The organism is Streptomyces sp. NPDC089799 (genome assembly GCF_040684755.1).
GTDB lineage: Bacteria > Actinomycetota > Actinomycetes > Streptomycetales > Streptomycetaceae > Streptomyces.
Window position 1 is genome coordinate 1 of record NZ_JBFBGR010000007.1, and the last position, 56409, is coordinate 56409.

The window sequence follows — 56409 nt, forward strand, 5'->3', positions numbered from 1 at the left end:
GTGCGGTGTAGTCCTAGACACCTCCACCACACCGGAGGTCTTCGTCATCATCAAGACCCAGCCCCGTTAACAACGCTCGTGGTCAATACACCTAGAGGCTGCGCAGCAGGACCGCGGGCTGTTCCACGCAGTCGGCGACGAAGCGCAGGAAGCCGCCCGCCGTACCGCCGTCGCAGACCCGGTGGTCGAAGGTGAACGAGAGCTGCACCACCTGGCGGACCGCCAGCTCGCCCTGGTGGACCCAGGGCTTGGGGACGATCCGGCCGACGCCCAGCATGGCCGCCTCGGGGTGGTTGATGATCGGCGTGGAGCCGTCGACGCCGAACACCCCGTAGTTGTTGAGGGTGAAGGTGCCGCCCGTGAGGTCCGACGGGGCGAGCTTGCCCGCCCGGGCCAGCTCCGTCAGCCGGGCGAACTCGGCCGACAGCTCCTCCGGGTTCATCGTGTGCGCGTCGCGGACCACCGGGACGACCAGCCCGCGCTCGGTCTGGGCGGCGAAGCCCAGGTGGACCGAGGGCAGCTGGACGATCTCGTTGGCCGCCAGGTCCACCGTCGAGTTGAGCTCGGGGTGGCGGGCGAGTGCCGCCGTGCAGATCCGGGCCAGCAGGGCGAGGACGGAGATCTTCGGGCCGCCGGCCGCGTTCATCGCGGCCCGCACCGCCATCAGCTCGGTGGCGTCCGCGTCCACCCAGCAGGTGGCCTCCGGGATCTCCCGCCGGCTGCGCGAGAGCTTCTCGGCGACGGCGCCCCGCAGCCCCTTGAGCGGGATCCGCTTCCCCTCCGCCGGCCGGGCCGCGGTGGCCGTGGCCGGGGCCGCGGGCAGGGCCACGGGCTCTCGGAGGGCGGCCTCGACGTCGGCCCGCAGGATCAGACCCTCGGGGCCGGACCCGTGCAGGGCGCGCAGATCGACCCCGTTGTCCCGGGCGAGCTTGCGCACCAGCGGGGAGATGACGGGGACCGGACCGGTGTGGACAGCCGTCCCGGCAGCGGGTGCCGCCGCGACGGCCGCGGGGGCCGGAGCGGGCACGGGGGCCGGCACCGGCGGCGCGGCCGGGGCCGCTGCCCGGCCGGCCGGGCCGGACCCGCCCGGCCCCCCGGCCGGGCGGACACGGCGGCGCCGGGCCGGACGCGAATGGTCCGTGCCGTAGCCGACGAGGACGTTGCCCGAGCCCGACGCGGCGGGATCGGCATCCGCCGCGGCAGTGGCCGCGCCCTCCCCGGCGGCCGGCGCCGCCGTGTCCGGGTCCAGGTCCTTGCAGTCGCCGACGCCCACCGCGACGGTGATCAGCGGAGCCCCCACCGGAAGTTCCGTGCCTTCCTCGCCGAAGCGGGCGGTGACCACTCCGCCGTACGGGCAGGGCACCTCCACCATGGCCTTGGCCGTCTCCACCTCGACCACGGGCTGGTCCACCGCCACCACGTCGCCCACGGCGACCAGCCAGCGGACGATCTCCGCCTCGGTGAGTCCCTCGCCGAGGTCGGGCAGCCTGAACTCCATCACCTTGGGCATCAGTTCTCCCATTGCAGCCGGGCCACGGTGTCCAGGATCCGGTCCACGCCGGGCAGGTGGTACTTCTCCAGCATCGGCGGCGGATAGGGGATGTCGAGTCCCGTCACCCGCAGCACCGGCGCCTCCAGGTGGTGGAAGCAGCGCTCCGTGATGCGGGCGGCGATCTCCGCGCCCGGTCCGCCGAAGCCGTTGGCCTCGTGGACCACCACCGCACGGCCCGTACGGCGTACCGACGCGACCACCGTCTCCTCGTCGAACGGGACCAGCGAGCGCAGGTCCACGACCTCCAGGTCCCAGCCCTCCTCGCGGGCTGCCTCGGCAGCCTCCAGGCAGACCGGGAGCGAGGGGCCGTACGTGACGAGCGTGGCGCCGGTGCCCGGGCGGCGGACCACGGCCTTCCCGATGCCGGGGACGGCCGCCGGGGCCTCCGGCGACCACTCCGCCTTCGACCAGTAGAGCCGCTTCGGCTCCAGGAAGACCACCGGGTCGTCCGAGGCGATCGAGGCCCGCAGCAGCCCGTACGCGTCCTCCACCGTGGCCGGGGTGACGACCGTCAGGCCGGGCGTGGCCACGTAGTACGCCTCGGAGGAGTCGCTGTGGTGCTCCACGCCGCCGATGCCGCCGCCGTAGGGCACCCGGATGGTGATCGGGAGGGGCATCGCTCCCCGGGTGCGGTTCCGCATCCGGGCGACGTGGGAGATCAGCTGCTCGAAGGCCGGGTAGGCGAACGCGTCGAACTGCATCTCCACGACCGGGCGCAGCCCGTACATGGCCATGCCCACCGCGGCGCCGAGGATGCCCGCCTCGGCCAGCGGGGTGTCCGTGCAGCGGTCCTCGCCGAACTCCTTGGCCAGCCCGTCCGTGATCCGGAAGACCCCGCCGAGCGTGCCGACGTCCTCGCCCATGACGTGGACCGTGGGGTCCTCCGCCATCGCGTCGCGCATGGCCCGGGTCAGGGCCTGCGCCATCGTGGCCGGCTTCGCAGCCAGTGCCGAAGCCGCCATTACTCGTTCTCCGCTTCCAGCTCGGCCCGCAGCATCGCCGCCTGCTCCCGCAGGCGGTCCGTCCGCTCGGCGTAGACGTGCTCGAAAAGATCCATCGGGTTCAGCACCGGGTCGGCGTTCATCCGCTCGCGCAGGGCCGCCGCCATGGTCTCCGCCGCTTCCCTGGCCACCCGAATGCCCTCCTCGTCGAGGATTCCGCGTGCGGTCAGCTCGCGTTCGAGGAGCTCCACCGGGTCGTGCGCCTTCCACGCCTCGACCTCGGCGTCCACCCGGTACCGGGTGGCGTCGTCGGCGTTGGTGTGGGCCTCGATCCGGTAGGTGATCGCCTCGATCATGGTCGGGCCGCCGCCGGAGCGGGCCCGGTCGACCGCCTCGGAGAGCACCTCGTGCATCGCCGCCACGTCGTTCCCGTCGACCAGGCGGCCCGGCATCCCGTACCCGACGGCCTTGTGGGCCAGGGTCGGGGCGGCGGTCTGCTTGGCCAGCGGCACGGAGATCGCGAAGCCGTTGTTCTGGACGAGGAAGACGACCGGCGCCTGCCAGACCGCGGCGAAGTTCATCGCCTCGTGGAAGTCGCCCTCACTGGTGCCGCCGTCGCCGATCATCGCCAGGGCCACCACGTCGTCGCCGCGCAGCCGCGCCGCGTGCGCCAGGCCCACCGCGTGCGGCAGCTGGGTGGCGAGCGGGGTGCTCAGCGGGGCTATCCGGTGCTCGTGCGGGTCGTAGCCGGTGTGCCAGTCGCCGCGCAGCAGGGTGAGCGCCTGGACCGGGTCCAGGCCCCGGGCCACCGCCGCGAGGGTGTCCCGGTAGCTGGGGAAGAGCCAGTCCTGCTCCTTGAGCACCACCGCGGCGGCGATCTCGCAGGCCTCCTGGCCGACGGTGGAGGGGTACACGGCGAGCCGGCCCTGCCGGGTCAGCGCGGTGGCCTGGGCGTTGTACCGCCGGCCCCGGACCAGCTCCGCGTAGTAGCGGCGCATCAGCTCGGGGTCGAGCTTCTCGGCCGCGGGGGTGCCCAGCACCCGGTACGGCTCGGGGTCCGGGAGCAGCGGAGCGGCGTCCGTGCGGGGCCGCCAGGCGGGCGGCGGAGTGGGCCGGTAGGACGACGACGCACCGGCACCGGGCAGCTCTTGGACCGTCATGGCGGCGTACACCTCCTCGTGGGAAGCGGGCTGGGGGCACCTCCCAGCCGTGGCTGGGGGAGGCGCGCTCCGGTGTGAGGCGCCTCACCTACCGATTGTTCGGTCGTCCGCACATTTTGGCTACAGGCGGCAGCAGGCTGTGGACAAACGGGCGCCGGGGCCCTGGTATGGATGCAGGACGTCCAGCAGAGGGAGGCAGCGGGCAATGCCGGATGAACAAATGGCCGGAGCGGGAACCGAGCAGGGCGCGGAGCAGCGCGCCGCAGCCGTCCCACCGGCCGCGCCGGGAGCACCCGCCGCGCCGGGAGCACCCGCCGGGCCGGGAGCACCGGTCTGGCCGGCCCCGCCGGGCACACCCGTCCCGCCGCGCCCCCTGGACCCGGTCGACCGCTCGATCCTCCGGTTGCTCCAGTCGGACGGCCGGGCCTCCATACGGTCGGTCGCCGAGCAGGTGCACGTCTCCCGGGCCAACGCCTACTCGCGGATCAACCGGCTGATCGACGACGGCGTCATCCGCGGGTTCACCGCCCGGGTCAACCACGAGCGGGCGGGCCAGGGCGCCTCCGCGTACATCACCCTGAAGATCGTCCAGAACTCCTGGCGCACGGTCCGGGAGAAGCTGCGGGAGCTGCCCGGCGCCGCGCACATCGCCCTGGTCAGCGGCGACTTCGACGTCCTGCTGCTGGTCCACACCCCGGACAACCGCACCCTGCGCGAGCTGGTCCTGACCCGGCTGCAGTCCATCCCGGAGGTGCTGTCCACCCGCACCCTGCTGGTGTTCGAGGAAACGGATCTGCTGGACCCCGGCCCGGGCACCGGCCCGGCCCTCTCCGAGGAGTGACCGGCTACCCTCCCCGAAGATCATCACACCATTGACTCCGGGAGAGATCCGCCATGCCCACGCTGACGGGCCGGTACGTCCGGCTGGAACCGCTCGGCCAGAGCCACCACGACGGAATGTGCGAGGCCATCCGGGACGGCGAGCTGTGGAAGCTGCCGGTCACCCTGGTCCCCCACCCGGACGACGTGCGCGGCTGGATCGACGACGCCGGGGCGGCGAAGACGGCCGGCACCGACCTCGCGTTCGCCACGGTGGACCTGGCCACCGGCCGGATCGCCGGCTCCACCCGCTTCCTGAAGATGGTCCCCGAGCACCGTCGGCTGGAGATCGGCTGGACCTTCATCGGCCGCTCCTGGCAGCGCACCGCCGTCAACACCGAGGCGAAGCTGCTGATGCTGACGTACGCCTTCGAGACCCTCGGCACGCAGCGCGTCGAGCTGCTGACGGACGTGCGCAACTCCGCCTCGCGGGCGGCGATAGCCCGGATCGGCGGCGTGCAGGAGGGCGTCCTGCGCCGGCACATGGTGATGCCGGACGGCTGGGTCCGCGATTCGGTCCTGTTCAGCCTCACGGACACCGACTGGCCGGCGGCGAAGGCCGCTCTGGCCGCCCGCCTGGACCGCTGAGGTACCGCGGCGGGACCCGGCCGGCGGACCGGGCCGGCGAGGCCGGACGGGGTCCGGCCCGGAGCCTCAGGCCGTGCTCCGGGCCGGGGTTCAGGGTGTGGTGCGCAGGCCGTCGAAGGCCATCCGGACCACCGTGTCGGCCAGCGCCGACGTCTCCGGGGCGGGCGTGCCGGGGTGCGGCCGGTACCACTCGACCAGCGAGTTCACCATGCCGAACAGCAGCCGGGTGGCCAGCCGCATGTCCACGTCAGGCCGCAGGTCGCCCTCGGCCGCCGCGGCCTTGAGCAGGTCGGCGACCCGGTGGTCGAACTCGCGGCGCCGTTCCAGCGCCCACCGCTCGGTGCGGGTGTTGCCGCGCACCCGCAGCAGCAGGGTGACGTAGGGGAGTTCCGCGACCAGCACCTCGACCGTGCGCCGGGTGACGTACTCGACCCGGTCGATGGCGCGGCCGCGGCCGGCACCGGGCTCCTCCAGGATGCCGAAGAGGCCGTCGAGGGCCCGGCTGACCGCCCGGCGCAGCAGTTCCTCCTTGCCCGCTACGTGGTGGTAGATCGAGGACTTGGAGATGCCCGCGGCCTTGGAGAGGTGCTCCATCGACGTGCCGTCGTAGCCGCGTTCGTTGAAGACCTCCACGGCGACCGACAGCAGCGTCTCAGGGGTGTAGGTGTCCCGGCGGGCGGTCGTCACTCGGCACCGCCTTCCGGACCGGCCTGGTAGCCGCTCCGGTAGAGGGCGAGCGAGGGCGCGTAGCGGCCGCCGGGGATCCGCTCGTCGAGGTGGTGCAGCAGGTCGTAGGCCCAGTCCCGGCCCAGCCGGTCGTGCCATTCGCCCGGTCCGAGCGGGTAGTTCACGCCGAGCCGCATCGCGGTGTCGATGTCCTCGGCGGTGGCCACGCCCCGGGCGACGGCGTCGGCGGTCAGGTCGATCAGCATCGCCACGGTCCGGGCGACGATCATGCCGGGGACGTCCCCGATGACGCTGACCTGCTTGCCCAGCCGCTGGAACAGGCCGATCGCCTCGGCCAGCGTCCGCTCGGAGGTGTCCTCGCAGGCGGAGAGCGCGATGCGGGTGGCACCCCGGTAGTCGAGCGCCAGGTCGAAGTAGACGACGTCGTCGAACTCGATCGCGGTCTTGCCGTCGGCGAGCACGAGCTGGCCCTCACCGGGCAGCTGGACGTACGGGCCCCCGGACGCCACCTCGGTGACCTCGATGCCCGCCTCGGCCATCAGCGCGGTCAGGGCGGCGGCCGGGCCGAGGTCGCCGACCACGGTCACGGCGGCCGGGGCCTCCTCCGGGCCGGCCGTGTGCGGGAGGGACGCCCCGGCCTCCGGGCCGTACGCGTACCAGCCCTGCCCCGACTTGCGGCCGAGCCGCCCGGACTGGACCAGCCGGCGCTGCGCCAGCGAGGGCAGGAACTTGGGGCTGCGGAAGAAGGACTCCCACACGGAGCGGGTGACCGCCTCGTTGACGTCCTGGCCGATCAGGTCGGTGAGCTCGAAGGGGCCCATCCGGAAGCCGCCGCTCTCGCGGAGCACGGCGTCGATGGTCGCCGGGTCGGCGCCGCGCTCCTCGTACACCGCGAGCGCCTCGGCGTAGAAGGGGCGGGCGATCCGGTTGACGATGAAGCCGGGGGTGTCGGCGCAGCGGACCGGGGACTTCCCCCAGGCGGACATCGTCGCGTACGCCCGCTCCGCCGCCGCGGGGTCGGTGGCGAAGCCGCTCACCACCTCGACCAGCGGCAGCAGCGGGGCCGGGTTGAAGAAGTGCAGGCCGACGAACCGTCCCGGGTGCTCCAGGGCGCCGGCGAGCTCGGTCACGGAGAGGGAGGAGGTGTTGGTCGCCAGCAGGGCGTCCGGGGCGACCACCTTTTCCAGTGCCGTGAAGAGATCGCGCTTGACGGCGGGGTCCTCGACGATCGCCTCGATCACCAGGGCCGCGTCGGCGAGCTCCGCGAGGGCGTGGGCGGCACCGATCCGCCCGGCCATGGCCTCGGCCTCGTCCCGGTCCAGCCGGCCCTTGGCGACCAGCCGCTCCACCCGCTCCAGCACGGCGTCCCGGCCGGCCCGGGCACGGGCCTGGTCCACGTCCTGGATCAGTACGCGGTGGCCTGCGGCGAGGGCGACCTGGGCGATGCCCTGGCCCATCGTTCCGGCGCCGACGACCGCCACGGTGCGGGAGCGCTCGATAGCTGTCATGTCCTGATCCTCCCGCACCGGGCTGTCCACAGGAACGCCCGGGCCCTCTTGTCCCGACCGATCGTTCGGTTACTCTAACTCCAGTCTGCTCCGCTACGCCCGGCTCAACGAGGAGTTGGTCTTGATGGCCGCCGCCGACCTGTCCGCCGCACTGCTCACCGAGAAGCACCGTCCGACCCTGGACGAGGCCCTGAAGGCCATCCGCAGCCGTGCCTACTGGTCCCCGCACCCCGAGCACCCCAAGGCGTACGGGGAGACCGCTCCCGCCGACGGCCTGGCCGCGTTCAAGGCCCTGCACGGCACCCGCCTCGACCTCGGCCAGCCCGGCACGGACGGGTGGACCGGCGGCGAGGTGTCCCCGTTCGGCCCCGAGCTGGGCGTCGAGTACCCGCACGCCGACCCTGACGTGCTGCTCCCCGCGATGAAGGCCGGCATGGCCGCCTGGCGCGACGCCGGACCGGAGGTCCGCGCGCTGGTCTGCATCGAGATCCTGGCCCGCATCTCCGCCCGGACGCACGAGTTCGCGCACGCGGTCATGCACACCAGCGGGCAGGCCTTCATGATGGCCTTCCAGGCGGGCGGCCCGCACGCGCAGGACCGCGGCCTGGAGGCCGTGGCGTACGCGTACGAGGAGCAGACCCGGGTGCCCGGCCGGGCCGACTGGTCCAAGCCGCAGGGCAAGAAGGACCCGCTGGAGCTGGGCAAGACCTTCACCGCCGTGCCGCGGGGCATCGCGCTGGTCATCGGCTGCAACACCTTCCCCACCTGGAACGGCTACCCGGGCCTGTTCGCCTCCCTGGCCACCGGGAACCCGGTCCTGGTCAAGCCGCACCCGCGGGCCGTGCTGCCGCTGGCGCTGACGGTGCAGGTGGCTCGCGAGGTGCTCACCGAGGCCGGCTTCGACCCGAACCTGGTGGCGCTGGCCACCGAGAACCCGGGCGAGGGCATCGCCAAGACGCTCGCCGTCCGGCCCGAGATCAAGCTGATCGACTACACCGGCTCCACCGCCTTCGGCGACTGGCTGGAGACCAACGCCCGGCAGGCGCAGGTCTACACGGAGAAGGCCGGGGTCAACACGGTGGTCGTGGACTCCACCGACGACTACAAGGGGATGCTGGGGAACCTCGCCTTCTCCCTCTCCCTCTACAGCGGCCAGATGTGCACCACCCCGCAGAACCTGCTGATCCCCCGGGACGGCATCGAGACCGACGCGGGCCACAAGTCGTACGACGAGGTGGTCGCCGACCTCGCCGCCGCGGTGGACGGCCTGCTGGGCGACGACGCCCGGGCCAACGCCCTGCTGGGCGCGCTGGTCAACCCGGACGTGAAGGCCCGCCTGGAGGCGGCGGCCGGCCTCGGCGAAGTCGCGCTGGCCTCGCGGGAGATCGCCAACCCGGAGTTCCCCGACGCCGTGGTCCGCACCCCGGTCATGGTCAAGCTGGACGCCGGCAAGCCCGACCCGGAAGCGGCGTACTTCTCCGAGTGCTTCGGTCCGGTCTCCTTCGCGGTGGCGGTGGACTCCACGGCCGACGCGCTGGACCTGCTCCGCCGTACGGTGCGCGACAAGGGCGCCATGACGGTCGGCGCCTACACGACCTCGGAGGACACCGAGCGGGCGGTCGAGGAAGTCTGCCTGGAGGAGTCGGCCCAGCTCTCGCTGAACCTGACCGGCGGGGTCTTCGTGAACCAGACCGCCGCGTTCTCCGACTTCCACGGCTCCGGCGGCAACCCGGCCGCCAACGCCGCCCTCTGCGACGGCGCCTTCGTCTCCAACCGCTTCCGCGTCATCCAGGTCCGCCGCCAGGCGTAACCCTTGCCGCGGGCCGCCGTCTGGGCAGGCGGCCGTGGCTGCCACCGCCGTGTGGGCAGGCGTGCCGCAGGGCGATGGGGGTCCCCCCTGCTCAAGCGCAGTCGAGAGCTTGGGGGTGGGGGTCCCCCCGGACGGAGTCTGGGGAAGGTGGGCACACGGCACCGCAGCACGCCTGCATCGCAGCTCCCTCAGCCCGGCTCCGCATCCGCTGCGGAGCCGGGCCCCGGGCACCCCGCCACGGCTCCGCACCCTTTCCGGAGCCGGGCCCCAGGGCAACCCGCCCTAGTCCTCGTCCGCCACCGGCCCACCCCAGTGGAACAGCGTCATCGCCACACTGGTCGCCAGGTTGTAGCTGGACACCTGCCTCCGCATCGGCAGCGAAACAAGACGATCCGCCCGCTCCCGCAGCTCCGCCGACAACCCCTGCCGCTCCGAGCCGAAGGCGAGCACCGCATCGTCCGGCAGAACGAGCGAGCGAATGTCCGCCCCCTCCGGATCCAGCGCGTACAGCGGCCCGGGCGGCAGGCCCTCCAACGTCACCCGCGCCACGGCAGTGGCGTAGTGCAGCCCCGCCCCCGCCCGCACCACGTTCGGGTGCCAGGGGTCGAGATCCCCCCGGGTGACCACGCCGGTCGCGCCGAAGCCCGCCGCGAGCCGCACCACCGCGCCGACGTTGCCGAGGTTGCGGGGGTTGTCCAGCAGCACCACCGGCGCGCTCCGCGGCATCCGATCCAGCGCCGCCCGCCCGGCCGCCGCATCGGGCCGGACCGCGAGCGCGGCCACCCGCGTCGGGTGCACCCGGGCCACCAGCCCGGCCAGCGGAGCCTGCCGGACGAGCGCGCGCACGGCGTCGGTCACGTCCGGGGCCAGCTCAGCGGCGAGCGCCAGCAGTGCGTCCGGGTCCTCCGCCACCACCATCCGCACCTCGGCACCGAACCGCAGGGCGTGCTTGAGGGCGTGGAACCCGTCCAGCAGGATCAGCCGGTCGTCCTCCGCCGCCTCCCGCCATGCCCGTCCGGTCTCCGCCGCCTGCCGCTCGTCGTTCATACCGAGGAGCCTACGGTTGCCCGGTCCCGCCCCGTCCCGCCGGTGCGCGCGGCGCCGGGCCCGGAGCGGGGCCACCGGCCGGATCCGCCTCGGCGTCCCGCGGCGGAGGCAGCGGAACGCCCCGCGCCCCGGGATCCCCGGGACTCCCGGGAAGCCGCGGGACGGGCAGGAGGCCCCGCACGGCGCCCCGCAGGACCGCGGCGCGGCCGCCCAGCCAGAGGAGCAGGACCGTGGGCAGGAACACCGCATCCGCCGCGATCATCGCCAGCGAGAACACCGGCAGACCCAGCAGCAGCGCGATGCCCAGGTGCTCCAGCATCATCACGGCCAGCAGCACGTTCTTGATCCGCCGGTTGGCCAGCGCGAACGGGAAGGCCACCTGCACCAGCACGGTGCCGTAGGTCAGCGCCATCACCAGCGTCCCGCTGCCCGCCACCAGCGACGACAGCCCCGGCCACGGGGTGAAGTAGTCCAGGCCCAGCGGGTAGTACAGCGCCGTCCCGTCCTGCCAGCGCGAACCCTGGATCTTGTACCAGCCGGCGGTCGCGTAGATCAGGCAGACCTCCACCATGATCACCAGCAGGGCCGCGTTGTGCACCAGGTTGGCGAGCACGTCCAGCAGCGCCCGCCCGGGGCCGCCCGGACCGCGCCGTTCCGCCAGCCACCACACGCCCTGGGCGATCCACAGCCAGCCGAAGACCGCCAGCCAGAACCAGTCGAGCCGGTCGGTCACCGTCGCGTGGCCCAGCACCAGCCCCAGCAGCCCCCACAGCAGCGGGCCGGCCGGCCCGCGCGCCGGGCCGGTGCGCGCCGTGCGGCGCGCGTCCAGCGACCAGACGCGGGCGCACCGCGTCAGCACCAGGTACATCGCCATCAGGTGGACGACGTTGTCGCCGCCGTCGCCCATGAACACGCTGCGGTTCTGCAGCGACAGCACCCCGGCCATGAACAGCACGGACGCCGCCCGGGTGTGCCACCCCAGCAGCATCAGCACCGACGAGAGCACCGCCACCGCGTAGACCGTCTCGAACCAGAGGACGGAGTCCGACCACAGCAGCACGGTGAAGGCGTGGTTGCCGGCGACCAGGCGCTCGGCGAGGTCGAACCCCCACGGACCGCCGGGTCCGTACAGCTCGCGCCGGTGCGGGAACTCCCGCACCAGGAAGACCAGCCAGGTCGCGGCGAAGCCGATCCGGACGGCGGCGCTCTGGTACGGGCCGAGCGGCCGCCCGGTCACCGAGGCCAGCGCCTCCCGGGCCCGCTCCCTCAGGCGGTCCACCACGGCAGCTCCCGGTAGTACGTCTCGGTGTCGGTCTTCTCCTCGCTCCACGCCGGCGGCGGCAGCGCGGTGGTGGCCGACCTCAGCTGGAACCGCAGCACGTGTCCGCCGGGGAACCGGGGTTCGACGCGGAGCAGGGCGATCCGCCGCAGGTACTCCTCGGAGAGCCGACCGCGTTCCCCCTGGGGGCGGTTCTCGTCGTCGTGCGAGCCGGTGAAGAAGTCCCAGGCCCGGCGCAGCTCGTTCTGCTGCACGTGGCTGGGGAAGGGGTTGCCGCGTATGGCCGCGCCGTCCTCGGCGGACAGGTCGCGCCAGCCGGTGGTGACGCGCTTGCCGTCGGCGGTGCGGACCTGGGCGCGGACCTGCACGGCGATGTTCTGCTGGAGCGGATTGGGAGCGAAGAGCTTCCAGTTCTGTTCGAACTCGGGGTAGATCCACGCGTCCACGGTCGCCTTGTGCCGCTGGCCCACCGTGTTGGGCGGGGCGACGTGCAGGAACACCAGGCTGAGGTGGAGGCAGGCGGCCACCGCGACGGCGCCGAGGGCGAGGGCGGCGGCGATCCGGTGCGGCAGGGGAAGCGCGGCGATGCCCCCGCCCGTGCTCTGGTCCGTGTCCATCCCACCCCCGTCCGGGCCGCCGCGGACCGCGCCGGTCGGCGGCTCCGGTCGTCCACAGGCATCCACAAGAGGTTGACACCCTACGGGCCCTCGTCTCACCATTGAAGCGAATGAACCGAACGATCGGTCGGTCGGGCGGAAACGGATCTGGACCAGACGCTGGCAGGGGGCCGGGATGGTGGCAGTGACCTCGGAGACGGGGCAGGACAAGGACCACGCGGACCCCACGGGCCTCGCGGGCCTCGTGGCGGCCTTCGACGCCGCAGTGGCGGCCGAGGAGCGCGTCGAGCCCCGGGACTGGATGCCCGAGGAGTACCGCGCCACGCTGGTCCGCCAGATGGCCCAGCACGCGCACTCCGAGATCATCGGCATGCAGCCCGAGGCCAACTGGATCACCCGGGCGCCCTCGCTGCGCCGCAAGGCGATCCTGATGGCGAAGGTGCAGGACGAGGCCGGACACGGGCTGTACCTGTACAGCGCCGCGGAGACCCTCGGCACCAGCCGCGACGAGCTGCTCGACAAGCTGCACGCGGGCCGCCAGAAGTACTCCTCGATCTTCAACTACCCGACGCTGACCTGGGCCGACGTCGGCGCCATCGGCTGGCTGGTCGACGGCGCGGCCATCACCAACCAGGTCCCGCTGTGCCGGTGCTCCTACGGCCCGTACGCACGCGCCATGGTCCGCATCTGCAAGGAGGAGTCCTTCCACCAGCGCCAGGGCTACGAGCTGCTGCTCGCGCTCTCCCAGGGCACCCAGGCCCAGCACGAGATGGCCCAGGACGCCGTGAACCGCTGGTGGTGGCCCTCGCTGATGATGTTCGGCCCGCCGGACGACGAGTCCTCGCACTCGGCCCAGTCCATGGCCTGGCGGATCAAGCGCCACTCCAACGACGAGCTGCGCCAGCGGTTCGTGGACATCGCCGTGCCGCAGGCCGAGAGCCTCGGCCTGACCCTGCCCGACCCGGACCTCCGGTGGAACGAGGAGCGCGGGCACCACGACTTCGGCGCCATCGACTGGACCGAGTTCTGGGACGTCCTCAAGGGCAACGGCCCGTGCAACGAGGACCGCATAGGCCAGCGGCGCCGGGCCCACGAAGAGGGCGCCTGGGTACGGGACGCGGCCGCGGCGTACGCGGCGAAGCACACCAATGAGGAGGCACGGGCATGACGCAGAACTGGCCGCTGTGGGAGGTGTTCGTCCGGTCGCGGCGCGGGCTCTCGCACACCCACGCGGGAAGCCTGCACGCCCCCGACGCCGAGATGGCCCTGCGCAACGCCCGCGACCTGTACACGCGGCGCAACGAGGGCGTGTCCATCTGGGTGGTGCCCTCCACGGCCGTCACCGCCTCCTCGCCGGACGAGCGGGACCCGTTCTTCGCCCCGTCCGCCGACAAGCCGTACCGGCACCCCACGTTCTACGACATCCCGGAGGGGGTGCAGCACCTGTGAGCACCGGTTCCACGACGGACACGACGACCGGGTCGACGACCGAGTCGGCGACGGGCACGGCGACGGTCCCCACGGCGGCCGCACTCGCCCTGGGCGACGACGCGCTGATCCTCTCCCACCGGCTCGGCGAATGGGCCGGGCACGCCCCGGTGCTGGAGGAGGAGGTGGCGCTGGCCAACATCGCCCTCGACCTGCTCGGCCAGGCCCGCGTCCTGCTGTCCATGGCCGGCGACGAGGACGAACTGGCCTTCCTCCGCGAGGAGCGGTCCTTCCGCAACCTCCAGCTGGTGGAACAGCCCAACGGCGACTTCGCCCACACCATCGCCCGCCAGCTGTACTTCTCCCTCTACCAGCAGGGGCTGTTCGAGGCCCTTGCGGCGGGCGGGGGCCCGTTCGCCCCGCTGGCGGCCAAGGCCGTCAAGGAGACCGCCTACCACCGCGACCACGCCGAGCAGTGGACCCTGCGCCTGGGCGACGGCACGGAGGAGAGCACCCGCCGGATGCGGGCCGGGCTGGCCGCCCTGTGGAAGTTCACCGGCGAGATGTTCCGTCCCGTCGAGGGCATCGACGTGGATTACGCCGCCCTGGAAGAGCGCTGGCTCACGGAGCTGGGCGCCGTGCTCGACCGGGCCGGGCTGGAGCTGCCCGAAGGCCCCCGTGACGGCGCCTGGGCGGCGGGAGCCGGCCGCCAGGGCCTGCACACCGAGCCCTTCGGGCGGATGCTCGCCGAGATGCAGCACCTGCACCGCAGCCACCCGGGGGCGTCATGGTGACCACGACCCGCCCGGCCCCCCGGACCGGAACCCCGGCCCTGAGCCGGCTGGAGGAAGAACTGGCCGCGCTGGCCGGCGCGGTGCCGGACCCGGAGCTGCCCGTGCTCAGCCTGGCCGAACTGGGCGTGATGCGCGGGGTGCGGATACGCGAGGACGGCGTGGTGGAGGTCTCGCTCACCCCCACCTACACCGGCTGCCCGGCCATCGAGGCCATGTCCGCGGACATCGAGCGCGCCCTGCACGACCGCGGCATAGCCGAGGTCTCGGTGCAGACGGTGCTGGCGCCCGCCTGGTCCACCGACGACATCAGCGCCGAAGGCCGCCGCAAGCTGGCCGAGTTCGGCATCGCCCCGCCCCGGCCGCACTCGGCCGGCGGCCCGGTGCCGGTCACGCTGTCGGTGCGCTGCCCGAACTGCGGATCCACCGACACCGAGCTGCTCAGCCGCTTCTCGTCCACCGCCTGCAAGGCGCTGCGGCGCTGCACGTCCTGCCGTGAACCCTTCGACCACTTCAAGGAGCTGTAGATGGCCGCACCGCGCCACGGCGCCTTCCACCCCCTGACGGTGGCCGCGGTCGACCGGCTCACCGACGACTCCGTGGCCCTGACCCTCAGCGTCCCGGAGGAGCTCCGCGAGGAGTACCGGCACGCCCCCGGCCAGCACCTGGCCATGCGGCGGCGCGGAGCCGAGCGCGGGGAGGTGCGCCGCACCTACTCGATCTGCTCCCCCGCTCCGGCGCCCGGCGGGCCCGGACCCCGCGAACTGCGGGTGGGCGTCCGGCTGGTGGAGGGCGGCGAGTTCTCCACGTACGCGCACAAGGAAGTGGTCCCCGGTGACGTGCTGGACGTGATGGTCCCGGCCGGGCGGTTCGTCCTGGACCCGGCCACCGCCCCGGCCGGCGGGCACTACGCCGCGGTCGCCGGCGGCAGCGGCATCACCCCGCTGCTGTCCATCGTCTCGACCCTGCTGGCGGCGCGGCCGGACACCCGGTTCTGCCTGGTCCGCAGCGACCGGACGGCTGCCTCCACGATGTTCCTGGAGGAGGTCGCCGACCTGAAGGACCGCTATCCCGAGCGGTTCCAGCTGGTCACCGTGCTGTCCCGGGAGGAGCAGGAGGCCGGGCTGCCGTCCGGCCGGCTCGACGAGGAGCGGCTGAGCGACCTGCTGCCGGCGCTGCTGCCGGTCGGCTCGGTGGCGGGCTGGTTCCTGTGCGGGCCCTACGGGCTGGTCCAGGGTGCCGAGCGGGCACTGCGCGGCCTGGGTGTCGACCGGGACCGGATCCACGAGGAGATCTTCCACGTGGACAGCGCCCCGGCGCCGGCGCCGACGGCCATGTCGGTGTCCTCCTCGCACAGCCGGGTCACCGCCCGCCTCGACGGCCGGTCCGGCACCTGGCCGGTGCAGGACGGCGAGTCCCTGCTGGACGCGGTGCTGCGGAACCGGGCGGACGCCCCCTACGCCTGCAAGGGCGGGGTGTGCGGCACCTGCCGGGCGTTCGTGGTGCGGGGCGAGGTCCGGATGGACCGGAACTACGCGCTGGAGGAGCACGAGACGGAGGCCGGTTTCGTGCTGGCCTGCCAGTCCCACCCGGAATCGGAGGAGGTCGAGATCGACTTCGACCGCTGAGCCGACCCCCGCGCGGTCCGCCCGGCCCCTGTCCAATTGCAGGAACCTGTTCTATCTTGACGCTCCGTCAGATCTGATACGGGTGCCGGACCGGCATCGGGACGGGGACCTGCGCGCGGGAGGACAGGCAGTGGACTTCACCTTCACCGAGGAGCAGCAGGCGGCCGTCGAAGCGGCCAGGGCGGTCTTCGCGGACGTCGCCCCGGACGGGGTGCCCAGTCCCGCACTCACCCCGGGCGCGGTGGCCGAAGACTTCGACCGCCCGCTGTGGGCGAAGCTGGCCGCCTCCGACCTGCTCGGCCTGGTCCTCGCCGAGGAACACGGCGGTGCCGGGCTGGACGCCATCGCGCTCTGCCTGGTGCTGCGCGAGTCCGCGAAGGTGCTGGCCCGGGTCCCGCTGCTGGAGCACTGCGCCACCGCCATGGCCGTCCAGGAGCACGGCTCGGCCGAGCTGGCCGCCGAGCTGCTGCCCGGCGCGGCCGCGGGCGGGCCGGTGCTCACCGCCGCCTCCGGCGGCCGGACCGGGCACGACCCGGCCGAGCTGGCCGTGACGGCCGTCCGGGACGGCGGGGTCTGGGTCCTGAACGGCGTACAGACTGCCGTGCCCTGGGCACACGGCGCCGACTGGATCGCCGTACCCGCCCACACCGGTGAGGCCGAGTCCGTACTCGCGCTCGTCCCGTGCGAGGCAGCGGGACTGTCCCTGGGCGACCAGTACTCGACCAGCGGTGAGCGGTTCGCCGAGCTCACCCTGGACGGCGTACGCGTGCCGGCCACGCACCTGATCGACGCTCCCGGCGCCTGGGAACGGCTGCGCGCGCTGCTGACCACCGGCACCTGCGCGCTGGCACTGGGCCTGGGCGAGGCCGTGCTCTCCATGACCAGCGGGTACACCGCCAAACGCGAGCAGTTCGGCTTCCCGGTGGCCACCTTCCAGGCGGTCGCGGTCCAGGCCGCCGACCGCTACATCGACCTGCGGGCGATGGAGGTCACCCTCTGGCAGGCGGCCTGGCGGCTGGACGCGGCGACCGGCGGGGCGGGCGGACCACTGCCCGTCGCCGGGGACGTGGCGGTGGCCAAGATCTGGGCCTCGGAGGGCGTACGGCGGGTCGTCCAGACCGCCCAGCACCTGCACGGCGGCTTCGGCGCCGACACCGACTACCCCCTGCACCGCTACCACGCCTGGGCCAAGCAGCTGGAGCTCGCCCTGGGCCCTGCCGCAGCGCACGAGGAGCTCCTGGGCGACCTGCTGGCCGCCCATCCCCTCGCCTGAGTCAGATCACGCTGCCGGGGACGCCCGCGTCGGTGACCACCGCGCGGCCGGCGGCCTCCCAGCTCTGCATGCCGCCGTCCACGTTCACGGCGTCGATGCCCTGCTGCAGCAGGTAGCCGGTGACCTGCGCGGAGCGCCCGCCCACCCGGCACATCACGTACACCTTGTCGCCGTCCGGGGCGGCTTCGGTGAGCTCACCGAAGCGGGCCACGAACTCGCTCATCGGGATGTGCAGCGCGCCCTCGGCGTGACCGGCCTGCCATTCGTCGGCCTCCCGGACGTCGAGGATGAAGCTGTCCGCGCCCAGCGCGTCCACACCGACCGTGGGAAGCGTGCCGAAGTGCATGCCCTGCCGCCTTCTTCTCTCGTCTGCTCGGGCGCACGCGTGCTCGTACGCCCGCCTGCCACGGTACCCGCAACCCGGCCCGGAGCCCGGCCGTGTCCCGAAAGGCGGGGTCGGCGGGGTCGGGCTTCCGGGGTCAGGCTTCCGAAGTCAGGCCCGCCAGCTCCGCCTCGCGCTCGGACACCTGCGTCCGCAGCTGCCCGGCGATCTCGTCCAGCAGCCCGTCCGGGTCCTCCGGCGCCATCCGCAGCATCGCCCCGATCGCGCTGTCCTCCAGTTCGCGCGCCACCAGGGCCAGCATCTCCTTGCGCTGCGCCAGCCACTCCAGCCGCGCGTACAGCTCCTCGGCCTCCGAGGGCCGCGCCGCCTCCGGCGCCGGCCCGGCCGCCCATTCCGCGGCCAGCTCGCGCAGCAGCTGCTCGTCGCCCCGCGCGTACGCCGCGTTCGCCTTGACGAGGAACGCGTCGCGCCGTTCCCGCTCCGCGTCCTCCTGCGCCAGATCGGGGTGCGCCTGCCGGACCAGCTCGCGGTAGAGCCGCCGCGCCTCCTCCGACGGCCTGACCCGCTCCGGCGGCTGCACCGGCTGCTCGGTGAGCATGGCCGCCGCGTCCTCGGCGATCCCGTCCGAACCCAGCCAGTCGTGGAAGAGCTCCTCCACCCCGGGCATCGGCATGACCAGCGCCCGGGCCTCGCGCGCCCGGCGCAGGTCCTCCGGGTCCCCGGACCGCTCCGCCCGCGCCTCGGCGATCAGCGCGTCCAGCTCGTCGAGCCGGGAGTACATCGGGCCGAGCTTGCGGTGGTGCAGCCGGGAGAAGTTCTCCACCTCCACCCGGAAGGTCTCCACCGCGATCTCGAATTCGATCAGCGCCTGCTCGGCGGCCCGCACGGCCCGCTCCAGCCGCGCCTCCGGCCGCTCGGCACCGGCAGCGCCCTCGGCGCCCGCAGCGCTCTCGGCGCCCGCAGCGCTCTCGGCGCCCGCAGCGCCCTCGGCACCCGCACCGCTCTCGGTACCCGCCGCGTCGTCCTCCGGGACAGTCTGCTCACTCACCCGGCCAGCCTAGAGGGTGTCCGGCCCCGGCGGCGTGGACCCGGTGGGTCAGACGCCACCGGAGGGCCCCACGGGTCACGCCGGGCACGAGCGGTCAGACCCCGAGTTCCGCCGCGATCCGCCCGGACCGCACCGCCGCCTGCAGGTCCGCGTGGTCCGCCTCCGTCCGGTCCGCGTAGGCCACCGCGAACGCGGCCACGGCCTCGTCCAGCTCCTCGTTCTTGCCGCAGTACCCGGCCAGCAGCCGCGGGTCCGCGCTGTGCGCGTGCGCCCGCGCCAGCAGCGCCCCGGTCATCCGGCCGTAGTCGTCGATCTGGTCGGGCGAGAGCGCCGCCGGGTCCACGCTGCCCTTGCGGTTGCGGAACTGCCGCACCTGGAACGGCCGGCCCTCCACCGTGGTCCAGCCCAGCAGGATGTCCGAGACCACCTGCATCCGCTTCTGGCCGGCCACCACCCGCTGCCCCTCGTGCGCCGCCGGGGAGCGGTCGAAGCCCTCCGGCAGGTACGGCAGCAGCACCGACGGCCGGGCCTCCTTCACCTGGAGCACCAGCGGCTCGCCCCGGTGGTCCAGCAGCAGCACCACGTACGACCGGGTGCCCACGCTGCCGGTGCCGACCACGCGGAAGGCCACGTCGTGGATGGCGTACCGGGCGAGCAGCGGCAGCCGGTCGCCCTGGACCGTGCCGAGGTAGCCGCCGAGGGAGGCCGCGACGGCCGCCGCCTCCGCGTCCCCGACCCGCCGCAGCACCGGCAGCGCGTCCTCGAAGCGGCGCGACCCGTCCGCGTCCACCACGGTGGACTTGGCCGCGAACCGGGCGCTGGTGTTGTTCCGTGCCTTCTCCGAGACCCGCTCCAGCGTGCCCAGCAGGTCCCGCGCGTCCGTGTGCGAGACCAGTTCCTCGTCGGCGATCGCGTTCCAGGCGTCCAGCGCGGGCAGCCGCGCCAGCAGCCGCATCGTCCGCCGGTAGGCGCCCACGGCGTCCTGGGCGGCCGCCCGGCAGGTGTCCTCGTCCGCCCCGGCCACCCGGCCGGCCAGCACCAGCGAGGCCGCGAGCCGCTTGACGTCCCACTCCCACGGCCCGACGACGGTCTCGTCGAAGTCGTTGAGGTCGATCACCAGGCGGCCGCGCGCATCGCCGTAGAGACCGAAGTTGGCCGCGTGCGCGTCCCCGCAGAGCTGTGCCGCCACCCCGGTGACCGGGGTGTCCGCGAGGTCGTACGCCATCAGCCCGGCCGCACCGCGCAGGAAGGCGAACGGGTTCGCCGTCATCCGGCCCACCCGTATCGGGGTCAGCTCCGGCACCCGCCCGTGGTTGGACTCCTCCACGGCACGCACCGCGTCCGGACGGCCGGCCGCGACCTCGAAGCGGGCGTGCGAGGCGCGCGGCACCCGGGCCCGAAGGTCCTTGCCCGCGTTCTTGGGCGTACCGACGGCCGTGCCGCGCGGCGCGAAGCCCGGCACGACCGGGATCCTCGCCGGCTGCCCCGCGACCGGCTGTCCCGGCGCCCGGTCCGCGGTCGCGCCCGAGCCCGCCACGGCGCCGGAGCCCGCGCCCGCTGCCGCGGCCGTGGCCGCGTCCGCGCTGATGCCCCCGCCGGTACCCGTGCCGGTGCCGCCCGTGTAGGTGCCCATGCCTGCCGCCCCCATCGATCATGCCCAGTGACCGGACGAAGGTACCGATCCCAAGGCGCCTACGGAAGCCGTGACCTGCCGGTACGCCGCACGGACCGTCACGGGGACCACCGTGGGGACCACCGTGGGGACCACCGCGGGGCCCCCACCAGGACCACCCCGAGAACCGCTGCACGGCCGCCGCGAAGCCCGCCGCGAAGCCCACCGCGAGCACCGGACGGGGCTCACCCGGGGCACCGCCCCGTGACCCGCCCGGCCGACCCCCCGACTCCCAGGCCGCCCCCGGGCCGGCCGGCTACAGCCCCGCGTCCCGTGCCAGCAGCGCCGCCTGCACCCGGTTCTCGCACTCCAGCTTCGCCAGGATCCGGCTCACGTACGTCTTCACCGTCGCCTCGCTCATGTGCAGCCGCCGCCCCGCGTCCGCGTTCGACAGCCCCTCGCCCAGCAGCGCCAGCACCCCGCGCTCCCGCTCGCTCAGCTCCGCCACCCGCCGCCGCGCCTGCTCGCCCCGGGAGGCCGCCCGGCCCGAGGCCAGCTGGTCCACCACGTGCCGGGTCGCCGCCGGAGAGAGGTACGCGTCCCCGGCCGCGGCCGCCCGTACCGCCCCGATCAGCTCCGCCGGAGCCGAGTCCTTCAGCAGGAAGCCGGACCCGCCCTGCTCCAGCGCCCGCAGCACGTTCTCCTTCTCCCCGAACGTGGTCAGGATCAGCGCCCGCACCGACGGCACCGCCCGCCGCAGCTCGCCCAGCGCGGTCAGCCCGTCCATCACCGGCATCTGGATGTCGAGCAGCACCACGTCCGGCACGAAGGCCCGGGCCAGCTCCACCGCCTCGCGGCCGTTCGCCGCCTCCGCGACCACCTCGACCGCCGGGTCGGAGGTGAGGATCAACCGGATCCCGGCGCGGATCAGCGGCTCGTCGTCGGCGATCACCACCCGTACCGTCCGCGCCGCCCCGCCGCCCGTGCCCACACCCGTGCCCACGCCCGTGCCCACGCCCACGCCTACCGCCTGATCTCGTACGCCTGCTTCTCGATGAGCCTGCCGTCCCGGAAGCAGAACCGGAACACCGGCTCGTCCTCCAGGCTGTCACCCGATTCGGTGGACATCAGCACCAGGCAGCCCGCGCCCTCCGGCCGCGGCGGACCGCCCTTGTCCAGACCCTGCGTGAACACGCTGTCCCCGCTCGGCAGGCCGTCCCGCACCTCCTGCTCCGGAGTCCCGACCGTGATCGCGTCGTACTCGGACCGGTCGATCATGCCCTTGGTCACCGAGGACGCCAGCAGCGCCACCCCCGCCCCCACCACGATCACCAGCAGCACCACCGCCGCGAAGGCGATCCCGCAGCCCAGCGCGGCCCCGCCGGCCCGGCTCCGCCCGCCGCTCGCCAGCTCCCGGTCCACCGCGGCCCAGTCCATCGGCGGCGTGCCGGCGGGTATCCCGGCGGGCACGCGCTGCTGCCCGAAGTCGTCCGCGATCCCCTCGGCGTACCCGGGCGCCCACCCCGGCAGCACCCCGTCGGCCCCCACGACCGACCCCGCGGGCAGCGCCGGGACCGCACCCCGCACCCCCGGCTCCGGCCGGCCCGCGGGCTCGGACCCGTACGGCAGTACGCCGGCCACCCGGAACCCGCCGCCCTCCACCGGCCCGGCGTGCACCATCCCGCCGACCAGCCGGGCCCGTTCCCGGAGCCCCGTCAGCCCCTGGCCGCCCGAGACCACCTCGCCCGGACCCGGCGCCGGCACCGGCCCGTTGGAGATCTCCACCACCAACGAGTCGTCCTCGTAGCGCAGTTCCACCGCGATCGCCGCGCCCGGCGCGTGCTTGTACGCGTTCGTCAGCGCCTCCTGCACGATCCGGTACGCCGCGTGGTCCCCGGCCGCGGGCAGCGGCCGCGGCCGCCCCGCCCTACGCAGCGCCACCTCGGTACCCGCCGCCCGCGCGGCCGCGACCACGCCCTCGATCCCGGCGACCCCGCGCGCGACCTGCTCGTCCTCCCGCGCCGGGGCCTCGATGCCGTCCCGGAGGATGCCCACCACCTCGCGCAGCTCGTGCATCGCCGCGACCGAGGCCTGCCGGAGCACCCCCACCGCCTCCCGCTGGCGGTCCGTCAGCGCCGGGTCCACCTCCAGGGCGCCGGTGTGCACCGAGATCAGCGCCAGCTGGTGCCCCAGGCTGTCGTGCATGTCCTGGGCGATCCGCTGCCGCTCGCGCAGCCGCGCCTGGCCCGCCACCATCACCCGCTCCCGCATCAGCCGCGCGTTGCGCTCCTGCAGGGCGTGCAGCAGCGTCCGCCGCTGGGACCAGTAACGGCTGGCCAGACCGGGCGTCAGCACGGTCGCCAGGTACATCAGCGTGGTGAACACCACCAGCAGGATCGGCGGCGCCTCACCCCACTCGACGGCCGCCGTCCCGCCCACGTACAGCAGGAAGGTGAGCGCGAACACACCCACGGCCCGCCCGGCCCCGACGATCCGCCGGCCCGCCGACCAGCCCAGCATCAGGGTCACCAGCAGGGTGCCGGGCAGTACCGCTCCCAGCGCGGCCGCGGCCAGCAGCGTCCCGGCGGGCATCCGGCGCCGCAGCAGCACCAGTGCGATCACGGTCAGCGCGGACGCGGTCTCGCGGAGCGCGCTCCCGCCGTCCAGCTCCTCGACGGCGAAGCCGACGAGCACGATGACGGCGGCGGCGACCAGGTCCCCGGCCAGCGCCCGCCGCGTCCACGGCTCCGGCCCCTTCAGCCATTCCCATCCGGCCCGGACCCTCGCATGCACATCCACGCGACCGAATCTAGGCAACGCCCGCACCGCACCCCAGCCCTCTTTCGTCGCGCCCCCGCCGACGAAAGTCGCCCGCCGCCCGCGGCCGCCCGGCCCACCGGTCTCCGTCGAGCCGACGGACCCCCACCGCACCGGACCCCACCGCACCGGATCCCACCGCACCGGACCCCACCGCACCGGACCCCACCGCACCGGACCCCACCGGATCCCACCGGATCCCACCGGAGCGCCCAACTGCCGTGCACGGCCCGCAGGAACGAAGAAACCCCCGATCCGGATTTCTCCGGATCGGGGGTTCTCTCTGTGGGCGAGGGGGGATTTGAACCCCCACGTCCCGAAGGACACTGGCACCTGAAGCCAGCGCGTCTGCCGTTCCGCCACTCGCCCGAGCAGCGTCCCAGTGGTTCTTCCCTTTCGGGCCGTTCCCCTGGCGACATCGGAACATTAGCACGTCAGAGACGGTGGATTGAAATCGCTTTCCCCGCCGCCCCCTCGGCACCCGCCGCACACCGCTCCCGCCCCTCCCCGGCCCCGTACCGGAGGACCTCCCGCCGGCTCCGCGGCCGTCCGCCGTCCCCCTCTTCGGACAGCCCCTCCCGCACTGCCCTCCCGGTGCGGGACACTGGCCCTGGGCCGCCCCTACGATCCCTAGTGAGGAGCAACACTCCTCACCGCGGGCCAGGAGGGGAACCAGCCGAATCCCCCACGCGTGGATACGATCAGTAAGCAGTTCAGCAATCAGTACAGGGCGACAGGAACGGAGGAGGTGCCCCCATGGGAGTCCTGAAGCGGTTCGAGCAGCGACTCGAAGGTCTGGTGAACGGCACCTTCGCCAAGGTGTTCAAGTCCGAGGTCCAGCCCGTCGAGATCGCCGGCGCGCTGCAGCGCGAGTGCGACAACAACGCGACGATCTGGAACCGTGAGCGCACCGTCGTCCCGAACGACTTCATCGTCGAGCTCTCCGCCGGCGACTACGAGCGCCTGAGCCCGTACTCCGGCCAGCTCGGCGACGAGCTCGCCGGCCTCGTCCGCGACTACGCCAAGCAGCAGCGCTACACCTTCATGGGTCCCATCAAGGTGCACCTGGAGAAGGCAGACGACCTCGACACCGGCCTCTACCGGGTCCGCAGCCGCACCCTGGCCGCCTCGACCTCCCAGGACCGGCCCGCGCAGCCGCACCAGCCGCAGCACCCGCAGCAGGGCGGCTACGGCTACCCTCCCGTCGGCGCCCCGCCCATGCCCAGCGCCCCGCCGCCCGGTGCCCCCCAGCGCCGCCCCGGCGGCCCCGCGGGCCCGGCCCCGGTGCCCGGCAGTGCGGAGATGCGCCGCTGGATCGAGATCAACGGCACCCGCCACCAGATCTCGCGCCCCACCCTCGTACTCGGTCGCAGCACCGAGGCCGACGTAAGGATCGACGACCCCGGCGTCTCGCGCCGGCACTGTGAGATCCGGACCGGAACGCCCTCGACGATCCAGGATCTCGGGTCCACCAACGGCATCGTGGTGGACGGGCAGCACACCACCCGCGCTACGCTCCGCGACGGCTCGCGGATCGTCGTGGGCAGCACCACCATCATTTACCGGCAAGCCGAAGGGTGAAGCGGGGGCAATGTCAGAGCTGACCCTTACGGTCATGCGGTTGGGTTTCCTGGCCGTACTGTGGCTGTTCGTCATCGTGGCCGTCCAGGTCATCAGGAGCGACCTGTTCGGGACGCGGGTGACCCAGCGCGGCGCGCGCCGCGGTGGCGGCGGTGACAGCCGTGCCACGGCTGCCCAGGGAGGCCGGCAGGCCGCCGCGCCCCCGCAGCAGCGCCAGCGCCGCGGGGCCCCGACCAAGCTGGTCGTCTCCGAGGGCACCCTCACCGGCACCACGGTCGCGCTGCAGGGCCAGACGATCACCCTCGGCCGTGCCCACGATTCGACGATCGTGCTGGACGACGACTACGCCTCCAGCAGGCATGCCAGGATCTACCCCGACCGTGACGGCCAGTGGATCGTCGAGGATCTCGGGTCCACCAACGGCACGTATCTCGACCGGACCCGCCTCACCGCCCCGACGCCCATTCCGCCGGGCGCCCCGATCCGCATCGGCAAGACCGTCATCGAGCTGCGGAAGTAGTACGAGAATGAGCGAGCGGAGCGAGCGAGCCGCAGCGGACCGGATCCTCGGGGAACCGGACCCGCGCGCGCTCCCGACCGGAGGGTGGGCAGTGTGGCTCAAAACCGGTTGTACCCGACGGGCGAGGTGCGCATGAGTCTGTCCCTGCGGTTCGCCGCCGGATCGCACAAGGGCATGATCCGCGAGGGGAATGAGGATTCCGGCTACGCCGGCCCGCGGCTCCTCGCGATCGCCGACGGCATGGGCGGCCAGGCCGCCGGTGAGGTCGCCTCCTCCGAGGTGATCTCCACCCTCGTCCAGCTCGACGACGACGTCCCCGGCTCCGACCTGCTCACCTCGCTCGGCACCGCCGTGCAGCGCGCCAACGACGTGCTGCGCGTGATGGTCGAGGAGGACCCGCAGCTGGAGGGCATGGGCACGACCCTGACCGCCCTGCTGTGGACCGGCCAGCGGCTCGGCCTGGTGCACGTCGGCGACTCCCGCGCGTACCTGCTGCGCGACGGGATCCTCACCCAGATCACCCAGGACCACACGTGGGTCCAGCGGCTGGTCGACGAGGGCCGGATCACCGAGGAAGAGGCCACCACCCACCCGCAGCGCTCCCTGCTGATGCGCGCGCTGGGCAGCGGCGACACCGTGGAACCGGACCTCTCCATCCGCGAGGTGCGGGCCGGCGACCGGTACCTGATCTGCTCCGACGGCCTCTCCGGCGTGGTCTCCCACCAGACCCTGGAGGAGACCCTCGCCGACTACCACGGCCCGCACGAGACGGTGCAGGCGCTGATCCAGCTCGCCCTGCGCGGCGGCGGACCCGACAACATCACCTGCATCGTCGCCGACGTGCTCGACACCGACAGCGGCGACACCCTGGCCGCCCAGCTGAACGACACCCCGGTGGTGGTCGGCGCGGTCGCCGAGAACCAGCACCAGCTGTTCGACGGCGGCGCCATGCAGACCCCGGCCGGCCGGGCCTCGGGCCTGGGCCGCCAGAGCCCGCCGCCCGCCCCCGGCGCCTTCGGCCCGCCCGGCAGCGGCGAGGCCCCCGGCTACGGCTCCGGCGGCTACGGCGGCGGTTTCGGCGAAGCCGACGGGTACGCCGACGAGGGCGCGTACGAGGACACGTACGACCACCCGCGCCGCCGGCGTGCCAAGGGCGGCAAGCGTTGGATCGGCCGCACGCTGATCGTGCTGCTCGCGCTCGGCGTCATCGGCGGCGGCCTGTACGCGGGCTGGCGCTGGACGCAGACCCAGTACTACGTGGGCGTCAAGGACGAGCACGTCGCGCTCTACCGCGGCATCAGCCAGACCCTCGGCCCGGTCAAACTGTCCGAGGTGGAGAACGACCACCCCGAGATCGAACTGAAGTACCTGCCGCCGTTCAAGCGGAAGCTGGTGGAGGGCTCCATCGGCGAAGGCAGCCTCGACGCCGCCCGGAAGAAGATCGACGAACTCCAGTTGCAGGTCAACGCCTGCAAGAAGGACGAGATCCGCCGGACCGCCGAGGCGAAGAACCAGACTCCGCCGGCCGACAGCGCCCTCACGCCCGAGGAACAGCAGCTGGTCAGCGTGTGCGGAAAGCAGTAACAGCAGTGGCGGCAGTCACACGCGGGCACAGGGGGCCCGCCACACCATGAGCGTTGTCACCAACACGACCACCATCGGAGCCATCGAGCTCCCCAGCAGACGGAACACCGAGCTGGTGCTGCTCGGCTTCGCCGTGGTCATCCCGATCTTCGCCTACGCCAACGTGGGCCTGGCCATCCACGGCGAACTGCCCCCGGGCATGGTCGTCTACGGTCTGGCGCTCGCGGTCGTGGCCGGCATCGCCCACCTCGTGGTCCGCCGCTTCGCCAAGTACGCCGACCCCCTGCTGCTGCCCCTGGGCATCCTGCTCAACGGCCTCGGCCTGGTGCTGATCTGGCGCCTGGACCAGTCGGAGCGCCTGCAGAACCTGGCCAAGCGGGCCTTCGGATCGTTCTCCGAGTCCTCGCCGAACCAGATGCTCTACACCGCGCTGGGCATCGCCCTGTTCTCCGGCGTGCTGCTCGTCCTCAAGGACCACCGCACGCTGCAGCGGTTCACGTACATCTCGATGGCCGCCTCCCTGGTCCTGCTGATCCTCCCGATCATCCCGGGCCTCGGCGCCGACGTCTTCGGCGCCAAGATCTGGATCAGCGTCGGCGGTTTCTCCATCCAGCCCGGTGAGTTCGCGAAGATCGTCCTCGCGGTCTTCTTCGCCGGCTACCTCATGGTCAAGCGCGACGCCCTGGCCCTGGCCTCCCGCCGCTTCATGGGCCTCTACCTGCCGCGCGGCCGCGACCTCGGTCCGATCCTGACGATCTGGGCCGTGAGCCTGCTCATCCTGGTCTTCGAGAACGACCTCGGCACCTCGCTGCTGTTCTTCGGCATGTTCGTGATCATGCTGTACGTGGCCACCGAGCGGACCAGCTGGATCGTGATCGGCCTGCTGATGGCGGTCGGCGGCGCCGTGGTCGTCGGCTCCTTCTCCAGCCACGTCGCCTACCGCGTCAACGCCTGGCTGGACCCCTTCGCCTGCTACACCACCTCGGGCGCCTGCGAGCAGGTCGGCCAGTCGATCATGAGCTTCGGTTCCGGCGGCGTCCTGGGCGCCGGATGGGGCCAGGGCAACTCCGACCTGATCGGCTTCGCCGCCAACTCCGACTTCATCTTCGCCACCGTCGGCGAGGAGCTCGGCCTCGCCGGGGTCATGGCCTTCCTCATGCTCTACGGCCTGATCATCGAGCGCGGCGTACGCACCGCCCTGGCCGCCCGGGACCCCTTCGGCAAGATGTTCGCCATCGGTCTCTCCGGCGCCTTCGCCCTCCAGATCTTCGTCGTCGCCGGTGGCGTCATGGGCCTCATCCCCCTCACCGGCATGACCATGCCCTTCCTCGCGTCCGGCGGTTCCTCCGTCCTCGCCAACTGGGCCCTCATCGGCATCCTCATCCGGATCAGCGACACCGCACGCCGCCCCGCCCCGGCCCCCGCACCGTCCCCCGACTCCGAGATGACCCAGGTGGTCCGCCCGTCATGAACAAGCCACTGCGCCGCATCTCGATCTTCTGCGGGCTGCTCATCCTTGCGCTGCTGGTGCGGACGAACTGGCTCCAGTACGTCAAGGCCGAGGAGCTCTCGACCCGCAAGGAGAACCGCCGGGTCTCGATCGCCCAGTACGCCCAGGAACGCGGAAACATCATCGTCCAGGGCAACCCGATCACCGGCTCGACCGTGACGGACGGCAGCGACTACAAGTACAAGCGCACCTACGTCGACGGCCCTATGTGGGCCCCGGTCACCGGCTACGCCTCCCAGGCGTTCGGCTCCACCCAGCTGGAGTCCCTGGAGGACGGCATCCTCACCGGCAACGACGACCGGCTGTTCTTCGACCGGACCATCGGCATGTTCACCGGCGAGAAGAAGGCCGGCGGCAACGTGGTCACCACGCTGAACGCCGCCGCGCAGAAGGCCGCCTTCGACGGGCTCGGCAGCAAGAAGGGCGCGGTCGCCGCGATCGACCCGCGCACCGGCGCGATCCTGGCCCTGGTCTCCACGCCCTCGTACGACCCCTCCAGCTTCGCCGGCAACTCCAAGAACGACGAGAAGGCCTGGGTCGAGCTCAAGGACAGCGAGGACAAGAAGCTGGTCAACCGGGCCATCCGGGAGACCTATCCGCCCGGCTCGACCTTCAAGGTCGTCACCGCCGCGGCCGCGCTGGAGCACGGCGTGGTCACCGACATCGACGCCCCCACGGACACCCCCGAGCCGTACATCCTTCCCGGCACCCGCACGCCGATGGTCAACCACGCCAAGGGCTGCGAGAAGGCCAGCCTCAACGAGGCGCTGAAGGTCTCCTGCAACTCCGTCTTCGCCAACCTGGGCGACAAGGTCACCCGCGACAAGATGGTGGAGACCGCGGAGAAGTTCGGCTTCAACGACGACAAGATCGACACCCCGGTCCGCGCCTTCGCCAGCGTCTACGACAAGACGATGAGCAAGGACGGCAACGCGCTGAGCTCGATCGGCCAGTACAACACCGCCGCCACCCCGCTGCAGATGGCCATGGTCGCCGCCGCCGTCGCCAACGACGGCAAGCTGATGAAGCCGTACATGGTGGACCGGCTCACCTCGCCGAACCTGGACGACATCGACCGGCACAAGCCGGAGGAGATGAGCCGGCCGCTCTCCGCCGAGAACGCCCAGAAGGTGCAGTCGATGATGGTCAACGTCGTGGAGCACGGCACCGGCGGCAGGGCCAAGATCAGGGGCGTGACCGTCGGCGGCAAGACCGGCACCGCCCAGCACGGCGAGAAGAACTCCAAGAAGCCGTACGCCTGGTTCATCTCGTACGCCAAGACCGACCAGGGTTCCCCGGTCGCCGTGGCCGTGGTGATCGAGGACAGCTCGGCCGACCGTGAGGACACCACCGGTGGCGGCCTGGCCGCCCCCGTCGCCAAGGCGGTCATGGAGGCGGTCATCAAGGGCCAGGGCTGAGCGACCGGCACGGTCGGTACCGGTCCGGTATCGGCCTGTGGTCACGAACCGATCTCCTGCGATCGGCCGGTAGCCTTTGCCCGAACAGCACACCGCCGGACCACACACGGGTGCGGTCGGGACTGACGGAGAGGGCTGGAAGTTATGGAAGAGCCGCGTCGCCTCGGCGGCCGGTACGAGCTGAGCCACGTGCTCGGCCGAGGTGGCATGGCCGAGGTGTACCTCGCCCACGACACCCGGCTCGGCCGTACCGTCGCCGTCAAGACCCTGCGCGCCGACCTCGCACGCGACCCGTCCTTCCAGGCCCGGTTCCGCCGCGAGGCCCAGTCGGCCGCCTCGCTCAACCACCCCGCGATCGTCGCCGTCTACGACACCGGCGAGGACTACGTCGACAACATCTCCATCCCGTACATCGTGATGGAGTACGTCGACGGTTCCACCCTGCGCGAGCTCCTCCACTCCGGCCGGAAACTGCTGCCCGAGCGCACCCTGGAGATGTGCATCGGCATCCTCCAGGCCCTGGAGTACTCGCACCGGGCCGGCATCGTGCACCGCGACATCAAGCCCGCGAACGTCATGCTCACCCGCACCGGCCAGGTCAAGGTGATGGACTTCGGCATCGCCCGCGCCATGGGCGACTCCGGAATGACCATGACGCAGACCGCCGCCGTGATCGGCACCGCCCAGTACCTCTCCCCGGAGCAGGCCAAGGGCGAGCAGGTCGACGCACGGTCCGACCTGTACTCCACCGGCTGCCTGCTCTACGAACTCCTCACCGTCCGGCCGCCGTTCGTCGGCGACTCCCCGGTGGCGGTCGCCTACCAGCACGTACGGGAAGAGCCGCAGCCCCCGTCGAACTTCGACGCCGAGATCACGCCCGAGATGGACGCGATCGTCCTGAAGGCGCTGGTCAAGGACCCCGACTTCCGTTACCAGAGCGCCGACGAGATGCGGGCCGACATCGAGGCCTGCCTCGACGGCCAGCCCGTCGCCGCCGCCGCGGCCATGGGCGCCGCCGGCTACGGCTACCCCGACCAGGGCGGCTACGGGCACCAGCAGGGCTACGACCAGCCCACCACGGCCCTGCGCACGGCCGAGCCCGGCCAGACCTCGATGATGCCGCCGATGCCGCCCGGCGGCGACGGCCACTATCCCGACCACGGCTACGACCAGGGCGGCTCGCGCCGGCGCGGCGGCCAGAAGAAGAACCGCGCCTCCACGTTCCTGCTGGTCGCCGCGGGCCTGCTGGTCCTCGTCGGCGCGATCCTGATCGGCCGTGTGGTGTTCAGCGATACCGCGGACAACCGGCCCCAGGTGCCGAAGCTGGTCGGCGAGACCTTCGACAACGCCACCCGGAACGCGGGCAACGTCGGGCTCAAGGTGGTCAAGGAGGCCGAGGAGCCCTGCGACACCCAGCCCAAGGGCATGATCTGCTCGCAGAACCCGGAGGCGGGCGGCCGCCTGGACGACGGCGGCGAGATCAAGGTCAAGGTGTCCACGGGCGCGCCGAAGGTCGACGTGCCGAACGTGGAGGACCTCCAGTTCGCGGACGCGGAGCGGAAGCTCCTGGAGAAGGGCTTCCAGGTCCAGCGGACGAACGAGGAGTCCGACCGGGCCGCGGGCATCGTCATCAAGCAGAGCCCGAAGGGCGGCACGGCCGAGAAGAACTCCGTGATCACGCTGACCGTGGCCAAGGAACAGTCCAAGGCGGTCGTCCCCGACCTCAAGGGCATGAACGAGAGCCAGGCCAGGAAGGCGCTCAAGGACGCCAAGCTCAAGCTGGGCAGCACGACGGAGGTCGAGTCTCCCGCGACGCCGAAGACCATCGTCAACCAGAGCCAGCCCGCGGGCACCGAGGTCGAGCCGAACACCGTGATCAACGTGGACATCGCCAAGGCGGCCGCCGCGCAGGTCCCGGTGCCGAACCTGGCCGGCCGGACCGTGGGCGAGGCGAAGGCACTGCTCACTGCGAGCGGTCTGCAGGTCGGCCAGGTGATCGGAACGGCGACGGACGACGGCGCACGGGTCGCCGGCTCCTCGCCGCAGGCCGGCCAGCCGGTCGCACCGAACACCCAGGTCAACCTGTTCACGGCAGGCGGCGGCCAGCAGGACGGCGGCGACAACCGCGGCGGCGGCTTCTTCGACTTCGGTCGCAACAACTAGCCGCAGAACAGTGACACCGGAAGGCCGGGCCCCCCGGGGCCCGGCCTTCCTGCATCCCAACTGCCGCGCTGCGCGGCCGCGCTCAGCGCAGTTCGGCCGGCGGCGTGCGCTTCGCGTCCACCTTCTCCGTGCGCACCAGCTCGCCCCACACGACGTAGCGGTACTTGGAGGTGTAGACGGGCGTGCAGGTGGTGAGGGTGATGTAGCGGCCGGGCCGGTCGCGGCCCGCTTCCCGCGGCACCGCCGCGAGCACGTTCACGTTGTACTTGGAGGTCTGCCGCAGCTCGGCGAAGACCTTGTACACGTACCAGGTGTCCCGGGTCTCGAAGACGATCGGGTCGCCGTCCTTGAGCCGGTGGATGTTGTGGAACTTCGCCCCGTGCCCGTCCCGGTGGGCCGCCAGCGAGAAGTTGCCCGAAGGGTCCCACGGCAGCGCCGACTTGACCGGGTCGGTGTAGTAGCCGGCCACCCCGTCGTTGATCACGTCCGCCGAGGTCCCGCGCTTGACCAGCACCTCGCCGTTGCGCATCGCCGGGACGTGCAGGAAGCCGATGCCCCCGGCGGTGTCCAGCGCGCCCGGACCGGCCCCGGGGGCCGGCGAGGAGGACGGCGCGGGCGCGGCCGTGCGCCAGCGGGCGCGGACCTCGTCCGCCCTGGCCTGCGCGTTCCTGTCGGCCAGGACATTGGTCCACCACAGCGAGTAGACGACGAACAGTCCCAGGACCAGACCCGCGGTGATCAGCAGCTCGCCCAGCAGGCTCAGGAAGGCCGCCAGGCGGTGGCGGCGGGGACGGGCAGCAGCATGTCCGGTAGGCGGCACTGCGGGGTCCTCACGTCTGTTCTACGAGCGTCTGCGGGTGCTACGCGCCCGAGAGCGCGGGCGGAGCGCCCTGGCTCCGCGGGCGTTCGTCGACCATCCTGCCCCATACGACCATCCGGTACGTGCTGGTGAACTCGGGGGTGCAGGTGGTGAGGGTGATGTACCGGCCGGGCCCGGTGAAGCCCGATCCCTCCGGAACCGGCTTGATCACCGAGACGTTGGAGGGCGGGGTCTGCGGCAGCACCGAGGTCATCTCGTAGGTGTAGTACGCGTCCCGCGTCTCGACGACGATCGGGTCCCCGGGGCGCAGCCGGTTGATGTACCGGAAGGGCTCGCCGTGGGTGTTGCGGTGGCCCGCCACCGCGAAGTTGCCCTTCTTGTCCGCGGGCATGGCCGACTTGAGCGCGCCCTCGGCGTAGTGCCCGACCATGCCCCGGTCGAGGACCTTGGGCTTGCTGGTCCCCTCGGCCACCGGGACCTTCACGTCCAGCTTGGGGATGTACATGATGGCGAAGCCCTGGCCGGGCGAGAACGCGGTGACCGACGGGGCCGGGGAACCCTTGTCCCAGTCCTGCCGGAGCGAGCCCGCCGCCCCGTTGGCCTGCCGCTCGGCGATCACGTTGGTGTACCAGAGCTGGTAGGTGACGAAGAGCAGCATCACCACGCCGGCGGTGATGAACAGTTCGCCCAGGGCCCGGCTGGCGATCACCAGGGGCCCGCCCCGGCGCCGCCGCCGCGCCCGCTTGGCCGCCTCCCGGTCGGCCCTGCGCCGCGCGGCCCGGCCCCCTGGGGGCGCGGGCGGCGCGCACGCGGTCATGCGACGGCCTTGCCCACCACCGGGGCCAGCCCCACCGAGCGGTCCACCGCACCCGCGTCGCCGCACCGCACCAGCCAGTTGGCCAGCATCCGGTGGCCCCATTCGGTGAGCACCGACTCGGGGTGGAACTGGACGCCCTCGACCTCGTGTTCGCGGTGCTTGAGGCCCATGATGATGCCGTCCTCGGTCCAGGCCGTCACCTGGAGCTCCTCGGGGACGGTGGCCGGCTCGGCGGCCAGCGAGTGGTAGCGGGTGGCGGTGAACGGGGAGGGCAGGCCGGAGAACACCCCGGCGCCGTCGTGCATCACCGGCGAGGTCTTGCCGTGCAGCAGCTCGGGGGCGCGGCCGACCACGCCGCCGTAGGCCACGGCCATGGACTGCATGCCCAGGCAGACGCCGAAGACCGGGACCCCGGTGTCGGCGCAGTGGCGGACCATGTCCACGCAGACGCCGGCTTCCTCGGGGGTGCCGGGACCCGGGGAGAGCAGCACGCCGTCGAAGCCGTCCTGGGCGTGGGAGAGCTCGACCTGGTCGTTGCGGAGCACCTCGCACTCGGCGCCGAGCTGGTACAGGTACTGAACGAGGTTGAAGACGAAGCTGTCGTAGTTGTCCACAACCAGAATGCGCGCGCTCACCGGCTAGCTCCAGATCCCTCGTCGACGGTCACATCGTTGAACGGGAGCAGCGGCTCAGCCCATGGGAAGACGTACTGGAACAGCACGAACACCACGGCGAGCACCAGCACCAGGCAGATCAGCGCGCGTACCCACGCGCTGCCCGGCAGGTGCCGCCAGATCCAGCCGTACATTCCGCCCGTCGTCCTTCCCGTACCCCCTGTGTTCTTCCGGACCAGCCTAAGGGCTGGGGCGCCCGACCGGTCTTGCGTCTGTCAGTTCGGCCCACACCACGAGACGGTGGCTGTGTCCCCACTCGGGGTCGCAGGTGGTCAGGGTCAGGTAGCGGCCGGGTGCGGTGAAGGGGGAGCGCCGGGGCACCGGGTCGACCACCGCGACGTCCGTGGGGAGCGTCCGGAGCGGCCTGTTCCTGATCGTGTACGTGTACCTCGTGGTGCCGTCCTCCACGACGACGGCGTCTCCCGGGCGCAGTTCGGGGAAGTCCTTGAAGGGGTCGCCGTGGGTGCGGCGGTGCCCGGCCACGGCGAAGTTGCCGGTGCCGCCGAGGGCGGCGGTGCGCGCGTAGTGGCCGAGGCCCTTCTTGAGGAGTCCGGTGCCGGTGCCCTCCAGGACGGGCTTGACCCAGTCCGGGCCGAAGCGGGGGATGCGCATCTCGGCGAAGGGCTCGCCAGGGGCGTAGGCGGGGGCCGGCGGCGACGCGGCGGGGGTCCCGGGGCTCTGTGACCCCTGGGGCGTGTGCGGCGCCTGAGGGGCCTGTGGAGCGCCTTCCGTGCCGGGGGCGGGGACTGCGGCCGCGGCGGCCCAGCGGTCGCGCAGCCGGTCGCGCTGGCCCGCCATGGCCTGGTCGGCCTTCACGCCGGTCCACAGCAGGACGTAGGCGACGAACAGCACGATCAGGGTGCCGGCGGTCAGGCAGACCTCGCTGAAGGTCCGCACGGCCAGCCGTGCGAACCGTGCGGGGTCGGGCCGCGCGGTGTCGGGGTGCGCGGTGTCGGGCCGCGCGGTGTCGGGGTGCGCGGTGTCAGCGGGATGCGGTCGCGCTCTCCACGGGCTTCGCATAGTGGAGGTCCACTGTGCCGGAGTAGCCGGGCAGTGTCAGCGCCTTGTGCTCGTCCACTTTCCAGCCCAGACCGTAGGCGTTGACGTACAGCTGGTAGTTCTGGATCGCCGGGGACGCGGCGAGGGACTTGCGGAGCGCCGCCGGGTCGCCGACGGCGGTGACCTTGAACGGCGGGGAGTAGACCCGGCCCTGGAGGATCAGGGTGTTGCCGACGCAGCGCACCGCGCTGGTGGAGATCAGCCGCTGGTCCATCACCTGGATGCCCTTGGCGCCGCCCTGCCACAGCGCGTTCACCACGGCCTGCACGTCCTGCTGGTGGATCACCAGGTCGTTGGGCTGCGGCTCGGGCACGTTGGGGATGCGGGCCTTGGCGTCGGGCGGGGCGTCGTTGAGGGTGACCGACAGGGCCTTGCCGGTGATCTCCTGGGTGCCCGCGCCGGCCTGCAGGGCACGGAGCCTGGCGTCCTCGGCGTCCGAGCTGCCGTTGTCGCGCTCGGCGAGGGCGTCGACCTGCTTGCGGAGGGCTCCGGCGCTCTGCTCCAGGGCCGTGTTGCCGCGGCTGCGCTCGTGGATCAGGTCGGACAGCTTGCGCATGGAGTCGTCGGTGCGGATGTTCGTACCCTTGGAGGTGTTGAAGCTGGTCACGAAGATCAGCCCCGCCAGGGCGAACACGGCGGCCGTCAGCAGCCGGACCGTTCCGGCCCGGCCCCGGGGACCCTTGGAGGAGTCGTCGGAATTGCTCAACGTACCCTTCTCCTTCAACACGCTGAAGACCCACTACGCTAACGGACGCCCGGGGGAGGCAAAGTCCCCAGCGCATCGACAGGAGAACCCCTCGTGCCGAAGTCACGCACCCGCAAGAAGGACGACTACACGCCGCCGCCGGCCGCGAGGCAGGCGCAGGCCATCAAACTGACGAGCCGCGGCTGGGTCGCCCCGGTGATGCTGGCCCTCTTCCTGATCGGCCTGGCCTGGATCGTCGTCTTCTACGTGACCGATACCCAGCTGCCGATCGAGGCACTCGGCAATTGGAACATTGTCGTCGGTTTCGGATTTATCGCTGCAGGTTTCGGCGTCTCCACCCAGTGGAAGTAGCGAGCACGCCGAGGGCCTGAGCGCAAGTTCTCCCCTGAGTTATCCACAGCGCTATCCACACCTGAGGAAAAGATACGAAGGTCTGTGGATAAGTAAGTGGGCGGCCCCGCGTTGACGCCGGTGTGATCAGTCTTGGGTCTGACCGATCACCGGATCACGCGGGGCGTACGGCGCTCGCGGACGACGCCCGGCCCACAGCCGTACGGGGCGCCGCCCACAGCCGTACGGGGCCCGGCCCACAGCCATACGGGGGTCTGGCCCACAGCCGTACGGGCCCGGCCCACAGCCGTACGGGTCAGGGCGTCAGCTCCGCCGTGCGCAGCAGGATGAGTGCCAGGGACGCGCAGAGGACCAGGACGCAGGCCGACCACTGGGCCGCGGCCCGCTTCCGGCGCGCCTCCGGGCTCGGCGCCACCGCGGCGGGCCCGACCATGCCCGCCCCCATCACGGCGCCGGCCACCAGGCCGCCGATGTGGGCCTGCCAGGACACGCCCTCCGGGATGAAGGTCATGGCCAGCATCAGGGCGAGCATCACGCCCACCGGCCGCATGTCGTACTTCAGCCGCCGCATCAGCACGGCGGTCGCCCCGAACAGGCCGAAGATCGCGCCGGAGGCCCCGAGGGTGGCCTGGTTCGGCGCGGTGAGCAGATAGACCAGCGCGCTTCCGGCCAGGCCGGACAGCAGGTACACGGTGAGGTAGCGGGCCCGGCCGAGGGCCGCCTCCAGGGGACCGCCGATCACCCACAGGCCGAGCATGTTGCTCGCGATGTGCCACCACTCCTGGTGCAGGAAGACCGAGGTCAGCAGCCGGTAGTACTGGCCGGAGGAGACCCCTTCGACCGGTCCGCCGAAGTACTCGGCGTACCGGCCCAGCAGCCCCAGGTCGAGCGCGAGCGCGGGGTTGGCGAGCACCGCGAGGAAGACCGCGATGTTGATCCCCATGAGGATCTTGGTGACCAGGTGCGGGTCGCCCGCGGTGAGCGCACCGCCCGCGATGTTGCGCGGCACGGCGGCGGGCGCGCCGCGGACGCACTCGGGGCACTGGTAGCCGACCGAGGCGCTGATCATGCAGGTGGGGCAGATGGGCCGGTCGCAGCGGGTGCAGCTGATGCCGGTCTCGCGGCCCGGGTGCCGGTAACAGGTGTCCATCGGTTCCCTCGGTCGGCGGCGCGCGCGTGGCGGCGGAGCGGCGGAGCGGGACGGCGCCCCACCGGTCCGGTACACATCGAGTACGGACGGACGGTGCGCGTTGGTTCCCGTGCGGGCGCGGCCTAGCGCTTCTCGACGACGACGGACTCCAGGACCACGTCGGCCAGCGGGCGCTCGGTGCGCGCGTTGGTGTCGACCCGGGCGATGTCGTCGACCACCTTCTGGCTGGCCTTGTCGGTGACCTTCCCGAAGATGGTGTGCTTGCGGGTGAGCCAGGCGGTCGGGGCGACGGTGATGAAGAACTGGGAGCCGTTGGTGCCCGGCCCGGCGTTGGCCATTGCGACCAGGTAGGGCTCGGTGAAGGCGAGGTCGGGGTGGAACTCGTCCGGGAACTGGTAGCCCGGGCCGCCCGTGCCGTTGCCCAGGGGGTCACCGCCCTGGATCATGAACCCGCTGATGACGCGGTGGAAGACGGTGCCGTCGTACAGCCGCTCGGTGGTCTTCCGCCCGTCCTCCGGGTGGGTCCACTCGCGCTCACCGGTGGCCAGCTCGGTGAAGTTGCGGACGGTCTTCGGCGCGTGGTTCGGCAGCAGCTCGATCTCGATGTCGCCGTGGTTGGTCCTCAGGGTGGCGTAGAGCTTCTCGGCCACGGATCTGCCTTCCCATAGTCATCACTGTCGGTTCCAGATCCTCGCACGGTGTGCCGCTTGGTCAAGAAATCGCCGGAATCGGCCACCCGTATGCCCTGTCATACAGGCCGCGCGCCGTTATGGCGGGCATGATCCGGGAAAGGGTGGAAAGGTGAACTGTGTCCGCCACCGAGGAGGAGGATCCCGTGACCCCGAAGGACAGTGCGCACGCAGCGGCCGAAAGCGCGAAGGACGCCGTGCGCTACGCCGCGGACGCAGTGGTGCCGTATGCCGAGACCGTCCGGGACGCGGCGGTGCACTACGCGACCGAGGCGAATGACAGGCTGACCCCGAAGGTGTCCTACGCAGCCCAGGAGGCGGCGCGCCAAGCCCGTTCCGCGTATGACTGCCACCTGCACCCGCGTATGAAGGCTGCCCGGTCGCACGTCCCCGCGAACATGGACCGGGCGGCGGTCATGGCCGTCCACAAGACCCGCGAGGCGGCCCGGCAGGCCGCCGACTACACGACTCCCAGGATCGAGCAGGCGATCGCGGCGGGCCGCCCCTACGCGGAGGAGGCCGCCTCCCGGTCGACCGCCGCGTACGCCGCGCTGCGCGGGCAGGTCTCGGCCAAAGAGGTGCAGAAGCTGGTGCGCCGCCACGAGCGGCGGGCCAAGTGCGGTCACGCGCTGAAGTGGGTCGCGGTGACCGGTGTGGTGATCGGCGCCGCGTACGCGGCGTGGCGGTGGTGGGACAAGCAGTCGAACCCCGACTGGCTGGTGGAGCCGCCGGCCGCGACGGAGCTGTCGGAGCGGGACTCCGAGCCGCCGAACCTCGACGACGAGCTGAGGGCCAAGGAGGCGGACGCCTCCTCCGACTCCGACGACCAGCGTTAGGCGCGCCGCCGGGCAGGGCGGGCAACCGTCCGGCGGGACGCAGGGCAGGAACGCCGGAAGGGGCCCGGATCCACATCGGATCCGGGCCCCTTCCGGCTTTCTGCTTTCGGCTTCCGGGGTACGCGCCGCGGGGCCTCAGCCGGTCTGCTTGCGGCCGGTGTCCTCGTGCTTGGACGGGACCGGCGCCGACCGCTTGGCGGTACCGGGCGTCACGTGCGGGGAGACCGGCTTCTCCGGCATCGGCCCGCGCAGGACGTCGTGCTGCGGCGGCGCGGACCGCTTGGCCGCCTCGGGGGGCGTGTGGGTGGTCGGCTGCGCCGGGTGCGGCGTGGCCGGCCGGGACTGCGCGGCCATCCGCCCGGGTGCCCCGGACGGCTCCCGGGAGCGCTCGCCGGCCGGTTCCCCGGACCGGCCGGTTTCCTTCCCGGCCGCCCCGGCCTTCTTGTCGTGCTTGAGGAAGTCGAAGATTCCCATGGTGGTGCGCCTCCGGCTGGTTGCCCCCTGGGCTGTGCGCCTTCCCCCACTCTCGGTCAAGGCAGCCGGGACCGCCCCCTGACCGCGCCCTCCCGTGGGCCGCCGGGGCCTACTGGCGGGCGCGGCGGGCGGGCCGGGGGCTGTCGGCGGGCACCGCGAGGTCCCCCTCGACCAGCTGCTTCAGCCCGTGCAGCAGGGCCTGCCGGTCGCCGTCGGAGAGGGAGGCCAGGGCCTCCCGGTGGACCCGGTCGACGATCCGCCGGCTCTCCGCCGCCGTCTCGGCGCCCTTCTCGGTGACGGCGATGATGCGCGCGCGGCGGTCCTTGGCGGACGGGCGGCGTTCGGCCAGGCCGGCCTTCTCCAGAGCGTCCACGGTCACGACCATCGTCGTCTTGTCCATGTCGCCGATCTCGGCGAGCTGGATCTGGGTGCGCTCCTCCTCCATGGCGTGGACGAGGACGCAGTGCATGCGCGCGGTCAGGCCGATCTCTGCCAGCGCGGCCGACATCCGGGTGCGGAGCACATGACTGGTGTGGTCCAGCAGGAAGGAGAGGTCGGGCTCGGTACGGGCGGGTGCCATCGCGGTCATGGGACCAGCCTAGCAATCATCCCCAAACAAATAGTCTGCAACAAAACCATCTGCTACGGTCTCTCCATCGCCCCGCTCCATGGCCGAACCGCTTGGGAGAAACCGATGTCCGCTTCACTCACCTCCGCCCCCGAACGCTCGGCGCCCCCGCTCGGGCTCCGGCTGCACTCGCGCTGGACGGCCCTGGCCGTGCTCTCCACCGGCATGCTGATGACCGTCCTGGACGGCAGCATCGTCACGGTGGCGATGCCCGCCATCCAGAACGACCTGGGCTTCTCCCCGGCCTCGCTGAGCTGGGTGGTCAACGCCTACCTGATCGCCTTCGGCAGCCTGCTCCTGCTGGCCGGCCGGCTCGGGGACCTGATCGGCCGGAAGCGGATGTTCCTGGCGGGCACGGCCGTGTTCACCGGCGCCTCCCTGCTGGCGGGCCTCGCCACCAGCCCCGCACTGCTGATCGCAGCCCGCTTCCTCCAGGGCATCGGCTCGGCGATGGCCTCGGCGGTCAGCCTCGGGATCCTGATCACCCTGTTCACCGAACCCCGTGAGCGGGCGAAGGCGATCGCCGTCTTCTCCTTCACCGGTGCGGCCGGCGCCTCGCTGGGACAGGTGCTGGGCGGGGTCCTCACCGACGCCCTCGACTGGCACTGGATCTTCTTCATCAACCTGCCGATCGGCCTCGCGGCCGCGCTCCTCGCGCTCCCCGCGCTGCCCGGCGACCGCGGCCTGGGTCTCCGCGCCGGTGCCGACGTACTGGGCGCCGTACTGGTCACCGCCGGTCTGATGGTCGGCATCTCCACCGTGGTCGGGGTGGAGCAGCACGGCTGGACCTCCGCCCGCACCCTCGCCCCGGGCGCGCTCGCCGTGGCCCTGCTGGCCGGCTTCGTGGTCCGGCAGTCCCGGGCACGGACCCCTCTGCTGCCCCTGCGGATCTTCCGGTCCGCCGCCGTGACCGGCGCCAACCTGGTCCAGATGCTGATGGTCGCCGCGCTGTTCGCCTTCCAGATCCTGGTCGCCCTCTACCTGCAGAAGGTGCTCGGCTACGGGGCCGCCGAGACCGGTCTGGCGATGCTTCCGGCGGCCGTGGTGATCGGGGCGGTCTCCCTGGGCGTATCGGCCCGCCTGGCGGACCGGTTCGGGGACCGGAGCGTCCTCCTGGCAGGACTGACCCTGCTGGTCATCGCCCTCGGCCTGCTGACCCGGCTGCCCGTCCACGCCGACTACGTACGGGACCTGCTGCCGGTGATGCTGCTGGCCGCCGGGTTCGGCCTGGCCCTGCCGGCCCTGACCACACTGGGCATGTCCGACGCCGGCGAGGCGGACGCGGGCCTGGCCTCGGGCCTCTTCAACACCACCCAGCAGATCGGGATGGCCCTCGGGGTCGCGGTGCTGTCCACCCTGGCCGCCTCCCGCTCGGAGTCCCTGGCCGCGGCGGGCAGGACCGCACCGGAAGCCCTGACCGGCGGCTACCACCTGGCCTTCGGGGTGGGCGCGGGGCTGCTTCTCCTGGCCCTGGCGGTGGCCGCGGTCACCCTCCGGGGGGCCGGCCGCACGACCGGCTGAACCCGGCCGCGGACGGCAACCGCCGCCACGCACACCACGCGGAGGCCGCCCGTGTTTCACGTGAAACATCGCGTGAAACACGGGCGGCCTCCGTACGTGCCTCCGTATGCGCCGCCGTGCGGTCCGCCGTGCGCGCCGCTCCGGCTCAGGCCGCGGAGAAGCCCCGCTTCAGGGCGTCCGCGATCTCCACGGCACGGCGCGCCTGGTACTCGACGGCGGACAGGTTCGCCTCGGCCACGTTGGCGGGGTTGTTGCCCGAAATGCTGCTCGCGCCGTACGGGTTGCCGTTCTCCGGCTCGAACTGCACGGTGTCCGCGAAACCGGGCGGGACGATGATCGCGCCCCAGTGGTAGAAGGTGTTGTTCAGGGCCAGCACGGTGCTCTCCTGGCCGCCGTGTGCGGTGGAGGTGGAGACGAACGAGGAGACCACCTTGTTCACCAGCTTGCCCTGGAACCACAGACCGCCGGTGGTGTCGATGAACTGCTTGAGCTGCGCGGCCGGCAGGCCGAAGCGGGTCGGCGTACCGAACAGGATCACATCGGCCCACTCCAGGTCGGCCAGGCTCGCCTCGGCGATGTCGGCGGTGGCCGCCGCGTGCTCCGCCCACGCCGGGGTGCCCGCCACCACGGACTCGGGCGCGAGCTCGGCGACCCGCCGCAGACGCACCTCCGCACCGGCCTTCTCCGCCGACTCCGCGGCGGCCTGGGCCAGCCGGTGGACATTCCCGGTGGAGGAGTAGTAGATGACGGCGACGTTGGCCATGAACGGACAACTCCCTTGTCAAGACGGCCGGCTGACCGGGCGATGGATGGAGACCGATCCTTTCCGGCCGGATCCGGGCCCTCAACGACCCGGCGAGGACTTTGTCAAAGACCGCCGGAGCCCTGACAGGCCCTGACAGGGCCGGAAAATCCCGACTTGACAAGGACGACGGGAAATTGAGCACTGTGCAAGCCCGCAGCCCTACGCTCGCCTCATGATGAGCGAACCTGCCATTACCCTGCTGAAACAGCTGGCGGCAGAGGGAGTGTCGCCCTGGCTCGCCGGAAGCGATACGCAGTTCCTGCCGGGCACGCTGTACCGCCCGGCCGAGACCGCGCTGCTGCACGGCGCCGTGGCGTCGAACGCCGACCCCGAGACCGTCCGTCGCGCCTGCGACACGCTCTGGGAGACGTATCTCCGCAGCGAGGGGCGCCACGGCCGGGTGTCCGTACCGGTGGACCCCCGTATCGCCCATGACGCGGAGGCCATCCTGGCCGACGCCCGCTCCATCCAGACCGAGGTCGGACGCCCCAACGTGCTGGTCCGCATCGCGGCGACCCCCGCCGGGCTGGCCGCGATGGAGAACTGCCTGGCCCTGGGCATCGCGGTCGACACCGACCTGGTCTTCTCGGCCGAGCGCTACGAGGAGGTGCTCACCTCCTACCTCGCCGGCATGGAACGGGCCCTGGCCGCCGGCCGCGCGCTCGGCCCGCTCGTCGCCGTGGCCTCGGTCCCGGTGGGCCTGCTCGACGCCGAGGTCAACGACCGCCTCGCCGACCGCCCGGGCCGGCCGGCGCTCGCCGCGCGGGCCCGGGACACCGCGGGCGTCGCGCTCGCCCGCACCATCTACCGCATCCGCGAGGAACGCCTGGGCGGCAACTGGTGGCGCGTCCTACGCGCGGCCGGCGCCGTCCCCCCGGGACTGCTGTGGACGGCCGTCACCCCCCGGCACATCAGCGGACTCGTCGGCAGCAACACCGGACAGGTCGCCACCCTGGAGGCACTGGAGAGCGCCGCGGCCCTGTCGGACCTCCGGGGTGACACCCTGCTGAACGCCCACGAGGACGCGCACCGGGACCTCGACCTGCTGGAGTCCCTCGGCGTGCGGATGGCGGACGTGGCCGCATTCCTGGAGGCCGCCGAACTGGGCAGGCTCCGCGAGTCCTGGATCCTCAGGCCGTGATCACGGACCCCCGGGGCACGGACGCACCGGCCCCCCGGTCGGCCGCACGGATCTCGAACAGCATGTGCTCCACCACGTCACCGCCGTACTCGGGCTCCTTGACCCGCACGCTGCGGAGCAGGCTCAGCTCCCGGCCGGACTGACCGGCGATCCGGTCGAGCTCCACCAGGTCGCCCCGGTCGCTGAAGTGCAGCAGCGCCGATCCCGTCGGGGTGAGCCAGTGCGGCACCTGCTCCAGGAAGCGCCGGTGCGCGCGGTACCCGGTGTCCACATAGGCGCGCTCGTGCACCGACTGGTACTGGTAGTCCTCCGGCGCCAGCACGTAGTTGGAGCTCCAGAAGACGACGTCGAAGCGCTCGTCGGAGGCCAGACCGGAGAAGAGGTCGCTGTGCACCGCTCTCAACCGGTCCTCCACACCGTGCCGTTCGGCGTTCACCGCCGCGTTCTCCACCGCACGCGGGCTGATGTCCGCCGCCACCACGTGGTCGTAGCCGGCCAGGGCCGCCATCACCGCCGTCACCCCGGACCCGCATCCGATCTCCAGGAACGACGCACCGCGCGGCACCGGCGGCGGAACCGGACCGTCCAGCCCCAGGAAGTCCACCGCGATCGCCGTCGACGGGCAGAACACCGGTGCGAACACCTCGTCCAGCAGGTCCCACTCACGTCCGCACAGGGCGAACACCTCCGGCCGGTCCTCACGTTCGAGTGACATCCGGCTGCGCTGCAGCGAGCGCACGAAACGCTGGGTCTGGATCATCGGCTCCCCCGGGCAGACAGTGGTGCGGCAACCAGGCGCGCCGCCCATCCCAGACTGATCGGGCATCGGGTGCCGCCAAAAGGTGCCCGGGCAACCACATCGCGCACACCGCCCGGTGCCCTCGCCACCGTGCCCCGCTCTGACCTGGCATTCTTGGGTCAAGACCAGGTTGACCAGGCCCTGTTGGCGCGACTACGTTCGCGAGCGGGCAGGCACCACAGTGGACGTCGATGGGGGACGATGCGTGATGTCGGGGAGCCGAGAGCCACATACCGGCGTGTCCGAGATGCTCGAACTGCTGGCCCGTGAGGCACCGGCCGAGGATTTCGAACACGTTCTGCAGACCGCCCGGAATTCGGGAGCCACGCCGGAGGAGCTTGAGCGTCTGACCCGCGCCAAGGACCTCTCGCTGAACATCCGGGGCCTGTTCTCGCGCCGCCAGCAGCGCGAGGCGGGCCTCAGCGCGCTCGTCGACACCGCACGCGACCTGACGCATCCGTACAACCTCGACACCCTGCTCAAGGTGATCACCCGGCGGGCCCGGCTGCTCCTGGGCCTCGACATGTCCTGGGTGACCTTCCACGACTTCCAGGAGCGGCGTTCCGTCGTCCGCGCCGCGGACGGCCACACCTCCTCGATCACCGTCGGCTTCGAGGTGCCCATGACCGGCGGTGTCGGCCTGCAGGCCCGGAAGCGGTCGGCCCCCTTCTGGTCCGCGGACTACCTCCGCGACGAGACCTTCGTCCACTCCCCGGTGATCGACACCGTGGTCCGGGCCGAGGGCCTGCACGCGATCATGGCCGTGCCGCTCCGCCACGAGGAGAGCGAACTCGGCAACCTGTACGTGGCCGGCCGGCGCATCCGCCACTTCGACCCGGACGAGCTCTCCCTGATGAGCTCCCTCGCCGACCTCGCGGCCGTCGCCATCGAGAAGACCCGGCTGCTCGACCAGGCCCGCGACGAGGTCGCCGGCCTGGAGCTCAACACCTCCCGGGCCATGGACTCCTCCGCCACCGCCAACCGGCTGCGCACCACCCACAGCCGGCTGATCGACCTCGTGCTGGAGGGCGGCGGTCTGCACGCCCTGGTCACCGAGGCCGCCCCGCTGCTCGGCGGCGGCACCCTGACCGTCCGCGACCACACCGGCCGTACGATCGCCACCGCCGGCGAGGCACCGGCGCCCGACGGGGCGGCCCTCCGCGCCGCCTCCCTGGACGCCCACGCCGAGCGCCGCCCCGTCCGCACCCGCGACGGCCTGTGGGTCGCCCCCGCCTCGGCCGGCCAGGAGGCGCTCGGCACCCTGCTGCTCACCCCCGCCCCCGGAAAGGGCGACGGCGGCCCCGACGACGGCCTGCGCGTCGAACTCCTCGGCCTGGTCGCCCAGGCCGCCGCCCTGGTCCTGCTGATGCAGCGCAGCGCGGCGGCCGCCGAGGGCCAGGTCCGCGACGAGCTCTTCAACGACCTCCTCAAGGAGGACCAGCTGCCGGCCGCCAAACTCGCCGAACGCGCCCGCCGGCTCGGCGTGAACCTGGACGGCCCGCACGTCGTCGTGGTCGCCCGCCCCGAGGGCGGCTCGCTGGGCCGCGCCGTCATCTGGGCCTCCTCCTACGCCCACCAGCACTCCGGCCTCAAGAGCGTGGAATCCGGCTCCATCGTCCTGCTGGTACCCGGCACCGACCCCGGGGCCGCGGGCAAGGCCGCCTCCCAGGAGCTGTCCACCGCCCTCAACCACCCGGTCACGGTCGGCACGGCCGGGCCGGTCACCGAGCTGTCCGCGATCGGCCGCACCTACCAGGAGGCCCGCAGCTGCCTGGACGCGCTCACCGCCCTCGGCGGCAAGGGCGGCACCGCCTCCCCCCGCGAGCTGGGCTTCCTCGGCCTGCTGCTGTCCGACAGCCCCAACACCGCCGAGTTCGTCAACAACACCATCGGGCCGGTCCTCGACTACGACGCCCAGCAGCGCACCGACCTGGCGCGCACCCTGGAGGCGTACTTCGCCTCCGCCGGCAGCCCCACCCGGGCCGCCGAAACCCTGCACGTCCACCCCAACACGGTCTCCCGCCGGCTGGAGCGGATCACCGAACTGCTGGGCCCCTCCTGGCTGGAGCCCTCCCAGGCCCTGGAGGTCCAGCTGGCGCTCCAGATGCAGCGCACCCGGCGCGCCCTCCTGCGCGGCCGCCGCGATCAGGCCGGCCGGGCCTCGGGCTGAGCCCCTCCGCCGAGCTCCCGGCCCCGCTCGGGCAGGCGGTGGTCCTCCTCCCGGAGAAGCCGGGGGGAGGACCACCGGGCCCCGGCCGGGGTCCCCTCCGCCGCCCGCACCGCGTGCGCGACGGAGGCCAGAGTGGTGTGCCGGTGCCAGCCCTCGAAGGACCGGCCCTCGAAGTCCACCATGCCGACCGGAGCGGAGACCGCCGCGAAGTCGAGGGCGACCCGGCGGGTCAGCCGGGTCAGCCGCAGCAGCCGTCCCCACGGCTCGGTGACCATCCCGGTCAGCCAGCACCGCACGGGCCGGGTGCCCGGCCCGTCCCACTCGCCCAGCAGAAGCACCGGCCGCCGGGCACCCGGCAGCCGCACCGGTACCGCCGCCACCCAGGAGGTCCGCACCGCCGCGCTCTCCGGGTCCCGCCAGGTCACCGGCCGGCGCAGGGTCCGTACGGTCCGCAGCAACCGGTCCGCGGTGAACTCCCGGCCGCCTCCGCCCAGCAGGTCGGGTGCGTCCGCCGTCACCAGGGTCTCCCCGCGTACGGACATCAGGAAGGGCAGGCCCGCCGCCTCGAACCGGGCCGCGGCCGCCACCGGGTCGGCGTCCGGCAGGTCCAGCACCACCGGCCGGACGGGTTCCCCCACCCAGTCCCGCACCTCCCGGGCGCCCTCCGCGACGCACTCCGGGCCGTCCCCGGACAGCATCAGCTGCCAGGTCACCGGCACGCTCACCGCGTCGTTCGCCGCCCAGAGCCCGAACGCCTGCTGGCTGTTGACCACCTGCCCCATGCTCGGCACGAACCGCCGCCGCACCCCCACCGTGTGGTGGCCGGTCTTGGGGATGACCACCGAGTGCGCCACCCAGGCCCGCGGCCGCAGCGTCTCCTCCAGGTGCCGTGCGAGAGCGGCCCGCACCAGGTTCCAGTCCCAGGTCGAGCACGAGATGAAGTGGTGCAGGCTCTGCTCCGCCGCCCGGTCCCCCACGCGGGCCGCGATGTTGCGGATCGACTTCCGGCCGCCGGCCGACAGCAGCCCGCGCACGTACAGCTCGCCCTTGCGGCGCTGGTCGCTGCGCGTCAGCGCGGTGAACAGCGCCGCGCACAGCTCCGCACCGAGCTCCGCGCCGAGCTCGGCCCCGGCATCTGCTGACATTTCTTCCCGTACGAGGCGCATCCCCACGATCCCCCCACCCGTAGCCGGATCCCGCCTTCCCGACGGCATCCCCACGGTGCGCCCGGCCGCCCCCGCCTGCCCAGGTGTCCCCGCCACACACCTGCCCCCCGCCGGTGCGGCCCCCGCCACAACTGCCTTTGTGAATCCGGGACCTCCCGCGGGAGCCGCCCGGGGGAACGAAAAGAAGACCCCCCTGACCTGGTTTCCCCAGGTCAGGGGGGTCTTACGAATGTGGAGCCTAGGGGAGTCGAACCCCTGACATCTGCCATGCAAAGACAGCGCTCTACCAACTGAGCTAAGGCCCCGGAAAACGGACCGGTCCGCTACCCAGGAGGGTACGGCCATGTCCGCACACAAGAGTACCGGGTTTACCCCCTGATCCCGCAAAATGATAGGGACTCCCGTCATGCGACCACTCTCCGTAAGATGCTCGCGAGGTTCGCACCAGCGAAGGGGAGTAGTAAGAGTGGACGCAGTACAGCAAGAGGCAACCGCCAGAGCCAGAGAGCTCCAGCGCAGCTGGTACGGGGAGCCGCTCGGCGCGCTCTTCCGCCGGCTCATAGATGATCTCGGCTTGAACCAGGCCCGCCTCGCTGCCGTCCTCGGACTGTCCGCACCGATGCTCTCCCAGCTGATGAGCGGCCAGCGCGCGAAGATCGGCAACCCGGCCGTGGTCCAGCGGGTCCAGGCCCTGCAGGACCTCGCCGGGCAGGTCTCCGACGGCAGCGTGAGCGCCGCCGAGGCCACCGACCGGATGGACGAGATCAAGAAGACCCAGGGCGGCTCCGTCCTGAGCAACAGCGGCCAGACCCCGACCGGTTCGGGCGCGCCGACCGTCAAGCGGGTCGTCCGCGAGATCCAGTCGCTGCTCCGCTCGGTCTCCGCGGCCGGTGACATCATCGACGCGGCGGACACCCTCGCTGCCAGCCACCCGGAACTGGCAGAGTTCCTCAAGGTCTACGGGGCCGGGCGCACCGCCGACGCGGTCGCCCACTACGAGGCACACCAGAACTGACGCCACGGGCGCCGGTGACGGCAGTGACACCGGTGACACCGGTGACACCGGTGACGGCACAGCGGCAACAGCGACAACAGCGGTAGCGGAGCACGGGGGACGGGCGCGCGGATGGGTGAGATCTTCGCCGGTCGGTACGAACTGATCGATCCGGTCGGACGGGGCGGAGCCGGAGCCGTCTGGCGCGCCTGGGACCACCGCCGCCGCCGGTACGTCGCCGCCAAGGTGCTCCTGCAGAGCGACGCCCACACCCTGCTCCGCTTCGTGCGTGAACAGGCCCTTCGCATCGACCACCCGCACGTGCTGGCCCCGGCCAGCTGGGCGGCGGACGACGACAAGGTCCTGTTCACCATGGACCTCGTCGGCGGGGGCTCGCTGGCCCATGTGATCGGCGACTACGGCCCGTTGCCGCCGCGGTTCGTGTGCGTCCTCCTCGACCAGCTGCTGTCCGGGCTGGCGGCGGTGCACGCCGAGGGCGTCGTCCACCGCGACATCAAGCCGGCCAACATCCTGATGGAAGCCACCGGTACGGGACGGCCGCACCTGCGGCTGTCCGACTTCGGGATCTCCATGCGCAAGGGCGAGCCCCGGCTGACCGAGACCAACTACGTGGTCGGCACGCCCGGTTATTTCGCCCCCGAACAACTCCTCGGCTCCGAGCCCGACTTCCCCGCCGACCTGTTCGCCGTGGGACTGGTCGCCCTCTACCTCCTGCAGGGCCGCAAGCCCGACTCCGAGGCGCTGGTGGAGCGGTTCCGCACGCACGGTACCCCGGACGCCCACGAAGGGGTTCCCACGGCGCTGTGGCAGGTCGTGGCGGCCCTGCTGCAGCCGGACCCCCGGGCCCGCTTCAGGACCGCCACAGGGGCGCGCAAGGCCCTTGCCGAGGCGGTGGAGCTGCTGCCTCCGGACGACCCCGACCAAGTGATCGTCGAGGTCTTCGACCAGATGGGCCCGCTGCCGTCCGGATTCGGCCCGCAGGGACCGCTGAGCACCTCGGCGGTCACCCCCGGCTCCGCCACCGCGCCCGTGGTCCGGACGGGGGTCCCGGCAGTGGTCCCGGCACAGCCCGGACCGCCCGCGGCCGAGCCCTCCACGCCCTCCGCGCCCTCCGCGCCCTTCGTACCCCCGGCCCACCCCGCGGGCCCCGGCATGGAGGCCGAGCCGACGCGGACCTCCGCACAGCAGCCGCAGGCCCGGCCGGAGCCCCGGCCCCACGCCTCGGCGACCGGGAGCTTCCACCTGGCGCCGCCGGCCGCCACCGCCCCGACGCCCGTACTGCCACCGTGGCCGGCGCAGGCAACCGCGCCCGCGCCCGCATCCGTTCCGGCGCCGTCGCTGTCGCCGGCGCCGTCGCCGTCGCCACCACGGGGTGCCGGCCCGTCGACCCGGACCACCCTGACCCTGCTGCTCTCCGCCCTGGCCTGCTACGCCGTCGGCATCTGGGCCCTGACGCGCATGTAGCCCACCCCGGAAACCACCCCGAAGCCGCGCATCAGGCCGAGCCGGCCGACCGCCGGGCCATGAGCTTCCAGCCGCCCAGCACGAGCAGCAGCACCGTGCCGGCACCGAAGCCCGCCGCGGCCACCACGCCCATCGTCGAGCGGGTGTCCGCCGCCTCCGCGGCCTCCGTGGCGGTCAGCCCCTCGCGGGCCGCCGCCCGGTCGTCCTCGCCGACCCCGAGACCGGTCCCGTCGAGGCTCTCCGCGTACGCCGGCCCGACCTCGGCCCCGCCGTCGACCTTGACCCGCATGGTCAGCTGCAGCGGGACGTCCTCGGCGGTGAACTCGCCCACCTTCTTGTTCACCGTCACCGCCAGGTAGTACCAGCCGGCGAGGCGCACCGGTTTGATCGCGCGGGTGTCGGAGAAGCGGTTCTCGTACGCCACCGGGGGGAGCGGCCCGATCTCGGCCTTGGCGAGCTTGCCGTCGTAGGACTCGTCGACCTCGGACACCGCCGACCGGACCGGGCTGTAGACCTCGGTGACGAGCGCGTTCCCGGCGTACCCGGAGGACTTGGTCGGCTTGCCGCCGGTCAGCTCCGTGCTGATGCTCAGCTGCTGCCCCCAGTCCACCGGCACCCGGTAGAACCGGGTCTGCCCCGGTCGCACCGAATCGCCCCACACGCCCGTCCCGAGGGCCCGTGCGTCGTTGAAGCCGGTGCCGCCCTCGCGGACCACCCGCCGGTCGGACGGCGGGGTCACGGGCGCCGAGGGCCAGACGCTCGGCGCGGTCTGCGGTGCGTTGCCGCCCTTCAGGCCGGGCTCCCGCTGCACGTGGAGCTCCACCGGCCAGGGAGCCCGGTCCGATTCCTTGGCGTTCTTCCGGGTCAGCTTCACGTAGTAGCTGGTGGCCTGCTGGCACTCGCCGTCCTCGGCCAGGGCCCGGACGGCCACGTCGGCGAGCGGCCGGGCCTGCTCGGAGGAGGAGACGTCCGCGCCCTCGGTGCTTCCGCAGGACTGGCCGTCGGTGTCGATCAGATCGATCTCGATGCCGTCCGCATAGGCCACCTTGGCGGTGCGCTCGGGGTGGGCGACCGCGCTGACGTAAACGCTGGACGCGGCGTCCAGCGGGACCTCGTAGAAGCGCTCCTGGCCCGGGGAGACGGTGTCGGTGTAGAAGCGGCCGGCCTCCAGCCGCGGTCCGAGCGCGGAGTTCGCGCCGCCCTCAACCTTCTGCGCGCCCGGTCCCGTCCGGTACGCCGGTACGGGGTCGGCGGCCGCGTACGCCGCTCCCGGCGCGGCACCGGCGGCCATGGCGCACAGGGCCACCGCCCCGGCCGCGGCCAGCGTTCCACGGACCCGACCCATCACACCCACCCCTGAATTTGCTACAGCAAGCTTAAAATTAGCGAACCGAAATCCAGTATCGGATCCCCTGCCGGAACCCGTACCGGAACCCGCACCCGATCCCACGCCGCCGCGGGCAGCACGAAGCCCCGGGCGCATTCAAGCGGCCGGGGCTTCGCGTCACAACGTTCGGTCTCACACACCGGAGCCGGAAGGCACGGAGTCGGTGGCCTCCGTCCACAGGTCCTGCTCGGCGCGGTCCGCCTGGATCTGGCGGTACACGAGGAGCCCGCCGATGGCGGCCAGTGCGACCAGGAGAAGCTTCTTCACCGCGCGAACCTCGTCTCTCATTGACGTAGGAGTCTTCTGGCGCCCCACAATACACACCGACCGATACCGATCGGTTATCTGGGAACGACCCGACGGCCCAACGGCAACGGCCCGGCGGAGAATCTCCGCCGGGCCGAAACCGTACTGTGGGGCTAACAGGATTTGAACCTGTGGCCTCATCCTTATCAGGGATGCGCTCTAACCAACTGAGCTATAGCCCCTCCGCGCTGCGCGCTGACTCCTGAAGGTTAGCGCACAGACCCGGGAGTTCCCAAATCGCTGGTCAGGGCCCTGCGAGGGGAACTACTCGTCCTCGGCGAGGGTGAGCTCCACACCGCCCACGAAGCCCGCCGAGAGGTTGTAGATGAAGGCGCCCAGCGTGGCCAGCGCCGTCATCAGGACCACGTCGATGACCGCGATCACCGAGGTGAACACGAGCACGCGCGGCAGCGACAGGAACGACTGCAGGTCGAAGCCGTTCGACTCGTTCGAGCCGGTGGCCTCGGAGATGGTGCCGCCGACGGTCGAGAAGACCCCCATCGCGTCCATGACCATCCACAGCACCACCGACGCCACGATGGTGCAGATGCCCAGCGCGATCGACAGCAGGAAGCTGACCTTCATCACCGACCACGGGTCGGCCTTGGCCACCCGCAGCCGTGCCTTGCGCGTCCTGGGCGTCGTACGGGCCCCCGTACGCGGCTTGCGCTGCGCATCGGTGCCCGCCGGCGCCGCGTACGCCTGCGGCGGGTGGTACGGCCGATCGGCACGCTCCTTGCCGGCCTCGGCCGGCTGCGGCCCTCGGGTGTCCGTCACGGTTGTCGCCCCCTGCGCGTCCGCGGCGGGGCCACGGGCACCGCTGTCTCCGGTCGTGGCCGCTCCGGCGCCCGTGGCTCCACTCACGCTTGCTCCTACTGCTCCCCGGCCGAGGACTCCGTGCCCTCGGCGGCCTCGGTGGCCTGTCCCTCGACCGTCTCGGGCTCATCGCCCTCCTCGGCCTCCTGACCCGCCTCGGCATTGCGTGCGATACCGACGACGGCATCGCGCTTGCCCAGGTTGATCAGCTGGACGCCCATGGTGTCACGGCCGGTCTCCCTGACTTCGCTGACGCGCGTACGGATCACACCTCCGCCGAGGGTGATCGCAAGGATTTCGTCGGATTCGTCCACCACGAGCGCGCCGACGAGAGACCCGCGATCCTCCACGATCTTGGCAGCCTTGATACCCAGACCGCCACGGCCCTGGACGCGGTACTCGTCGACCGGCGTCCGCTTGGCGTAGCCGCCGTCGGTCGCGGTGAAGACGAACGTACCGGGTCGGACCACGCTCATGGAGAGCAGTTCGTCACCCTCGCGGAAACTCATGCCCTTCACGCCCGACGTGGCACGGCCCATCGGCCGCAGCGCCTCGTCGGTCGCGGTGAACCGGATCGACTGCGCCTTCTTGCTGATGAGCAGGAGGTCGTCCTCGGCCGAGACCAGCTCCGCACCGATCAGCTCGTCGTCGCCGCCGTCCTGCTGCTCGCGCAGGTTGATGGCGATGACGCCGCCCGAACGGGGCGAGTCGTAGTCCTTGAGCGGGGTCTTCTTCACCAGACCGGCCTTGGTGGCCAGGATCAGGTACGGGGCCGCCTCGTAGTCGCGGATCGCCAGGATCTGCGCGATCTGCTCGTCCGGCTGGAAGGCCAGCAGGTTGGCCACGTGCTGGCCGCGGGCGTCGCGCCCGGCGTCCGGCAGCTCGTACGCCTTGGCCCGGTACACCCGGCCCTTGTTGGTGAAGAACAGCAGCCAGTGGTGCGTGGTGGAGACGAAGAAGTGGTCGACGATGTCGTCTTCCTTCAGCTTCGTGCCGCGCACGCCCTTGCCGCCGCGCCGCTGGGAGCGGTAGTCGTCGGTCTTGGTCCGCTTGACGTAGCCGCCGCGGGTGATGGTGACGACGATGTCCTCTTCGGCGATCAGGTCCTCCATGGACATGTCGCCGTCGAAGGGCACCAGCTTGGAGCGCCGGTCGTCGCCGAACTTCTCGACGATCGCCGCCAGCTCCTCGCTGACGATCCCGCGCTGCTTCTCCGGGGAGGCCAGGATCGCGTTGTACTCGTTGATCTTCGCCTGGAGCTCGTCGTGCTCGGCGACGATCTTCTGCCGCTCCAGGGCCGCGAGCCGGCGGAGCTGCATCTCCAGGATCGCGTTGGCCTGGATCTCGTCGATCTGCAGCAGGCCCATCAGGCCCTCGCGGGCGACCTCGACGGTCTCGCTGCGCCGGATCAGCGCGATGACCTCGTCGATGGCGTCGAGGGCCTTGAGCAGACCGCGCAGGATGTGGGCGCGCTCCTCCGCCTTGCGCAGACGGAACTTCGTCCGGCGGACGATGACCTCGATCTGGTGGTGCACCCAGTGGCGGATGAACGCGTCCAGCGAGAGCGTGCGCGGCACCCCGTCGACCAGGGCCAGCATGTTGGCGCCGAAGTTGGTCTGCAGGTCGGTGTGCTTGTAGAGGTTGTTCAGCACCACCTTGGCGACCGCGTCGCGCTTGAGCACGATCACCAGGCGCTGGCCGGTCCGGGAGGAGGTCTCGTCCCGGACGTCGGCGATGCCGCCGATCCGGCCGTCCTTCACCAGGTCGGCGATCTTCTGCGCGAGGTTGTCCGGGTTCGTCTGGTACGGGAGCTCGGTGACCACCAGGCACTGGCGGTTCTGGATCTCCTCGACCTCGACCACGGCGCGCATGGTGATCGAGCCGCGGCCGGTCCGGTACGCCTCCTCGATGCCCTTGCGGCCCACCACGAGCGCGCCGGTCGGGAAGTCCGGGCCCTTGATCCGCTCGACGAGGGCGTCGAGGAGGTCCTCGTGCGAGGCCTCGGGGTTGGCCAGGTACCACTGCGCGCCCTCGGCGACCTCGCGGAGGTTGTGCGGCGGGATGTTGGTGGCCATGCCGACGGCGATGCCGGCGGAGCCGTTCACCAGGAGGTTCGGGAACCGGGCCGGAAGGACCGTGGGCTCCTGGTTGCGGCCGTCGTAGTTGTCCGTGAAGTCGACGGTCTCCTCGTCGATGTCGCGGACCATCTCCATCGACAGCGGCGCCATCTTGCACTCGGTGTAGCGCATGGCGGCCGCCGGGTCGTTGCCCGGGGAGCCGAAGTTGCCGTTGGAGTCCACCAGCGGCATGCGCATCGACCACGGCTGGGCGAGGCGCACCAGGGCGTCGTAGATCGAGGAGTCGCCGTGCGGGTGGTACGTACCCATGACGTCACCGACGACGCGGGCGCACTTGTAGAAGCCCTTCTCGGGGCGGTACCCGCCGTCGTACATCGCGTACAGCACGCGGCGGTGCACCGGCTTGAGGCCGTCGCGTACGTCGGGCAGCGCGCGGGACACGATGACGGACATCGCGTAGTCGAGGTAGGAGCGCTGCATCTCCGTCTCGAGCCCGACGGGCTCGATGCGCATCTGCGGTTCTTCCTCGGCGGCTTCGGTGCTGGTGGGAGTGGTTTCGTCGGCCATTGCTGGTCTTTTGATCCTTTCAGGCGGTCAGCGGCGGACCGACTCAGATGTCGAGGAAGCGGACGTCCTTGGCGTTGCGCTGGATGAAGGAGCGCCGTGCCTCCACGTCCTCACCCATCAGCACCGAGAACAGGTCGTCGGCCTGGGCGGCGTCGTCCAGGGTGACCTGGCCGAGCACGCGGTGGTCGACGTCCATGGTGGTGACGCGCAGCTCCTCGGCGTTCATCTCGCCCAGACCCTTGAAGCGCTGGATCGAGTCTTCCTTGATGCGCTTGCCGTTCTGCTTGCCGAGCTCGACCAGGGCGTCGCGCTCACGGTCCGAGTACGCGTACTCGAAGTCGTCGCGGCCCCACTTGATCTTGTAGAGCGGGGGGCGGGAGAGGTAGACGTGGCCGGCCTCGACCAGCGGCCGCATGAAGCGGAACAGGAAGGTCAGCAGCAGGGTGTTGATGTGCTGGCCGTCGACGTCGGCGTCCGCCATCAGGATGATCTTGTGATAGCGGAGCTTCTCGATGTCGAAGTCCTCGTGCACGCCCGTGCCGAAGGCGGAGATCAGCGCCTGGATCTCGGTGTTCTGCAGGATCTTGTCGATCCGCGCCTTCTCGACGTTCAGGATCTTGCCGCGGATCGGCAGGATGGCCTGGTACATCGGGTTCCGGCCGGACTTCGCGCTGCCGCCGGCGGAGTCACCCTCGACGATGAAGATCTCGCACTTGGTGGGGTCGTTGGACTGGCAGTCGGAGAGCTTGCCCGGGAGGGAGGCCGACTCCAGGAGGCCCTTGCGGCGGGTGAGGTCGCGCGCCTTGCGGGCGGCGACGCGCGCGGTGGCGGCCTGGATGCCCTTGCGGACGATGTCCGCGGCCTCGTTCGGGTTCCGGTCGAACCAGTCCGTCAGGTGCTCGTGGACCACCTTCTGGACGAAGGTCTTCGCCTCGGTGTTGCCGAGCTTGGTCTTGGTCTGGCCCTCGAACTGCGGCTCGCCGATCTTGACCGAGATGATCGCGGTCAGACCCTCGCGGATGTCGTCGCCGGTGAGGTTGTCGTCCTTCTCCCGGAGCAGCTTCTTCTCGCGCGCGTACTTGTTGACGAGCGTCGTCAGCGCGGCGCGGAAGCCCTCCTCGTGGGTACCGCCCTCGTGGGTGTGGATCGTGTTGGCGAAGGAGTACACACCCTCGCTGTACGACGA

Annotated in this window: 52 protein-coding genes, 3 tRNA genes and 1 pseudogene (1 of these 56 only partly in view); 22 read left to right on the forward strand and 34 right to left on the reverse strand. The window is 72.2% G+C overall.

Features of this window, described 5'->3' with window-relative positions; all coding sequences use genetic code 11:
• Positions 1-91: 91 nt before the first annotated feature.
• The 3 genes from AB0O36_RS08910 to pdhA are packed head-to-tail and all read right to left on the reverse strand — an operon-like array spanning position 92 to position 3653.
• Entirely contained in the window at positions 92-1510 is a 1419-nt protein-coding gene (locus AB0O36_RS08910) for a dihydrolipoamide acetyltransferase family protein (RefSeq protein ID WP_365106197.1), read from the reverse strand.
• Complete coding sequence (locus AB0O36_RS08915; protein ID WP_365106199.1) at positions 1510-2514, reverse strand: alpha-ketoacid dehydrogenase subunit beta; 1005 nt, start codon at positions 2512-2514, stop codon at positions 1510-1512. The genes AB0O36_RS08910 and AB0O36_RS08915 overlap by 1 nt, the downstream gene beginning before the upstream one ends.
• A complete protein-coding gene (gene pdhA, locus AB0O36_RS08920; RefSeq protein WP_365106201.1) occupies positions 2514-3653 on the reverse strand; it encodes a pyruvate dehydrogenase (acetyl-transferring) E1 component subunit alpha in 1140 nt (379 codons plus the stop codon). The genes AB0O36_RS08915 and pdhA overlap by 1 nt, the downstream gene beginning before the upstream one ends.
• Before the next feature lie 205 nt (positions 3654-3858).
• On the opposite strand from pdhA, the gene AB0O36_RS08925 reads away from it, so the two are divergent.
• Both AB0O36_RS08925 and AB0O36_RS08930 read left to right on the forward strand, forming a co-directional pair.
• Entirely contained in the window at positions 3859-4494 is a 636-nt protein-coding gene (locus tag AB0O36_RS08925) for an Lrp/AsnC family transcriptional regulator (protein ID WP_365106204.1), read from the forward strand.
• A 53-nt stretch (positions 4495-4547) separates the two neighbouring features.
• The gene (locus tag AB0O36_RS08930; RefSeq protein WP_365106206.1) at positions 4548-5120 is read left to right on the forward strand and encodes a GNAT family N-acetyltransferase; all 573 of its coding nucleotides are present in this window, start codon (positions 4548-4550) and stop codon (positions 5118-5120) included.
• 90 nt (positions 5121-5210) lie between these two features.
• On the opposite strand, the gene AB0O36_RS08935 is transcribed toward AB0O36_RS08930, so the two are convergent.
• A complete protein-coding gene (locus AB0O36_RS08935; protein WP_365106208.1) occupies positions 5211-5807 on the reverse strand; it encodes a TetR/AcrR family transcriptional regulator in 597 nt (198 codons plus the stop codon).
• A complete protein-coding gene (locus AB0O36_RS08940) occupies positions 5804-7315 on the reverse strand; it encodes a 3-hydroxyacyl-CoA dehydrogenase (RefSeq protein ID WP_365106211.1) in 1512 nt (503 codons plus the stop codon). The genes AB0O36_RS08935 and AB0O36_RS08940 overlap by 4 nt, the downstream gene beginning before the upstream one ends.
• A gap of 124 nt (positions 7316-7439) precedes the next feature.
• On the opposite strand from AB0O36_RS08940, the gene paaN reads away from it, so the two are divergent.
• Complete coding sequence (paaN, locus tag AB0O36_RS08945; RefSeq protein WP_365106213.1) at positions 7440-9125, forward strand: phenylacetic acid degradation protein PaaN; 1686 nt, start codon at positions 7440-7442, stop codon at positions 9123-9125.
• Positions 9126-9407: 282 nt separating this feature from the next.
• On the opposite strand, the gene AB0O36_RS08950 is transcribed toward paaN, so the two are convergent.
• The 3 genes from AB0O36_RS08950 to AB0O36_RS08960 are packed head-to-tail and all read right to left on the reverse strand — an operon-like array spanning position 9408 to position 12068.
• Positions 9408-10172 (reverse strand): TrmH family RNA methyltransferase, encoded by a 765-nt coding sequence (locus AB0O36_RS08950; protein WP_365106216.1) that lies wholly within the window; start codon positions 10170-10172, stop codon positions 9408-9410.
• A gap of 10 nt (positions 10173-10182) precedes the next feature.
• Positions 10183-11451, reverse strand: coding sequence for an HTTM domain-containing protein (locus AB0O36_RS08955; RefSeq protein WP_365106219.1), 1269 nt, complete (start codon positions 11449-11451; stop codon positions 10183-10185).
• Positions 11439-12068 (reverse strand): DUF5819 family protein, encoded by a 630-nt coding sequence (locus tag AB0O36_RS08960; protein ID WP_365106222.1) that lies wholly within the window; start codon positions 12066-12068, stop codon positions 11439-11441. The genes AB0O36_RS08955 and AB0O36_RS08960 overlap by 13 nt, the downstream gene beginning before the upstream one ends.
• A gap of 175 nt (positions 12069-12243) precedes the next feature.
• On the opposite strand from AB0O36_RS08960, the gene paaA reads away from it, so the two are divergent.
• The 6 genes from paaA to AB0O36_RS08990 all read left to right on the forward strand — a co-directional run bounded on the left by paaA (position 12244) and on the right by AB0O36_RS08990 (position 17188).
• On the forward strand, positions 12244-13236 hold the full coding sequence (gene paaA / locus AB0O36_RS08965; RefSeq protein WP_365106225.1) for a 1,2-phenylacetyl-CoA epoxidase subunit PaaA: 993 nt from the start codon (positions 12244-12246) through the stop codon (positions 13234-13236).
• A complete protein-coding gene (gene paaB, locus AB0O36_RS08970) occupies positions 13233-13517 on the forward strand; it encodes a 1,2-phenylacetyl-CoA epoxidase subunit PaaB (RefSeq protein WP_365106227.1) in 285 nt (94 codons plus the stop codon). Before paaA ends, paaB begins: the two co-directional genes overlap by 4 nt.
• Before the next feature lie 89 nt (positions 13518-13606).
• On the forward strand, positions 13607-14290 hold the full coding sequence (gene paaC, locus AB0O36_RS08975) for a 1,2-phenylacetyl-CoA epoxidase subunit PaaC (RefSeq protein ID WP_365106888.1): 684 nt from the start codon (positions 13607-13609) through the stop codon (positions 14288-14290).
• A complete protein-coding gene (gene paaD / locus AB0O36_RS08980) occupies positions 14284-14814 on the forward strand; it encodes a 1,2-phenylacetyl-CoA epoxidase subunit PaaD (RefSeq protein ID WP_365106230.1) in 531 nt (176 codons plus the stop codon). The genes paaC and paaD overlap by 7 nt, the downstream gene beginning before the upstream one ends.
• The gene (locus AB0O36_RS08985) at positions 14815-15915 is read left to right on the forward strand and encodes a 2Fe-2S iron-sulfur cluster-binding protein (RefSeq protein WP_365106233.1); all 1101 of its coding nucleotides are present in this window, start codon (positions 14815-14817) and stop codon (positions 15913-15915) included. It begins immediately after the preceding gene.
• A gap of 130 nt (positions 15916-16045) precedes the next feature.
• The gene (locus AB0O36_RS08990) at positions 16046-17188 is read left to right on the forward strand and encodes an acyl-CoA dehydrogenase family protein (protein ID WP_365106236.1); all 1143 of its coding nucleotides are present in this window, start codon (positions 16046-16048) and stop codon (positions 17186-17188) included.
• Between the two features lies 1 nt (position 17189).
• Here AB0O36_RS08990 and AB0O36_RS08995 read toward each other — a convergent pair whose 3' ends face one another.
• The 6 genes from AB0O36_RS08995 to AB0O36_RS09020 form a co-directional block, all read right to left on the reverse strand.
• A complete protein-coding gene (locus AB0O36_RS08995; protein ID WP_365106239.1) occupies positions 17190-17534 on the reverse strand; it encodes a rhodanese-like domain-containing protein in 345 nt (114 codons plus the stop codon).
• A 133-nt stretch (positions 17535-17667) separates the two neighbouring features.
• Positions 17668-18429 (reverse strand): hypothetical protein, encoded by a 762-nt coding sequence (locus AB0O36_RS09000; RefSeq protein WP_365106891.1) that lies wholly within the window; start codon positions 18427-18429, stop codon positions 17668-17670.
• A 244-nt stretch (positions 18430-18673) separates the two neighbouring features.
• Positions 18674-20212 carry a DUF2252 domain-containing protein gene (locus tag AB0O36_RS09005; protein WP_365106242.1) on the reverse strand — a complete coding sequence of 513 codons (1539 nt, stop codon included), beginning with the start codon at positions 20210-20212 and terminating at the stop codon, positions 18674-18676.
• A gap of 295 nt (positions 20213-20507) precedes the next feature.
• Complete coding sequence (locus tag AB0O36_RS09010; RefSeq protein WP_365106894.1) at positions 20508-21143, reverse strand: response regulator transcription factor; 636 nt, start codon at positions 21141-21143, stop codon at positions 20508-20510.
• 71 nt (positions 21144-21214) lie between these two features.
• Positions 21215-22990, reverse strand: a complete 1776-nt coding sequence (locus AB0O36_RS09015; protein WP_365106245.1) for a histidine kinase — start codon at positions 22988-22990, stop codon at positions 21215-21217.
• Positions 22991-23294: 304 nt separating this feature from the next.
• A tRNA-Leu gene (locus AB0O36_RS09020) sits at positions 23295-23377 on the reverse strand.
• 387 nt (positions 23378-23764) lie between these two features.
• On the opposite strand from AB0O36_RS09020, the gene AB0O36_RS09025 reads away from it, so the two are divergent.
• The 6 genes from AB0O36_RS09025 to pknB all read left to right on the forward strand — a co-directional run bounded on the left by AB0O36_RS09025 (position 23765) and on the right by pknB (position 31784).
• Positions 23765-24589, forward strand: coding sequence for a DUF3662 and FHA domain-containing protein (locus AB0O36_RS09025; RefSeq protein WP_365106248.1), 825 nt, complete (start codon positions 23765-23767; stop codon positions 24587-24589).
• Positions 24590-24599: 10 nt separating this feature from the next.
• On the forward strand, positions 24600-25109 hold the full coding sequence (locus AB0O36_RS09030; protein ID WP_365106251.1) for an FHA domain-containing protein: 510 nt from the start codon (positions 24600-24602) through the stop codon (positions 25107-25109).
• Between the two features lie 132 nt (positions 25110-25241).
• Positions 25242-26693 carry a PP2C family serine/threonine-protein phosphatase gene (locus AB0O36_RS09035; protein ID WP_365106254.1) on the forward strand — a complete coding sequence of 484 codons (1452 nt, stop codon included), beginning with the start codon at positions 25242-25244 and terminating at the stop codon, positions 26691-26693.
• Between the two features lie 46 nt (positions 26694-26739).
• On the forward strand, positions 26740-28164 hold the full coding sequence (locus AB0O36_RS09040; RefSeq protein ID WP_365106257.1) for an FtsW/RodA/SpoVE family cell cycle protein: 1425 nt from the start codon (positions 26740-26742) through the stop codon (positions 28162-28164).
• The gene (locus tag AB0O36_RS09045; RefSeq protein WP_365106260.1) at positions 28161-29621 is read left to right on the forward strand and encodes a penicillin-binding protein 2; all 1461 of its coding nucleotides are present in this window, start codon (positions 28161-28163) and stop codon (positions 29619-29621) included. Before AB0O36_RS09040 ends, AB0O36_RS09045 begins: the two co-directional genes overlap by 4 nt.
• A 144-nt stretch (positions 29622-29765) precedes the next feature.
• Complete coding sequence (gene pknB / locus AB0O36_RS09050; protein ID WP_365106262.1) at positions 29766-31784, forward strand: Stk1 family PASTA domain-containing Ser/Thr kinase; 2019 nt, start codon at positions 29766-29768, stop codon at positions 31782-31784.
• Positions 31785-31866: 82 nt separating this feature from the next.
• Here pknB and AB0O36_RS09055 read toward each other — a convergent pair whose 3' ends face one another.
• The 6 genes and pseudogenes from AB0O36_RS09055 to AB0O36_RS09080 form a co-directional block, all read right to left on the reverse strand.
• On the reverse strand, positions 31867-32604 hold the full coding sequence (locus AB0O36_RS09055) for a class E sortase (protein WP_365106265.1): 738 nt from the start codon (positions 32602-32604) through the stop codon (positions 31867-31869).
• 40 nt (positions 32605-32644) lie between these two features.
• Positions 32645-33352, reverse strand: a pseudogene (locus AB0O36_RS09060) (class E sortase); the annotation flags it as partial.
• A 65-nt stretch (positions 33353-33417) separates the two neighbouring features.
• The gene (locus AB0O36_RS09065) at positions 33418-34056 is read right to left on the reverse strand and encodes an aminodeoxychorismate/anthranilate synthase component II (RefSeq protein ID WP_365106268.1); all 639 of its coding nucleotides are present in this window, start codon (positions 34054-34056) and stop codon (positions 33418-33420) included.
• A complete protein-coding gene (locus AB0O36_RS09070) occupies positions 34053-34229 on the reverse strand; it encodes a hypothetical protein (protein WP_365106270.1) in 177 nt (58 codons plus the stop codon). Before AB0O36_RS09070 ends, AB0O36_RS09065 begins: the two co-directional genes overlap by 4 nt.
• Positions 34230-34275: 46 nt before the next feature.
• Positions 34276-35115 carry a class E sortase gene (locus AB0O36_RS09075; protein WP_365106273.1) on the reverse strand — a complete coding sequence of 280 codons (840 nt, stop codon included), beginning with the start codon at positions 35113-35115 and terminating at the stop codon, positions 34276-34278.
• On the reverse strand, positions 35078-35860 hold the full coding sequence (locus tag AB0O36_RS09080; protein WP_365106276.1) for a DUF881 domain-containing protein: 783 nt from the start codon (positions 35858-35860) through the stop codon (positions 35078-35080). The genes AB0O36_RS09075 and AB0O36_RS09080 overlap by 38 nt, the downstream gene beginning before the upstream one ends.
• A 93-nt stretch (positions 35861-35953) precedes the next feature.
• Here AB0O36_RS09080 and crgA point away from each other — a divergent pair, with 93 nt between their 5' ends.
• Positions 35954-36211, forward strand: a complete 258-nt coding sequence (gene crgA, locus AB0O36_RS09085; RefSeq protein ID WP_365106279.1) for a cell division protein CrgA — start codon at positions 35954-35956, stop codon at positions 36209-36211.
• A 295-nt stretch (positions 36212-36506) separates the two neighbouring features.
• On the opposite strand, the gene AB0O36_RS09090 is transcribed toward crgA, so the two are convergent.
• On the reverse strand, positions 36507-37361 hold the full coding sequence (locus tag AB0O36_RS09090) for a rhomboid family intramembrane serine protease (RefSeq protein ID WP_365106282.1): 855 nt from the start codon (positions 37359-37361) through the stop codon (positions 36507-36509).
• Between the two features lie 122 nt (positions 37362-37483).
• Positions 37484-38011: a peptidylprolyl isomerase gene (locus tag AB0O36_RS09095; protein WP_365106285.1), complete on the reverse strand. Its 528-nt coding sequence runs from the start codon at positions 38009-38011 to the stop codon at positions 37484-37486.
• Positions 38012-38196: 185 nt separating this feature from the next.
• Between AB0O36_RS09095 and AB0O36_RS09100 the strand changes: the two genes are divergently transcribed.
• Positions 38197-38886: a DUF5324 family protein gene (locus AB0O36_RS09100; protein WP_365106288.1), complete on the forward strand. Its 690-nt coding sequence runs from the start codon at positions 38197-38199 to the stop codon at positions 38884-38886.
• Between the two features lie 135 nt (positions 38887-39021).
• On the opposite strand, the gene AB0O36_RS09105 is transcribed toward AB0O36_RS09100, so the two are convergent.
• Together AB0O36_RS09105 and AB0O36_RS09110 are read right to left on the reverse strand one after the other, a co-directional pair.
• A complete protein-coding gene (locus AB0O36_RS09105; protein WP_365106291.1) occupies positions 39022-39360 on the reverse strand; it encodes a hypothetical protein in 339 nt (112 codons plus the stop codon).
• A 109-nt stretch (positions 39361-39469) separates the two neighbouring features.
• Positions 39470-39949: a MarR family winged helix-turn-helix transcriptional regulator gene (locus tag AB0O36_RS09110; protein WP_365106294.1), complete on the reverse strand. Its 480-nt coding sequence runs from the start codon at positions 39947-39949 to the stop codon at positions 39470-39472.
• Between the two features lie 105 nt (positions 39950-40054).
• Here AB0O36_RS09110 and AB0O36_RS09115 point away from each other — a divergent pair, with 105 nt between their 5' ends.
• Positions 40055-41509: an MFS transporter gene (locus tag AB0O36_RS09115; protein WP_365106297.1), complete on the forward strand. Its 1455-nt coding sequence runs from the start codon at positions 40055-40057 to the stop codon at positions 41507-41509.
• Between the two features lie 145 nt (positions 41510-41654).
• Here the strand turns inward: AB0O36_RS09115 and wrbA are convergent, their stop codons facing one another.
• The gene (wrbA, locus tag AB0O36_RS09120) at positions 41655-42272 is read right to left on the reverse strand and encodes an NAD(P)H:quinone oxidoreductase (RefSeq protein WP_365106300.1); all 618 of its coding nucleotides are present in this window, start codon (positions 42270-42272) and stop codon (positions 41655-41657) included.
• Positions 42273-42486: 214 nt separating this feature from the next.
• Here wrbA and AB0O36_RS09125 point away from each other — a divergent pair, with 214 nt between their 5' ends.
• A complete protein-coding gene (locus AB0O36_RS09125; RefSeq protein ID WP_365106303.1) occupies positions 42487-43455 on the forward strand; it encodes a transaldolase family protein in 969 nt (322 codons plus the stop codon).
• Here the strand turns inward: AB0O36_RS09125 and AB0O36_RS09130 are convergent.
• The gene (locus AB0O36_RS09130) at positions 43445-44215 is read right to left on the reverse strand and encodes a class I SAM-dependent methyltransferase (RefSeq protein WP_365106306.1); all 771 of its coding nucleotides are present in this window, start codon (positions 44213-44215) and stop codon (positions 43445-43447) included. The genes AB0O36_RS09125 and AB0O36_RS09130 overlap by 11 nt on opposite strands.
• Before the next feature lie 286 nt (positions 44216-44501).
• On the opposite strand from AB0O36_RS09130, the gene AB0O36_RS09135 reads away from it, so the two are divergent.
• Positions 44502-46424: a helix-turn-helix domain-containing protein gene (locus AB0O36_RS09135; RefSeq protein ID WP_365106897.1), complete on the forward strand. Its 1923-nt coding sequence runs from the start codon at positions 44502-44504 to the stop codon at positions 46422-46424.
• Here AB0O36_RS09135 and AB0O36_RS09140 read toward each other — a convergent pair.
• Positions 46400-47569, reverse strand: coding sequence for a transposase (locus AB0O36_RS09140; protein WP_365106309.1), 1170 nt, complete (start codon positions 47567-47569; stop codon positions 46400-46402). The genes AB0O36_RS09135 and AB0O36_RS09140 overlap by 25 nt on opposite strands.
• A 253-nt stretch (positions 47570-47822) precedes the next feature.
• Positions 47823-47895, reverse strand: a tRNA-Ala gene (locus AB0O36_RS09145).
• Positions 47896-48056: 161 nt separating this feature from the next.
• Between AB0O36_RS09145 and AB0O36_RS09150 the strand changes: the two genes are divergently transcribed.
• Positions 48057-48605 (forward strand): DNA-binding protein, encoded by a 549-nt coding sequence (locus AB0O36_RS09150; RefSeq protein WP_365106312.1) that lies wholly within the window; start codon positions 48057-48059, stop codon positions 48603-48605.
• 111 nt (positions 48606-48716) lie between these two features.
• Positions 48717-50069 (forward strand): protein kinase, encoded by a 1353-nt coding sequence (locus AB0O36_RS09155; protein ID WP_365106314.1) that lies wholly within the window; start codon positions 48717-48719, stop codon positions 50067-50069.
• Between the two features lie 31 nt (positions 50070-50100).
• Here AB0O36_RS09155 and AB0O36_RS09160 read toward each other — a convergent pair whose 3' ends face one another.
• The 6 genes from AB0O36_RS09160 to gyrB all read right to left on the reverse strand — a co-directional run.
• Entirely contained in the window at positions 50101-51414 is a 1314-nt protein-coding gene (locus tag AB0O36_RS09160) for a hypothetical protein (protein WP_365106317.1), read from the reverse strand.
• 174 nt (positions 51415-51588) lie between these two features.
• Positions 51589-51723 (reverse strand): DLW-39 family protein, encoded by a 135-nt coding sequence (locus tag AB0O36_RS09165; RefSeq protein WP_208809277.1) that lies wholly within the window; start codon positions 51721-51723, stop codon positions 51589-51591.
• Positions 51724-51870: 147 nt separating this feature from the next.
• A tRNA-Ile gene (locus tag AB0O36_RS09170) sits at positions 51871-51944 on the reverse strand.
• An 82-nt stretch (positions 51945-52026) separates the two neighbouring features.
• Positions 52027-52626 (reverse strand): DUF3566 domain-containing protein, encoded by a 600-nt coding sequence (locus AB0O36_RS09175; protein ID WP_365106319.1) that lies wholly within the window; start codon positions 52624-52626, stop codon positions 52027-52029.
• An 8-nt stretch (positions 52627-52634) separates the two neighbouring features.
• Positions 52635-55223 (reverse strand): DNA gyrase subunit A, encoded by a 2589-nt coding sequence (gyrA, locus tag AB0O36_RS09180; protein WP_365106322.1) that lies wholly within the window; start codon positions 55221-55223, stop codon positions 52635-52637.
• 43 nt (positions 55224-55266) lie between these two features.
• On the reverse strand, positions 55267-56409 hold the 3' portion of the coding sequence (gene gyrB, locus AB0O36_RS09185) for a DNA topoisomerase (ATP-hydrolyzing) subunit B (protein WP_365106325.1). The gene runs 888 nt beyond the window's last position; 1143 of the gene's 2031 nt are visible here — the last part of the coding sequence; the start codon falls outside the window, past its right edge; its stop codon occupies positions 55267-55269.

What these genes read in the sequence shown, in the direction of transcription:
- AB0O36_RS09035 (WP_365106254.1), top strand. Translation starts at nt 25,242, where the DNA reads ATGAGTCTGTCCCTGCGGTTCGCCGCCGGATCGCACAAGGGCATGATC.
- AB0O36_RS09135 (WP_365106897.1), top strand. Translation starts at nt 44,502, where the DNA reads ATGCTCGAACTGCTGGCCCGTGAGGCACCGGCCGAGGATTTCGAACAC.
- pdhA (WP_365106201.1), bottom strand. Translation starts at nt 3,653, where the DNA reads ATGACGGTCCAAGAGCTGCCCGGTGCCGGTGCGTCGTCGTCCTACCGG.
- AB0O36_RS09130 (WP_365106306.1), bottom strand. Translation starts at nt 44,215, where the DNA reads ATGATCCAGACCCAGCGTTTCGTGCGCTCGCTGCAGCGCAGCCGGATG.
- AB0O36_RS08950 (WP_365106216.1), bottom strand. Translation starts at nt 10,172, where the DNA reads ATGAACGACGAGCGGCAGGCGGCGGAGACCGGACGGGCATGGCGGGAG.
- AB0O36_RS09140 (WP_365106309.1), bottom strand. Translation starts at nt 47,569, where the DNA reads ATGTCAGCAGATGCCGGGGCCGAGCTCGGCGCGGAGCTCGGTGCGGAG.
- pknB (WP_365106262.1), top strand. Translation starts at nt 29,766, where the DNA reads ATGGAAGAGCCGCGTCGCCTCGGCGGCCGGTACGAGCTGAGCCACGTG.
- AB0O36_RS09125 (WP_365106303.1), top strand. Translation starts at nt 42,487, where the DNA reads ATGATGAGCGAACCTGCCATTACCCTGCTGAAACAGCTGGCGGCAGAG.
- AB0O36_RS09025 (WP_365106248.1), top strand. Translation starts at nt 23,765, where the DNA reads ATGGGAGTCCTGAAGCGGTTCGAGCAGCGACTCGAAGGTCTGGTGAAC.
- AB0O36_RS09155 (WP_365106314.1), top strand. Translation starts at nt 48,717, where the DNA reads ATGGGTGAGATCTTCGCCGGTCGGTACGAACTGATCGATCCGGTCGGA.
- AB0O36_RS09110 (WP_365106294.1), bottom strand. Translation starts at nt 39,949, where the DNA reads ATGACCGCGATGGCACCCGCCCGTACCGAGCCCGACCTCTCCTTCCTG.
- paaD (WP_365106230.1), top strand. Translation starts at nt 14,284, where the DNA reads ATGGTGACCACGACCCGCCCGGCCCCCCGGACCGGAACCCCGGCCCTG.
- paaB (WP_365106227.1), top strand. Translation starts at nt 13,233, where the DNA reads ATGACGCAGAACTGGCCGCTGTGGGAGGTGTTCGTCCGGTCGCGGCGC.
- AB0O36_RS08940 (WP_365106211.1), bottom strand. Translation starts at nt 7,315, where the DNA reads ATGACAGCTATCGAGCGCTCCCGCACCGTGGCGGTCGTCGGCGCCGGA.
- AB0O36_RS09005 (WP_365106242.1), bottom strand. Translation starts at nt 20,212, where the DNA reads ATGGGCACCTACACGGGCGGCACCGGCACGGGTACCGGCGGGGGCATC.
- AB0O36_RS09160 (WP_365106317.1), bottom strand. Translation starts at nt 51,414, where the DNA reads ATGGGTCGGGTCCGTGGAACGCTGGCCGCGGCCGGGGCGGTGGCCCTG.
- AB0O36_RS09030 (WP_365106251.1), top strand. Translation starts at nt 24,600, where the DNA reads ATGTCAGAGCTGACCCTTACGGTCATGCGGTTGGGTTTCCTGGCCGTA.
- AB0O36_RS08915 (WP_365106199.1), bottom strand. Translation starts at nt 2,514, where the DNA reads ATGGCGGCTTCGGCACTGGCTGCGAAGCCGGCCACGATGGCGCAGGCC.
- AB0O36_RS09105 (WP_365106291.1), bottom strand. Translation starts at nt 39,360, where the DNA reads ATGGGAATCTTCGACTTCCTCAAGCACGACAAGAAGGCCGGGGCGGCC.
- AB0O36_RS08960 (WP_365106222.1), bottom strand. Translation starts at nt 12,068, where the DNA reads ATGGACACGGACCAGAGCACGGGCGGGGGCATCGCCGCGCTTCCCCTG.
- AB0O36_RS08925 (WP_365106204.1), top strand. Translation starts at nt 3,859, where the DNA reads ATGCCGGATGAACAAATGGCCGGAGCGGGAACCGAGCAGGGCGCGGAG.
- AB0O36_RS09040 (WP_365106257.1), top strand. Translation starts at nt 26,740, where the DNA reads ATGAGCGTTGTCACCAACACGACCACCATCGGAGCCATCGAGCTCCCC.
- AB0O36_RS09090 (WP_365106282.1), bottom strand. Translation starts at nt 37,361, where the DNA reads ATGGACACCTGTTACCGGCACCCGGGCCGCGAGACCGGCATCAGCTGC.
- AB0O36_RS08930 (WP_365106206.1), top strand. Translation starts at nt 4,548, where the DNA reads ATGCCCACGCTGACGGGCCGGTACGTCCGGCTGGAACCGCTCGGCCAG.
- AB0O36_RS08995 (WP_365106239.1), bottom strand. Translation starts at nt 17,534, where the DNA reads ATGCACTTCGGCACGCTTCCCACGGTCGGTGTGGACGCGCTGGGCGCG.
- AB0O36_RS09070 (WP_365106270.1), bottom strand. Translation starts at nt 34,229, where the DNA reads ATGTACGGCTGGATCTGGCGGCACCTGCCGGGCAGCGCGTGGGTACGC.
- AB0O36_RS09045 (WP_365106260.1), top strand. Translation starts at nt 28,161, where the DNA reads ATGAACAAGCCACTGCGCCGCATCTCGATCTTCTGCGGGCTGCTCATC.
- gyrA (WP_365106322.1), bottom strand. Translation starts at nt 55,223, where the DNA reads ATGGCCGACGAAACCACTCCCACCAGCACCGAAGCCGCCGAGGAAGAA.
- wrbA (WP_365106300.1), bottom strand. Translation starts at nt 42,272, where the DNA reads ATGGCCAACGTCGCCGTCATCTACTACTCCTCCACCGGGAATGTCCAC.
- AB0O36_RS08985 (WP_365106233.1), top strand. Translation starts at nt 14,815, where the DNA reads ATGGCCGCACCGCGCCACGGCGCCTTCCACCCCCTGACGGTGGCCGCG.
- AB0O36_RS08910 (WP_365106197.1), bottom strand. Translation starts at nt 1,510, where the DNA reads ATGCCCAAGGTGATGGAGTTCAGGCTGCCCGACCTCGGCGAGGGACTC.
- AB0O36_RS09115 (WP_365106297.1), top strand. Translation starts at nt 40,055, where the DNA reads ATGTCCGCTTCACTCACCTCCGCCCCCGAACGCTCGGCGCCCCCGCTC.
- AB0O36_RS09075 (WP_365106273.1), bottom strand. Translation starts at nt 35,115, where the DNA reads ATGCGAAGCCCGTGGAGAGCGCGACCGCATCCCGCTGACACCGCGCAC.
- paaA (WP_365106225.1), top strand. Translation starts at nt 12,244, where the DNA reads ATGGTGGCAGTGACCTCGGAGACGGGGCAGGACAAGGACCACGCGGAC.
- paaN (WP_365106213.1), top strand. Translation starts at nt 7,440, where the DNA reads ATGGCCGCCGCCGACCTGTCCGCCGCACTGCTCACCGAGAAGCACCGT.